The 57,671-nt window shown below is 55.6% G+C and carries 52 protein-coding genes (2 of these 52 only partly in view); 22 read left to right on the top strand and 30 right to left on the bottom strand.

Features of this window, described 5'->3' with window-relative positions:
• The 3 genes in view from DDZ13_RS05225 to DDZ13_RS05215 are tightly spaced (at most 6 nt apart) and all read right to left on the bottom strand, a layout consistent with a single transcriptional unit that may run on beyond the window.
• Nucleotides 1–84, bottom strand: the start of a protein-coding gene (locus DDZ13_RS05225) for an efflux RND transporter periplasmic adaptor subunit (protein WP_110130385.1). It extends 1,032 nt beyond the left edge of the window; 84 of the gene's 1,116 nt are visible here — the first part of the coding sequence; it begins with the start codon at nt 82–84; the stop codon falls past the left edge of the window.
• Nucleotides 81–1,460, bottom strand: coding sequence for an efflux transporter outer membrane subunit (locus tag DDZ13_RS05220; protein WP_110130384.1), 1,380 nt, complete (start codon nt 1,458–1,460; stop codon nt 81–83). The genes DDZ13_RS05225 and DDZ13_RS05220 overlap by 4 nt, the downstream gene beginning before the upstream one ends.
• A gap of 6 nt (nt 1,461–1,466) precedes the next feature.
• Complete coding sequence (locus DDZ13_RS05215; RefSeq protein ID WP_110130383.1) at nt 1,467–2,117, bottom strand: TetR/AcrR family transcriptional regulator; 651 nt, start codon at nt 2,115–2,117, stop codon at nt 1,467–1,469.
• A 350-nt stretch (nt 2,118–2,467) separates the two neighbouring features.
• Between DDZ13_RS05215 and DDZ13_RS05210 the strand changes: the two genes are divergently transcribed.
• Together DDZ13_RS05210 and lpxB are read left to right on the top strand one after the other, a co-directional pair.
• Nucleotides 2,468–3,400, top strand: a complete 933-nt coding sequence (locus tag DDZ13_RS05210; RefSeq protein WP_110130382.1) for a Gfo/Idh/MocA family protein — start codon at nt 2,468–2,470, stop codon at nt 3,398–3,400.
• 33 nt (nt 3,401–3,433) lie between these two features.
• The gene (gene lpxB / locus DDZ13_RS05205) at nt 3,434–4,663 is read left to right on the top strand and encodes a lipid-A-disaccharide synthase (RefSeq protein ID WP_233246085.1); all 1,230 of its coding nucleotides are present in this window, start codon (nt 3,434–3,436) and stop codon (nt 4,661–4,663) included.
• Between the two features lie 285 nt (nt 4,664–4,948).
• Here the strand turns inward: lpxB and hemG are convergent, their stop codons facing one another.
• From hemG to DDZ13_RS05165, 8 genes are all read right to left on the bottom strand, one after another.
• Entirely contained in the window at nt 4,949–6,289 is a 1,341-nt protein-coding gene (gene hemG, locus DDZ13_RS05200; protein ID WP_110130380.1) for a protoporphyrinogen oxidase, read from the bottom strand.
• A 3-nt stretch (nt 6,290–6,292) separates the two neighbouring features.
• A complete protein-coding gene (locus DDZ13_RS05195) occupies nt 6,293–6,703 on the bottom strand; it encodes a hypothetical protein (protein ID WP_233246084.1) in 411 nt (136 codons plus the stop codon).
• A gap of 146 nt (nt 6,704–6,849) precedes the next feature.
• Nucleotides 6,850–7,578 carry an SDR family oxidoreductase gene (locus tag DDZ13_RS05190; protein WP_110130378.1) on the bottom strand — a complete coding sequence of 243 codons (729 nt, stop codon included), beginning with the start codon at nt 7,576–7,578 and terminating at the stop codon, nt 6,850–6,852.
• Nucleotides 7,575–8,651 (bottom strand): type III polyketide synthase, encoded by a 1,077-nt coding sequence (locus DDZ13_RS05185; protein WP_110130377.1) that lies wholly within the window; start codon nt 8,649–8,651, stop codon nt 7,575–7,577. The genes DDZ13_RS05190 and DDZ13_RS05185 overlap by 4 nt, the downstream gene beginning before the upstream one ends.
• The gene (locus tag DDZ13_RS05180; protein ID WP_110130376.1) at nt 8,642–9,322 is read right to left on the bottom strand and encodes a class I SAM-dependent methyltransferase; all 681 of its coding nucleotides are present in this window, start codon (nt 9,320–9,322) and stop codon (nt 8,642–8,644) included. Before DDZ13_RS05180 ends, DDZ13_RS05185 begins: the two co-directional genes overlap by 10 nt.
• 3 nt (nt 9,323–9,325) lie before the next feature.
• The gene (locus DDZ13_RS05175; RefSeq protein WP_110130375.1) at nt 9,326–10,348 is read right to left on the bottom strand and encodes an NAD(P)/FAD-dependent oxidoreductase; all 1,023 of its coding nucleotides are present in this window, start codon (nt 10,346–10,348) and stop codon (nt 9,326–9,328) included.
• 57 nt (nt 10,349–10,405) lie between these two features.
• Nucleotides 10,406–11,764 (bottom strand): hypothetical protein, encoded by a 1,359-nt coding sequence (locus DDZ13_RS05170; RefSeq protein WP_110130374.1) that lies wholly within the window; start codon nt 11,762–11,764, stop codon nt 10,406–10,408.
• 205 nt (nt 11,765–11,969) lie between these two features.
• On the bottom strand, nt 11,970–14,552 hold the full coding sequence (locus tag DDZ13_RS05165; RefSeq protein WP_110130373.1) for a fused MFS/spermidine synthase: 2,583 nt from the start codon (nt 14,550–14,552) through the stop codon (nt 11,970–11,972).
• Nucleotides 14,553–14,704: 152 nt separating this feature from the next.
• Between DDZ13_RS05165 and DDZ13_RS05160 the strand changes: the two genes are divergently transcribed.
• A complete protein-coding gene (locus DDZ13_RS05160; RefSeq protein WP_110130372.1) occupies nt 14,705–15,634 on the top strand; it encodes an ArsR/SmtB family transcription factor in 930 nt (309 codons plus the stop codon).
• A gap of 116 nt (nt 15,635–15,750) precedes the next feature.
• Here the strand turns inward: DDZ13_RS05160 and DDZ13_RS05155 are convergent, their stop codons facing one another.
• The 3 genes from DDZ13_RS05155 to coaD are packed head-to-tail and all read right to left on the bottom strand — an operon-like array spanning nt 15,751 to nt 18,935.
• Entirely contained in the window at nt 15,751–17,067 is a 1,317-nt protein-coding gene (locus DDZ13_RS05155) for a sulfatase family protein (RefSeq protein ID WP_110130371.1), read from the bottom strand.
• 26 nt (nt 17,068–17,093) lie between these two features.
• The gene (locus tag DDZ13_RS05150) at nt 17,094–18,449 is read right to left on the bottom strand and encodes an MFS transporter (RefSeq protein WP_110130370.1); all 1,356 of its coding nucleotides are present in this window, start codon (nt 18,447–18,449) and stop codon (nt 17,094–17,096) included.
• On the bottom strand, nt 18,450–18,935 hold the full coding sequence (gene coaD, locus DDZ13_RS05145; RefSeq protein WP_110130645.1) for a pantetheine-phosphate adenylyltransferase: 486 nt from the start codon (nt 18,933–18,935) through the stop codon (nt 18,450–18,452).
• Between the two features lie 111 nt (nt 18,936–19,046).
• On the opposite strand from coaD, the gene pgsA reads away from it, so the two are divergent.
• From pgsA to ispF, 4 genes are all read left to right on the top strand, one after another.
• Complete coding sequence (gene pgsA, locus DDZ13_RS05140; protein WP_110130369.1) at nt 19,047–19,637, top strand: CDP-diacylglycerol--glycerol-3-phosphate 3-phosphatidyltransferase; 591 nt, start codon at nt 19,047–19,049, stop codon at nt 19,635–19,637.
• Nucleotides 19,634–20,155 (top strand): phosphatidylglycerophosphatase A family protein, encoded by a 522-nt coding sequence (locus tag DDZ13_RS05135; protein WP_233246083.1) that lies wholly within the window; start codon nt 19,634–19,636, stop codon nt 20,153–20,155. Before pgsA ends, DDZ13_RS05135 begins: the two co-directional genes overlap by 4 nt.
• Nucleotides 20,156–20,321: 166 nt before the next feature.
• Nucleotides 20,322–20,726, top strand: a complete 405-nt coding sequence (gene ndk, locus DDZ13_RS05130) for a nucleoside-diphosphate kinase (RefSeq protein WP_110130367.1) — start codon at nt 20,322–20,324, stop codon at nt 20,724–20,726.
• Nucleotides 20,727–20,805: 79 nt separating this feature from the next.
• On the top strand, nt 20,806–21,285 hold the full coding sequence (gene ispF / locus DDZ13_RS05125) for a 2-C-methyl-D-erythritol 2,4-cyclodiphosphate synthase (protein ID WP_110130366.1): 480 nt from the start codon (nt 20,806–20,808) through the stop codon (nt 21,283–21,285).
• Nucleotides 21,286–21,297: 12 nt separating this feature from the next.
• On the opposite strand, the gene DDZ13_RS05120 is transcribed toward ispF, so the two are convergent.
• Nucleotides 21,298–24,099 (bottom strand): family 78 glycoside hydrolase catalytic domain, encoded by a 2,802-nt coding sequence (locus tag DDZ13_RS05120; protein ID WP_110130365.1) that lies wholly within the window; start codon nt 24,097–24,099, stop codon nt 21,298–21,300.
• Nucleotides 24,100–24,329: 230 nt separating this feature from the next.
• Here DDZ13_RS05120 and DDZ13_RS05115 point away from each other — a divergent pair, with 230 nt between their 5' ends.
• The 4 genes from DDZ13_RS05115 (at nt 24,330) to DDZ13_RS05100 (ending at nt 30,727) form a co-directional block, all read left to right on the top strand.
• Nucleotides 24,330–26,687 (top strand): glycoside hydrolase family 95 protein, encoded by a 2,358-nt coding sequence (locus DDZ13_RS05115; protein ID WP_158279798.1) that lies wholly within the window; start codon nt 24,330–24,332, stop codon nt 26,685–26,687.
• A 2-nt stretch (nt 26,688–26,689) separates the two neighbouring features.
• Nucleotides 26,690–28,285: an L-serine ammonia-lyase, iron-sulfur-dependent, subunit alpha gene (locus tag DDZ13_RS05110; protein WP_110130363.1), complete on the top strand. Its 1,596-nt coding sequence runs from the start codon at nt 26,690–26,692 to the stop codon at nt 28,283–28,285.
• Nucleotides 28,286–28,762, top strand: coding sequence for a hypothetical protein (locus DDZ13_RS05105; protein ID WP_110130362.1), 477 nt, complete (start codon nt 28,286–28,288; stop codon nt 28,760–28,762).
• Nucleotides 28,763–29,359: 597 nt separating this feature from the next.
• Nucleotides 29,360–30,727: a Gfo/Idh/MocA family protein gene (locus DDZ13_RS05100; RefSeq protein WP_199221052.1), complete on the top strand. Its 1,368-nt coding sequence runs from the start codon at nt 29,360–29,362 to the stop codon at nt 30,725–30,727.
• Nucleotides 30,728–31,094: 367 nt separating this feature from the next.
• On the opposite strand, the gene DDZ13_RS05095 is transcribed toward DDZ13_RS05100, so the two are convergent.
• The 9 genes from DDZ13_RS05095 to DDZ13_RS05055 all read right to left on the bottom strand — a co-directional run bounded on the left by DDZ13_RS05095 (nt 31,095) and on the right by DDZ13_RS05055 (nt 40,312).
• On the bottom strand, nt 31,095–32,204 hold the full coding sequence (locus DDZ13_RS05095; protein WP_110130361.1) for a Gfo/Idh/MocA family protein: 1,110 nt from the start codon (nt 32,202–32,204) through the stop codon (nt 31,095–31,097).
• Nucleotides 32,205–32,209: 5 nt separating this feature from the next.
• Nucleotides 32,210–33,289 (bottom strand): Gfo/Idh/MocA family protein, encoded by a 1,080-nt coding sequence (locus DDZ13_RS05090; protein ID WP_199221051.1) that lies wholly within the window; start codon nt 33,287–33,289, stop codon nt 32,210–32,212.
• Between the two features lie 69 nt (nt 33,290–33,358).
• Nucleotides 33,359–34,141 carry a sugar isomerase domain-containing protein gene (locus DDZ13_RS05085; RefSeq protein ID WP_110130360.1) on the bottom strand — a complete coding sequence of 261 codons (783 nt, stop codon included), beginning with the start codon at nt 34,139–34,141 and terminating at the stop codon, nt 33,359–33,361.
• A gap of 27 nt (nt 34,142–34,168) precedes the next feature.
• Entirely contained in the window at nt 34,169–35,299 is a 1,131-nt protein-coding gene (locus tag DDZ13_RS05080) for a carbohydrate kinase family protein (protein ID WP_146209243.1), read from the bottom strand.
• A gap of 10 nt (nt 35,300–35,309) precedes the next feature.
• Nucleotides 35,310–36,113 carry an SDR family NAD(P)-dependent oxidoreductase gene (locus DDZ13_RS05075; RefSeq protein ID WP_110130358.1) on the bottom strand — a complete coding sequence of 268 codons (804 nt, stop codon included), beginning with the start codon at nt 36,111–36,113 and terminating at the stop codon, nt 35,310–35,312.
• A gap of 1 nt (nt 36,114) precedes the next feature.
• A complete protein-coding gene (locus DDZ13_RS05070) occupies nt 36,115–37,506 on the bottom strand; it encodes a dihydrolipoyl dehydrogenase family protein (protein WP_110130357.1) in 1,392 nt (463 codons plus the stop codon).
• A 2-nt stretch (nt 37,507–37,508) separates the two neighbouring features.
• Nucleotides 37,509–38,969, bottom strand: a complete 1,461-nt coding sequence (locus tag DDZ13_RS05065) for an O-antigen ligase family protein (protein ID WP_110130356.1) — start codon at nt 38,967–38,969, stop codon at nt 37,509–37,511.
• Between the two features lie 6 nt (nt 38,970–38,975).
• On the bottom strand, nt 38,976–39,524 hold the full coding sequence (locus DDZ13_RS05060) for a DJ-1 family glyoxalase III (RefSeq protein WP_110130355.1): 549 nt from the start codon (nt 39,522–39,524) through the stop codon (nt 38,976–38,978).
• Nucleotides 39,525–39,532: 8 nt separating this feature from the next.
• Nucleotides 39,533–40,312 (bottom strand): alpha/beta hydrolase, encoded by a 780-nt coding sequence (locus tag DDZ13_RS05055; RefSeq protein ID WP_233246082.1) that lies wholly within the window; start codon nt 40,310–40,312, stop codon nt 39,533–39,535.
• Between the two features lie 142 nt (nt 40,313–40,454).
• Between DDZ13_RS05055 and mgtE the strand changes: the two genes are divergently transcribed.
• From mgtE to DDZ13_RS05030, 5 genes are all read left to right on the top strand, one after another.
• Nucleotides 40,455–41,813 carry a magnesium transporter gene (gene mgtE / locus DDZ13_RS05050; RefSeq protein WP_110130353.1) on the top strand — a complete coding sequence of 453 codons (1,359 nt, stop codon included), beginning with the start codon at nt 40,455–40,457 and terminating at the stop codon, nt 41,811–41,813.
• A 7-nt stretch (nt 41,814–41,820) separates the two neighbouring features.
• Nucleotides 41,821–43,473 (top strand): beta-N-acetylhexosaminidase, encoded by a 1,653-nt coding sequence (locus DDZ13_RS05045; RefSeq protein WP_110130352.1) that lies wholly within the window; start codon nt 41,821–41,823, stop codon nt 43,471–43,473.
• 115 nt (nt 43,474–43,588) lie between these two features.
• The gene (locus DDZ13_RS05040) at nt 43,589–43,888 is read left to right on the top strand and encodes a hypothetical protein (protein WP_110130351.1); all 300 of its coding nucleotides are present in this window, start codon (nt 43,589–43,591) and stop codon (nt 43,886–43,888) included.
• A 384-nt stretch (nt 43,889–44,272) separates the two neighbouring features.
• Nucleotides 44,273–45,328, top strand: coding sequence for a substrate-binding domain-containing protein (locus tag DDZ13_RS05035; protein WP_110130350.1), 1,056 nt, complete (start codon nt 44,273–44,275; stop codon nt 45,326–45,328).
• 112 nt (nt 45,329–45,440) lie between these two features.
• Nucleotides 45,441–45,806, top strand: a complete 366-nt coding sequence (locus DDZ13_RS05030) for a nucleotide pyrophosphohydrolase (RefSeq protein ID WP_110130349.1) — start codon at nt 45,441–45,443, stop codon at nt 45,804–45,806.
• Between the two features lie 428 nt (nt 45,807–46,234).
• Here the strand turns inward: DDZ13_RS05030 and DDZ13_RS05025 are convergent, their stop codons facing one another.
• Together DDZ13_RS05025 and DDZ13_RS05020 are read right to left on the bottom strand one after the other, a co-directional pair.
• Nucleotides 46,235–46,540, bottom strand: a complete 306-nt coding sequence (locus DDZ13_RS05025) for an HPr family phosphocarrier protein (RefSeq protein WP_110130348.1) — start codon at nt 46,538–46,540, stop codon at nt 46,235–46,237.
• A gap of 145 nt (nt 46,541–46,685) precedes the next feature.
• Nucleotides 46,686–48,452 (bottom strand): ABC transporter ATP-binding protein, encoded by a 1,767-nt coding sequence (locus DDZ13_RS05020; protein WP_233246081.1) that lies wholly within the window; start codon nt 48,450–48,452, stop codon nt 46,686–46,688.
• Nucleotides 48,453–48,602: 150 nt separating this feature from the next.
• Between DDZ13_RS05020 and DDZ13_RS05015 the strand changes: the two genes are divergently transcribed.
• The 4 genes from DDZ13_RS05015 (at nt 48,603) to DDZ13_RS05000 (ending at nt 51,910) form a co-directional block, all read left to right on the top strand.
• Nucleotides 48,603–48,872, top strand: a complete 270-nt coding sequence (locus DDZ13_RS05015) for an RNA recognition motif domain-containing protein (RefSeq protein WP_110130347.1) — start codon at nt 48,603–48,605, stop codon at nt 48,870–48,872.
• 21 nt (nt 48,873–48,893) lie between these two features.
• Entirely contained in the window at nt 48,894–50,144 is a 1,251-nt protein-coding gene (locus DDZ13_RS05010) for a M48 family metallopeptidase (RefSeq protein WP_110130346.1), read from the top strand.
• Between the two features lie 16 nt (nt 50,145–50,160).
• Nucleotides 50,161–51,060 (top strand): endonuclease/exonuclease/phosphatase family protein, encoded by a 900-nt coding sequence (locus DDZ13_RS05005; RefSeq protein WP_146209242.1) that lies wholly within the window; start codon nt 50,161–50,163, stop codon nt 51,058–51,060.
• Nucleotides 51,061–51,130: 70 nt separating this feature from the next.
• A complete protein-coding gene (locus DDZ13_RS05000; RefSeq protein ID WP_110130344.1) occupies nt 51,131–51,910 on the top strand; it encodes an MBL fold metallo-hydrolase in 780 nt (259 codons plus the stop codon).
• Nucleotides 51,911–52,063: 153 nt separating this feature from the next.
• Here the strand turns inward: DDZ13_RS05000 and proB are convergent, their stop codons facing one another.
• The 3 genes from proB to pyrH form a co-directional block, all read right to left on the bottom strand.
• A complete protein-coding gene (gene proB, locus DDZ13_RS04995; protein ID WP_110130343.1) occupies nt 52,064–53,125 on the bottom strand; it encodes a glutamate 5-kinase in 1,062 nt (353 codons plus the stop codon).
• An 83-nt stretch (nt 53,126–53,208) separates the two neighbouring features.
• Nucleotides 53,209–53,766, bottom strand: a complete 558-nt coding sequence (gene frr, locus DDZ13_RS04990) for a ribosome recycling factor (protein WP_110130342.1) — start codon at nt 53,764–53,766, stop codon at nt 53,209–53,211.
• Between the two features lie 54 nt (nt 53,767–53,820).
• Entirely contained in the window at nt 53,821–54,561 is a 741-nt protein-coding gene (gene pyrH / locus DDZ13_RS04985) for a UMP kinase (protein ID WP_110130341.1), read from the bottom strand.
• A 141-nt stretch (nt 54,562–54,702) separates the two neighbouring features.
• Here pyrH and DDZ13_RS04980 point away from each other — a divergent pair, with 141 nt between their 5' ends.
• Both DDZ13_RS04980 and thrC read left to right on the top strand, forming a co-directional pair.
• Nucleotides 54,703–55,920 carry an aspartate kinase gene (locus tag DDZ13_RS04980; RefSeq protein WP_110130340.1) on the top strand — a complete coding sequence of 406 codons (1,218 nt, stop codon included), beginning with the start codon at nt 54,703–54,705 and terminating at the stop codon, nt 55,918–55,920.
• A 3-nt stretch (nt 55,921–55,923) separates the two neighbouring features.
• The gene (gene thrC, locus DDZ13_RS04975; protein WP_110130339.1) at nt 55,924–57,282 is read left to right on the top strand and encodes a threonine synthase; all 1,359 of its coding nucleotides are present in this window, start codon (nt 55,924–55,926) and stop codon (nt 57,280–57,282) included.
• Between the two features lie 60 nt (nt 57,283–57,342).
• Here thrC and DDZ13_RS04970 read toward each other — a convergent pair whose 3' ends face one another.
• Nucleotides 57,343–57,671, bottom strand: the 3' portion of a protein-coding gene (locus DDZ13_RS04970; RefSeq protein ID WP_110130338.1) for a class I SAM-dependent methyltransferase. It continues 307 nt past the right edge of the window; 329 of the gene's 636 nt are visible here — the last part of the coding sequence; its start codon lies off the right edge, out of view; it ends in the stop codon at nt 57,343–57,345.

Here is a 57,671-nt window from a genome sequence, read left to right as displayed (position 1 = left end):
GCTCGGTTCGGGGCGAAGGGTGTAAAGGCCCACGGTAACTCCGATGGCCAGAAGCAGGATAAGAATGGGGGCTAGACGTTTCATGATTCAGTGGTAAAAGGCCCGCCGAGTGCGAGGTAAAGATCGATACGGTTCTGCAGCAGCAGATTCTCCACGCGAATGAGGCGGGCACGCGCCGTTGCCGCGGTTCGCTGGCTGTCGAGAACGTTGAGGAAGTCCGAGGTGCCCTTGCGGTAGCGGTCCCATGCCAGCTCCTCGGCGGCATTGGCCTCGTCGGCCGCCGTCTTCAGATGTGCGTATTCGTTTCTCAGATACGCCTCGGCGGCGAGGGTGGTTTCCACCTCAAGGAATGCCTGCAGAGCGGTGTTGAGGTAGGCGGCTCTGGCCTGCTCTTTGATCGAGGCACTGCGGTCAACGTTGGCCAGAATACGGCCCCCCTGAAAAATAGGCTGGCTCAGGTTTCCGGCCAGCGACCAGACGGAAAAATCGCTGTCGAGCAGGTTGTTAAAGGCCTGTGACGATCTGCCGGTAGAGGCCGTCAGGCTGATTTTCGGAAGCAAGTCCTTCTTGCGGGCCCGCAGTTCCTGGTCCACGGCGGCGAGTTGTCGTTCCGCGGCGACCAGGTCCGGGCGCCGTTGGATGAGATCGGCGGGAATGCCTGCAGGGATGGTCTCCGGCAGCGTAGGTAAGGCGCGCTTGGGATCGATATCGCCTTCCGGATAGCGGCCGAGTAGTACCTCAAGGTTTCTTCTGGCGGCATCCAAGGCCCGCCGCCGGGTGGCCAGATCGGCTTTTGCTGACGCGGCAAGGGTGCGGGTTCGGCGGAGGTCGAGACCTTCCGCCAGGCCCCGCTTAAAGCGGGACTCCAATGTCTTGAGGTTTTCCTGATAGGCTTCTGCGGTGCGTCCCGCTTCGGCAACTTGCTGTTCCGCTTCGACCAGGTTGAACCAGGATTTGGCTACCTGGGCCGCCAGGGAGAGACGTGCGGCATAAAGTTCGGCCTGGCTTACTTCCACGCGGGCCAGAGCCGCCGAGGTCAGATTGCGGAGGCGCCCCCAGAGGTCGATTTCCCAGCTAAGATTCGGGCCGAGATTGTAGTTTTCAAAAATGACCCCGCCGGTCGAACTCGGCCCGAAGGTACTGATCTTTTGACGTGCCGCATCCAGACCCAGGTTGGCCGAGGGCATCAGGTCGGCACCGGCGATGCGCGCCTCGGCAATGCTCTGGCCGAGCACAGCTGTCACCCGCTGCAGGTCGGCGTTGTGTTGCATGGCCTCTTCTACCAAAGCTTCCAGCTTGGGAGCGTTCAGATCCTTCAGCCAATTTTGCGGGATGTCCTGGTTGCTGGCCGCAGCGGTCCATGCGGTGGGTAAATTGATGTCCGGAGCCTCGCTCGGCGTCGGAGCACTGGCACAACCTGCCAGGAGAAGAATCAATAGACTGTGGGCAAAATATTTCACGTAGGATCAGGCTTGTTTGAAGCCGGCGACAACAAAAGCGGTGAGCTCGTCGCAGATTTTATCGAGATCCTTGCCGCTCAACTTACCGCCTGAAATACTTTCCAGGCGAACCTGCTCGATGATCGTGCCCAGCATGGTGCTGACGGACAAGTAGAAGCGCAGCTGCAGTGCCTGCTCGGAAAGTTCCGGGCAGCTGCGTTTCAATTCCGTAAGGAAACGCCTGGAGAGTTCGGCAAAGAATTCCCTGTGCATGTTGCGCATGAAGTCGGCCGGCTCCGTTAAAGCCCGTCCCACCATCTGCATGAAGGTGTGGTCATTCCCTTTCTCCGTAGTCGCGTGTTCGAAAAGAGGCCGGAAAAGGGCCTCGAAAATCGCTTCGAGTGGAAGAGGTTCGGGTGAGTGCTCTGCCACTAGTGAATTCAGGCGCTCAATACGCTCGGCGTTGATGGGTTCCATCCTTCGTTGGATGACCGCACGCATCAAATTGGTCTTCGATCCGAAGTGATAATTGACTGCCGCCAGGTTGACGTGTGCCGCCTTGGTTACGGCCCGCAGGGTCATGGCCCGGAACCCTTTCTCGGCAAAGAGTTTCTCAGCCGCCTCGACGATCTGCCCTCGTGTCTTGTCGGCTATTTTCTGTGGTGCGGATGTGCTCATCTTAACTTTCTGTAATGATAGGCTAGACCTATACGCCCGGTTTTTCAAACAGATGTTTTAAACTTATTTGGGGCGGCCAAATGCGAAGGCATTCGGCTACACGGTGAATGCCAATATGGAAATACGAATCGTGTAATAGGGTAGTCTAGGTAGCTGAAGCCTTTCGGCTTTGGACGGTAGGCCTTGGGGATAAAGCGTGGCCGGGTCCAAACGCTAAGGCGTTCGGCTACGAGGAGAGACTATTCAGAACGTAGCCGAAGCCCTTCGGCTTTGGCCTTTCCCGATTACAATCAATGACCCGATGGATTTCCCGCCTTGTCAGGCTAGCCGATCCAGCGCTTATTGTTTGTATGGACGACAATAAAATTCGCTGTGGTGTGATCGGCACCGGTTATCTGGGCCAGCATCATGCCCGCATTTATGCGGCGCTTAAGGAGACGGAACTGGTCGGTATCGTGGAAGCTGATGACGCGCGTGCCGGGGAGATTTGTAAGCTCTACAACTGCGAACGCTTTTCGACCGCGGAGGAACTCGCGAAGCAATGTGATGCGGTGAGCGTGGTCGTGCCCACCGATAAGCACTGCGACGTGGCGGTACCCTTGCTTCAGGGAGGTTGCCATCTGTTGATCGAAAAGCCGCTCTGCACCAGTCTCGCGGAAGCGGAGGAGATCCTGGCCGCGGCCAAGGCCAACGGCTGCATTGTGCAGGTCGGTCATATCGAGCATTACAATCCGGTCATGGGCTATCTGGAAAACGCCGTGACCCAGCCGCAGTTTCTGACGGCTGACCGGCTGGCCCCCTTCAATCCGAGAGGGACTGAGGTTGGCGTGGTTCTCGACCTGATGATTCACGACATCGGGGTGATTCTAGCTCTGGTCCGTTCGCCGATTAAGCATATTGATGCGGTGGGGGTGAACGTGCTCTCGCAAAGTGAGGACATTGCCAATGCACGCATCTCTTTTGAGAACGGTTGTGTCGCTAATATCAACACCAGTCGGGTGAGCCAAAAGAAGGTGCGGGAGATCCGCGTTTTCCAGCCGGCCAATTACCTGTCGCTGGATTTTATGAACCAGAGCGGACACTTCCTGCGCAAAGAAGGCTCGGAATTGGTGCGTGAGGAAATTCCCATCGAAAAAGACGAGCCGCTGAAACTGGAACTGGCGTCCTTTGCACAGGTCGTGCGCGATACCGGCCAGCCTAAGGTCGGTGCCGAATTGGGCAAAACAGCCCTCGAAGTGGCGATCCAAATCACGGAGATGATCCGTGCCGGGCAGGGTGGTTGAACATCGAACATCAAACGTTGAACGGGAAGAGCATTGAATAGCGAAGATCGAAGGCCGAAGAAGGATTCCGCGTCGGACGTTGTAGGGTTGACGTCGGGCGTTCCCGCGCTGCCCGAGCCGGTCGACCGACCGCCGGATCTCTTGATCGTTGCGGGCGAGCACTCCGGCGACGAGCACGCCGCGCACCTGGTGGCTGAGCTGAAAGCGAAGGATCCGGAGCTCAAGATAGCGTGCTTGGGTGGCGAAAAACTACAGGCTGCAGGAGCGCAACTTCTCTACGACCTGACGGCGGTCTCCATTGTCGGCTTTGTTGAAGTGCTCAAACACTACAACTTCTTTAAGGCACTCTTCCATCGTACCCTCGACTGGATTGAGCAGCATCCGCCCAAGCAGATCTGTTTCGTGGATTATCCGGGATTCAATCTGCGTCTGGCCGACCAGTTATTTCAACGCGGTCTCAGCCGCAAGGCCGGCGGGAAGATCGAACTCAGTTATTACATCGGCCCCCAGATTTGGGCCTGGAAAGCCAAGCGCCGCTTTAAGATGGCTAAGTTACTCGACCGCGTCGGTGTGATTTTTCCATTCGAGGTGGATTGTTACAAGGATACGGATTTACCGGTTGAATTTGTCGGCCACCCCTTTGTACAGCCCGGTTACGAGATGCCATTTGTTTACGATGCTGAGGCCCCAATCCTGCTGCTGCCCGGTAGTCGAAGCACTCCGGTCAGCCGTATTTTCCCCGTGCTACTCGATGGTTTTGCCAAAGCGCTCGATGCGAAGCCCGACCTGCTCGCCCGTGTGATCTATCCGAGCCGGCAGATTCTGGATCAGTTGAAAGAGATTCTCACGGCGTATCCAAAACTGCAGGACAAAGTCAGTTTTCATTCCAACGAGAAAAAGCAAATGCCCGCCAGCGCGGTGCTGATGAGCTCCGGTACCATGTCCCTTTCGGTGGCGCTTTCCGGCATTCCCGGTGCGATTGCTTATCGCCTGCACCCGATTAGTTACTGGATGGGGCGTTATCTGGTCAAAGTGCCTTACATCGGCATCGCGAACCTGCTGCTCGACCGTCCCCTGCATAAAGAATACATTCAGGGAGTGGCCACACCATCCAGGCTTGCCGACGAAATTTTGGAAGCGAGCTCAGCCGAAGCTGCGGAGGAAGCGAGTCGCGGTGCTGCGGAACTTATGCAATTGTTAAGTCCGGATGACAGTTCAAGTGCGGTGGATTGGCTTTGGCCAAGGTCTGATACCAAACTGTAACTTTTTCTGGCAAAATGGTAGGGCGGTTTTTGCCCTCTGGGGGGGGCGACAAGAGCGGCTCTCATTGAGGGAGACCGGCCGAACCAGCCTTTCGTCTTACGGTGGCGATTGCCCATGACCTTTGATGCGGGCAAGTGTTTCCACCTGCAAAACGGCCCTTAGAAGGGTTCGCAAGATGCGATATTAACACCGAAACGAAATAATATTGGTATATTAGCAAGAGTTCTTTTGTAGCTATGGTAGTCTTCTGCCATCTCCATGCCCATGGCATGTGTGATTTAACACTCAACGATCTGCCTGCACCGAACTTTCGATACAATAGGACAAAGAAATTCCGGTGCGGTAGTTGCCGGCGAGCTTGAGGCCGGGGTAATCTTTTTCGACTTTCTCGATATGGTCGAGGGTGCTGCCGTAGCCAATCTTATACTGGGGGATGGCTTTGGGCCAGTGGCGGTGGTGGACGAAGGTCGGCTCGCTCCGCACACCGAGTAGTTCACGCAGCTCGTCGAGAACGATACCTTTTACCTGTTCCGTGTCGTTTGTCGCGAGTTCCGGCTGACGCTCCCCTCCCACGAATGCGGTTAGGAGGACTTCATCCTCCGGCGCCCGTCCGTCAAAGAGAGTGGAGGGGAAGAGCACTCCGAGGATATTACGATTTTCGCACTCGGGCACGAGCGCGCCGAAGCCGTCGAGTGGATGGCTCACATCGCTGCGTTTGAAGGCCAGGCTGAGCACGGAGACGGGCGGATAGTCGATGGTTGCAAGCGGTTCGAATGCCTCGCGCACATTTTTGGGGAAGGGGAGTTTGTGCAGGGCATGTGCAGGCAGGGTGACGATGAGTTCGTCGAAGCTTTGACTCTCCCCATTCCATTCAACAGACCACTTTTGGTCGCCGCGTTGTATGGACTCAATGGATACGTTAATATGACAAGCATCTTTCAAGGCACTGGCCAACAGCTGGGGCAATTCTCCCAGGCCGTCTTTGAATGAAATGATGCGTTTATTTACTTTTGGGGCGGTGCTTCGTTTCGCCTCGCGCATTTTAGCGATCGAACCACGGATCAGTCCTCCGTGGTTTTGTTCCAATGCATGCAGCTTGGGAAAGGCGTAACGCAGGGAGAGTTGTTCCGGGTCACCCGCGTAGATGCCACCGATCAAGGGGTTGATCGCGTATTGATAGAGTTCTTCACCGAGACGTCGTCGGACGAAGTCCGCAGCGCTTTGCTCACTGTCCGGGTCAGCTGAGCGGATGAAGGGTTCTTTTAACACGCGCATTCGCCCTCCGAGCGACCAGAGCCGGGTCGTGATCGCTTGCCAGGGATTCATTGGCACCGCATGCAGTTTGCCCCTGCGCACGATATAGCGTTTTTGAGCAGCCGGATTCGCCTCCGTGATGCGTTCCTCCAAGCCGGGGATACTGGCCAGGAAATCATCCACTTCACGGCTGTTGATCTGAATCGAGTTCGGTCCTTCCTCGGCGAGATAGTCGCCTTGCCGATGACTTTGGATCGCGCCGCCGATCTGCGGCGAGCTCTCCAGTACGGTGCAGGCATCCCCATCACGGGTGCGTTGCCATGCCGTGGCCAAGGCAGTGATACCAGATCCAATGATGCAGATACGTTTCATGGTTTATCGTGCTGCCGAGCCGGAGCTCGGCGTTCCTGGTGACGTGGGTTGGCGCTGGAGTAGGGCCATTGCTCCGGTTTGGCGCATAGCTTTGCTTTCACGGGATTCAGGTGGATGTTTTAGGGCGCAAGATCCCATGCCGGCGTCAAGCCAGGCTTCTACTTGTTCCCGCTTGCTTTTGTCCGGGTCGGCTTGTTTCGGAAGGGCTTTGATGATCGCTTCCAACTGACTGAGCTTCGATTGAGGGAGCCTATCTGCCATGCGGAACGTGATCGACTGGAGGTTTCCGATCCGGTCGAAATGGGGGAGGTAGCCGCGTGAGTACCAGGTGCCGTGGTTGGGGCCGAGCTGGAGCTCAGCGTTCTTGGCGTTCCTACTATTTTCCTGGCTCGTCCGCTGGTTGGCATCTTCCATGTCGAGCATTCAGCGAATGATGTTTGTCTCGTGCCTGCAAATTCAAAAGCAGAAGTGATATAAGCCCGCAAAGTGATTCCCGCGGGACTGGTGGGGGAATAAAGTGTATGCGTGGGTTGGCCTTGCCGGCAAAAGGTAGAGCCTGCCTAGGCCCCCTCGATCATGCTCTCGGCGAAAGCGCGATAGGTCTTCTCAAAGTCTTTCGCCATGCTGTCGGGAAACAGATGGAAATGCCCGGCTTTCAAGGCTTCGACAATGCCCTCGCTCACGACTGCGGGAGGGTCGGTCTCCTCGATCCCGGCTGATTTTGCCATATCGGTGCCGATGGGGCCGGGATGGACACTGAGAATGGCGGTGCCCTGTTCCTCGAAGACCCCCTTCAATGCCTGGGTAAAGGAGTACGAGGCGGCCTTGCTGGCCGGATAGGTGGCAAAGTCGGGAAAGCTGCGCAGGGAAGCGACCGAGTTGAGTTGTACGAAGGCCCCGCCACCATTGGCTTTCAGGACAGGCGCAAAGGCATGCGCCATGCGCAGCAAGCCGTAAACATTCACATCCAGTTCCTTTTGGAAGGTTTCGATGACATCGTCGGCCATCACCTGGGCGCCCAGGAGAATGCCGGCATTGGACACGACGACCTCGACATCGCCCGCTGTTTTAGCCGCTGCTTTGATCGTCTCGGGCTTCTCGTAGTCAATTTCAATGGGAATGATTTTATCTCCGTGTTCTGCCACGAGCGATTCGGCTTTGTCGGCAGCGCGAACACCTGCGTAGATTTTAGCGACCCCGTGCTTCAGGAAGCTTTCGACAATAGCTTTGCCAATACCGCGGTTGGCCCCGGTGACGAGAGCGATTTTATCCTTAATATCGTAACTCATACTTCTACTGTTGCCGATTCTTCCGCAGCATCAAACGAACGGGTGGGTTTTTCTTGGGCGCGGCAACTGTGGCAACTGAAGCCGGCACCAAAGGATGTCAGCCAGAGCTCGTCCGGGAGTTCCTCACGCTTGAGAATTTCCTTAAGAACAAAGAGCACACTGGGGCTGCTCATATTGCCGTATTGTTGCAGTACGTTCGCTGCCTCCGGTGGACAGGAAGCGGGTAGTGCCTGGTCGATCGCCCGCAGCACCTCACGTCCTCCGGGATGGGGCACGGGCAGGGCCCCCGGAGAAAGGGTGGCCCGCTGGTGGAGTTGCCGTACCGCCTCGCCGGCCCGCTCTGGCACCAGAGGAGAGAGGATATTGCGTAGCTTGCCCTGCCGCGAAGTGAATCGTAAAAGCCCCCGATCTTCGGGAATGTGCACGGTATCGAATTGGTCGAGCCGGAGACCTCCGGCCGCCTCATCCCCGTGCCAGATGGTCGCGGCCGCACCATCACCAAAGAGACAAGCGCTGATAATCACGCCCGGATCGTCGTCGATGTAAAAGGCGGCACTGCAAACTTCGATCGCGAGCACTGCGACACGGGCATCGGGGTGCGCCGCAAGAAAATGACTGGCCGAGCGCAGAGTGGGGATGGCCGCTCCGCAGCCCTGACCCACGATATCCTGAAGATAAGCGGCCGGAGAAAGTCCGATTGATTCTGCCAGATAGCTGCTCAGGCCCGGGCATAAATAGCCGGTGCAGGTGCAGACGAAAAGCGCATCCAGCTCAGAGGCGTTCATTTCCGCCTGTTCAAGTGCCGATCGCAAAGCTCTGCGTCCCAGTGCCGGGCCTTCGCGTTCGAAAGCTTCGTTGAGCTGCGACGCACTCGATTCAAAGAGGCCGTTGCCCGGTTGAATGGCGAAGTGCCGTTTGTCGATGCCACTGTCGCCCAGCATGATGCGTTCAGCCAAGCGTAGCGAACCGGCGCGAAGTCGCTGTCCGGTTGCGGAGTCACGCAAACTTTCCCAGCACTCGCGCTGCGAATAGCTCTTCGGTGGTACGGCGGAGGCAATTGATTTTAAATACATGTCTCTTCTTTTCTGGATTTCCGTTCCGCAAACAGTCCATAGCGGCCCAGCAGTGTTTCATTCGTTTCGAGCTGCCAATGCTCCTTCTGCAGGCCGAGTAATTGCGGGAGTTCTTGTTTTCGGAATCCCGCACGAATGCTGGTTAAACCGTCCCCGATTCCATCACGGCTCATTCCGATGAGTGCACTGGCCCGGCAGAGTGATGTGGCGAGTAAATGTCGGCGTGGCTCGGCCGCGATCCATACATCGACGTGACTGCAAATGTGGCCGAGCGAGTGTAGGGCCGAGTCTTCCAACTGATGTAGGAAATGGCAGCTGATAATCACATTGAAATCGGCGTAATCGGTGAATTCTTCAGCCCGGCAAACCGACCACTCAACGTCGGACGGGCAATCCGGCGGGCGGGGGCAGGCGGCATCAAATGCCGCGACACGGCCAGCTTTAATCAACTCGCCTTCTTTATGCAGCCGTTGAATGAGTTGGCCTCGTCCCGCGGCGATTTCCAAAACGCGATCGCCCGGGCGTAGCGAATTTTTCAATACGTTGCTGGTCCAGCGGAAGTTGCCCATCAGTTGATTGAAGCGATAAATGTCACGGTGAATGCGGCGGGCCACCTCGTCATCGTATGGCACGCTGTCCAGCTGTTCCGGTTGTACGTTACGGATTTGCATCAGTCAGCGCGTGAGCCGAAACAGGCTTTGAAAGGGGAATAGCGGTGTTCGGGCCGCAGCGGAAGTCAGTGGAAAAAGAGCAGGTGATACCAGCCAACGGTGCAAGCCGCGGGCTAGGGTAAGGCGCCGGCCGAAGTGTGCCCGGGTCGACTTGGTGTAGCTATCGGCGCAACTCTCCCAGTTTATCTCTTGTCTGGAAAAGGCACGAAGCGGGTCGAGCGCGAGCGCGGCGCTTTCGAAGGCGAGAGTCATTCCATTGCCGGTAAAAGGCGGAATGAGTCCCCGGGCGTCTCCCAACTGAAGACCTCCTCCTATGGGGGCTTCCGCAGCATAACTGAGCGCGGCGACGGAGCATTCGCTGCCTGCGATCGGGGTGGCCCATTCGATACGAGACAACAATCTACGGAAGCCGCAGTGCCGTAAATATTCAAAGATGAAAGGGGCACCATTTCCCGGAGGTTTGATGCCGCAGTTGCGAAAGAGGCCGCAGAGATTGGTCCGGCCATTTTCGATGCGACTCAGCCCCAGGTAACCTTGGGCGCTCATATGCATTTCCAGATCGGCGGATAGTTGAAAATCCTGCAAGTGGCATTTCAGGCCGATCCACTTGCTTTCCTTTCGGGGGCGCCTTCCGGCACAATCGACCGTGCCGGGGTTGAAGGCGTCCCGCGGGCTGCGGGAGTCGGTTTGCAAGGTGCCGCCCAGTTCGGTAAATTCATCCGCGAGGCTTTCATCCAGTTTCCACCGGGAAAGGCCTTTTGCCGGCGCGGGCAGAGTGTCGTCCCGAAGTAAGCTCTCTGCATCGTACCATTGTAACCGATGAAGAGTTACGCTTTCGGACAATGCCCGGGCCAGTCCCAGACGCTGGATTGTTTGGTCCGACAAACCGGAAATAAACTCCCCGCAAACCCGATGGCGGGGATATTGCCCGGCCTCCGTGAGCGTTACCGGCACGCCGGTTCGTCGCAGGCCGATCCCGAGAGAGAGCCCCGCGAGACCTCCGCCTATAATGGAAATGGGTCGCATTGCGGCCAACCATGCCTAAATTTTTGAAAAAGGCCAAGGCATTCAGGCCTTTGGTTCTTATTCTTCGCGGGGAATGAGCTCCATCTCGTGCAGGCTGAGCCCGTAGCGCCCGCCGGGCGGATGGATTTTCATCGGCTCGACCAGAAGCCCGTTTTTTTCGTTGGCGAAGTTTGCCGAATAACAAAGCCACATCCTGCGCCCATTCTCGCTGATAAACTTACTGGGTAGATTAAGAAAGTAGGCTTGTTCTCCGAAATCCTTCATGTAGGCCACCATCCTCCAAGGGCCTGTTAATTGATCCGCCTCAAGGATATACGAGGTCATCTTGGTCACCGTGGGCCAACCGTCGGTCACGCACATCAGATATTTTTGTAAGCCGGGCACCCAGGTAGCGGTGACGCAACCCATGTGGTTGTTCCATTCGATAAGAGGTTGAATCTCGGAAAAGTCGGAGCTCCAGACGGGGCGTGCATCCTCGTCATGCCCGGCAAAAAACTCGTAGGCGTTCAGGTCGTTGATCGTTTCCGGCGAGGGCGTGACGCGTGCCAGATAGATCTGATCCGCGCTGATCCAGCTCAGGTTACCGTGTTTGAAAGTCATCCCTTCAGCTTCGGCATGCGCTTCTTTGCAGAGGGCATTCAGTACAGGGTCTGCGGCTTCACCCTGACGGAGGTGCAGACGGATCGTCTCTTTGCAGGCTTTGTCGACTTCCAGACCGCTGCCGTTCTCCGTTGGCCGGATACAGGGTCGGGGCATCGGATCATTCTCTTCCGCCCCCATGGCAATCAGGTAGGCTTTGCCGTCCGGTGAGTGCTCCATGTTGCGGCCGTAGTCGACAAAGTGGGGCGCGCCCATCTTGACCGGACCTAGAAATTGATCCGGTTCCGGAAACAGCGGTTGGGAGGGAGAAAGCGGCGAAGCTTCCCAGGTTTTGCCCAGATCGTAGGAAATTTGAAAGCCCGGCATCGGCCCCAGCACCGGCCAATTCCAGCGCAGGCCCGCATGCCAGTAGGCGGCACTGGGCCCCAAGCAATAGGTGCCGTAGTACCAGATTTCCTCGTGAACCAGCGAACCTGCCGGGTAGCGGCCGCGGTACGGAGTGGCCAAGGCCTGTTTGGGCGGCGAAGTGTTTTTGATCGTGAGGGTGGTGGGATCGTCGCCGATCATGACCGCATGACCCGTCTTGTGCCCGGTCCTGATCCCGCCTCCCGAGGTGCACTTGACTCCATCAGTCACCCCGTCCGTCCAGGGAGAGTAGAGGTTTCCATCGCCGGCCCACGATGGATAAAAGGTATCCCCCACGTGGTAGTCACTGTGCTTTCCGGTAAACCGGACTCCGGCAAAATCCTTCGACATTTCAAAGGGACAGTCCTCCGGAACGTCCTGCCGCCACTCGATTACGACCTGTGACGCCATTAGGGATGGCGAGCAGAGAAAAAATGAGAATAGGCTTATCCGAAGCACAGCGATATCGCTAAACATTCCCTCTTTCCGGTTCAAGGCTTATCAAAGGGAGCGCTTGTCGGTCGAACGGACGGTGTGGCAAACCGGGCCTACCATGCGATGCCTTACGATGGGCCTCCCGAGGGTAGGGCGCGACTCGCCGAGCGCGCCGTCCTGCCTAGTTTTGAGTCGTCGCGAGCCAGTGTTCGATGAAGTCCTTCCAATGATGCTCCAGGGCTTCGATATCCTGATCGGCAAAAGCGATCCAGGCGCGATGGAAGGCGGCACCGGCCAGCGGGAGTTCCCGTATCGAGGCTTTCCGGTCGGATAAGAGCGGATCAGATGCGGGTGGGGTGTCGGCCAGAATATGATCAATGAACGCGGCGAACTTTTTACCGACGAAGTGAGGTCGTCCCGCCTCTTGCGGTTGGCGTAGGGAACGAGGTGCGTTGAACTCGATGATCGGCCGGTCGTCGGTATTGAGGGGATACATTTCAAAGCGATCGCGGGAGTTGGAAAGGTTGCCCGCATAAAAGAGCGGAATGGTTTGTTCGTTGACCGGTAGAACGACCCGGGGGAGGTCGATCGCCCGTGCACCCTGTACAGCCCTTAGTTGCTCCTGGCTGGTGTCAATATTGCTGGAAGGAATTGGTTTCTCGTCGATATGGCCGATTAAGGCGACGACCTCGTTGCCGGGCTGGAAGTGGTTGCGCCAGATGCTGACATACTCAAAAGCTTCCAGCATGGTTCGGGCAATGACGCCAAACTCCTGCTGGCTGAGTTGATACAGCGGCAACCACTGGACGTAGACGCCGCCCGGGTTGAGTCGTTCGCGGGCCGTGCGGTAATGCTCCAGACTGTAGAGGTTACCGGTGCCACTGCGATAGGGTAGGAAGAGATCGGCATTGATCATGTCGTAGCGTTCCTTGGAGGCCATCAGGTAGTTGCGCCCGTCTTCAGCGAGAACTGTTGCCCGCGGGTCTTTAAAGAGTCCGTTGACCAAGTCAGGGCGTCCGGGACTGCCGCCGAAGTATTTCCGTGCAGCGGTGATCACCTCGGGGGATAATTCACAAACAGTGATTCTTTCGACTTGGGGAAAGTCTCTACGATCCAGGGCTTCACCTGCGGTGATGCCGGTGCCCATGCCCAGATAAAAAATACTTTTTGTATTTGGGAAGGCGAGCAGGGGCACGCGGGTCTGGAAGATTTGTGTCATGTAAGCCTCACTGGAGCCGAGGCTGTAATTCGAGTTGATTCGGATCGCGTGTTCGCCGTTTGCTTTGCGCACGACGGTGACCGTGCTGTCGCTGGCCTCCCAACGTTCTACCACCTCCTGTGGTCCGTCGGCGGGGTCGAAGGCCGAGACCGGAAGTTCGGCCGGCTTCCATGCGTTGAAGAGTAGCAGCAGTAAGATGGCTGAGGCGACCTTGACGCTTTGGGCGAGAAGATTTCCTGCTGCCGGCAGAAGCAGCGTAAGTAACAGGTAAACAGCAGCCAGCACCTGCATGGACCGCCACATGCCCAGTGTTTCCAACATAAAAAATCCGCAGATCAGAGAGCCAAGGATCGCGCCGGTCGTGTTGATGCCAGCGAGCAGGCCGATGCTCTTTCCCGGTGACTGGGCGAAGCGCTCTTCGGCTTTCATCAGGAAGGGGAACAAGACCCCGAGCAGCAAACAGGGCAGGCCAATCGCCCCGAATGCGGTGGCGAAGAGTTGAAGGACATAGCTGACAAAAGAGCCTTTCTCCGGCAGCATTTGCAGATCGTCGGTGAGTTTCAGGAACAGGGTCGGGACGATCCAGACGGAGAGGCCGCTCAGCGCGCAGAGCAAATGCAGAATCGGCACCGGTCCGCGGGATTTGCGGGCCAAGAGCGAGGCCAGCCAGGCGCCAGCCGCCAGAGCCAGAAGCACCACCACAAGGATAGCGGCAAAACTGTAGACCGAATTCTCGTGCACCAGGGCAAACATCCGCGTCCAGAGCACTTCCAGTGCGAGCACGTTGAAGCCGGAGAAAAAGGCGAGCAGGCAGATGAAGGGGCGCGAAAGGATCGCCTTGGAGGCTTCAGCTTGCGGGGACACCGGCGGTAATTGGTCCGGCGCGGCGATCCTTTCCCTGCGGGCCAGCCTCAGGGCCAGCAGGGCCACGAGAACGGAAATGGAGACGGCAGTGAGGCAACTCAGGCGAAAGCCCAAATTAGGAAGTATGATGAACGCGGCGGCAAAAGCCCCGGTGGCCGCGCCCAAAGTATTGATCCCATAGATCGAAGCGGTGATGCGCCCGAAAGCCAGTCGCTCACGAACGAGAAATTTTCCCATCAAAGGAATCGTGCCGCCCATCAGGAACGAACCGGGGAACACCATGACCAGGGCCAGAAGGGCTTTGATCAGCCAAAGCCAGCTGTCGGCGAACTGCCCGTAGAGGGCGGGGTAGATCTCGCGGTAAAGATGAAGGAGAGGCAGGCAGAGGACCCCGCTCAGTCCGATGCCCAGTTCAAGCCAGGCATAGGTCCGCAGTGGACGTTTGATTCGCGGCGAGAGCCAGCCCCAGAAGCTGCTGCCACAGGCCAAGCCGAGAAAAAAGAGACCCAGGGTCATGGCGGCGGCCTGTGCGGTATTCCCGAATACCAGGCCAAGCTGGCGCATCCAGAGAATTTGGTAAATCAGCGCGGCGCCGCCGGAGAGCAGGATCAGCACGAGGAAGCCCAAAGGCGTGGTCGTCTTCTCCGGGAGCTTGTCGCTGGTTTCGGGCTTGAGCTTCATGACCTTCCCGTATCCACACCAAGCCTATAAGGCGCGAGCTTTTTCTTGGCTTACTCGGACGGTCTTCGGGTCTTCGTGCTTTCTCCCGTATATTGAACAAGCAAAAAATGACTTTGCCCTTCCGCTCAGGATGGTAATCGTTAGCAGACCATATGGCTGACTCCTGGGAAACCCTGAAACTTTTGTCGGATTCGACACGCGTGCGAATTCTAGCGCTTTTGATGGACGAAGAGCTATCCGTCGCGGAACTCCAGGAAGTCCTGGATATGGGCCAATCCAGAATCTCCTCGCATCTCGGACTCCTGCGCCAGGGGGAACTGGTGAAGGATCGGCGTGAGGGGAAGAAAACCTTTTATGCTCTGAATGCCGGGAATAACTCCGTCGCCAGTGCACTGCTCAAGGCAGCCTACGCCTCGGTAGAAAAAACCGAGGAGGTGGCCAATGACCGGGCCAACCTTAAGCGCATTCTGGAAAAGCGTAAGCAGAAGTCGGAACAGTATTTTAATTCGGTCGCCGGACGACTCGGTAAGAACTATTGCCCGGGTCGCAGCTGGGAGGCGATCGGACATTTTCTTCTGCACCTCACCCCCAAGATCAAGATCGCCGATCTCGGCGCGGGCGAAGGGCTCATTTCGCAACTGCTGGCCAATCGCGCCGAGTCGGTGGTCTGCGTGGATAACTCGCCCAGAATGGTGGAGTTCGGCAGTGAACTGGCGGAGAAGAACGGATTTACCAACCTCAGTTATAAGCTCGGTGATATCGAGAAGGTCCCGCTCAAGGAAAAGAGCGTCGATCTGGCGCTGCTCAGCCAGGCCCTGCATCACGCGCAACATCCCCAGACTGCCGTCGAGGAAGCCTATCGTATCCTCAAGCCCGGGGGGCAACTGATCATTCTCGATCTGCTCGAGCACCAGTTTGAAAAAGCCCGCGAACTCTATGCCGATGTCTGGCTGGGCTTTTCCGAAAACACCCTGTATCAATACCTCAAGTCAGCCGGCTTCCGTCAGGCCAAGGTCGATGTGGTGGCCAAGGAAGAACAGGAGCCGAATTTTGAAACGGTTCTGGCCAGTGGGGTGAAGTAGGTTTTTTTCAGAGGACAGAGGACAGAGGACAGAGGACAGGGTTTGTCGAGGCTCATGCCGCTTTTGCAAAACGCTATAAGGAACAGACGGGAGGGCTGTTCCACGAAAGAAGTGCATTATTCGGGTCTCAATTTGCTGTTTTCCTCGATCACGGTCTGAAATTGGGAACGGATCTCTTTTTGCTCTGGAGTCAGCTGGCTTGCGAGCAGCGGTTGTTCTTCCAGTACATCCTGCGAGAGGTCGAAGAAGTCTCCGCTTTGATAGAGCTTGTAGCGATGGGTGCGGGCGAAGATTTTTGCTTTCTCGGGTTTTCCGCTTGAGCTGTACCAGCAGTAGAGGTGCTCACGGGGCTGGCCTTCCTGTCCGTTCAGTTGAGGGAGGAAACTGCGGCCGTCCAAGGGTAAGCTTTCGGGTGTTGAAATGCCGGCAAGATCGCAGAGCGTGGGAAAGAAGTCGGAAAAATCGACCAGATTGCGGATTACCTGGCTTTTCACCGTGCCGGGTCCGTAAACCACCAGCGGCACCCGCGTGCCAGCGTCCGTGGTCTTACCCTTGCCCCAGGCGACCTTACGTCCATTGAGCATGGAGACGACGGGCCGGTCCGTGCCATTATCGCCAGTAAAAAAGATGATGGTGTTTTCGCTCAAGCCCTGCCGCTCGACTTCATCCACGATCCGGCCGACGATTTTATCCATGTAACGAACCATGTCGCCGAAGTATTTGGCGTCCCCTTTATAAGTGGGAGACCCCATGCTCTTCGGATCCCATTCTTCTGAATCCGGTGTCGGTATAAAAGGGCAGTGGGTCAACAGCATAGGATAATAGACCAGAAAGGGGCGGTCCCTGTTATTGGCGATAAAGTCACAAACAAAATCGGTGAGCAATTCGGGCCCGTATTCACCGTTCCGGTAGTCCAGAATGTTACCGTTCCGCTCCAGCAGCGGATTCTCGAAGCGCGAATCCCGGCCATTTTCCCGGGTGCGTCCCATGGTGTGCTGCCAGAGTAGCGCCTCGTCGAAGCCGAAGTGCCGGGGGGCGTCGGGTTCCTTGCCCAACTGCCACTTGCCAGCGATGGCAGTGGTGTAGCCCGCTTCCCGGAAGAGTTGCGCAAAGGTGGTTTCGTTTCGGGGCAGAATGCCGAATTTACGATAATTGCGGACGTTGTATCGGCCCGTCATCAATTTTACCCGACTCGGGGTGCAGAGCGGTTGGGCGTAGCAGTGTTCGAAGCGTGCGCCCATTTCGGCGAGCCGGTCGATGTGCGGCGTTTGATAGGACGTCCCTCCGTAGGCACCGATGGTTTCGTAGCCGAGGTCGTCGGCCATGATGAAGATGATATTGGGCCGTCCCGCGGAAGCCCGTTCTGATTCGGCATGCAGGGCAGTGGTGGTCAGGAGGAAGAGTGCCAAGCAGGTGTGGAAGGTCGATTTCATAACACTGGCCTGAGGGCAGGCTGGTTTCAGTGCTTTTCGACCGACTTTCGCGGCTGTGGCAGTTTCAAGGCCATGATAATGGGAATCAGTACAACCACGGCGCCGAGGAGGTAGGCCGATTTTGAACCGTAGGCGAAATAGATGAAAGCGGCCACCAGAGGGCCGATCGCCCGGGCCAGTGAGCCGGCTGAACGAAAGACACCCAGCGCGGCGCCTTGTTCGGCCTCGCTGGTGTAGAGTGAAACCAAGGCACTTAGGGTCGGTGACACCAGTCCAATGGCAAACGCCAGCGCGGCCAGTGCGAGGAAGAAAAGCCCCAGTTTGGCGGCGAAGGCCAGGGCGACAAATGCGGCGACGCCAAAACAGAGCCCGGCCAGCGCCAGTCGTTTTTCGCCCACCGGACTGGCCAGTCGCCGGACGATCCCACCCTGCACCAGAATAAGAATGAAGCCGATGAAAACGAACATGCCACCGTTCTGGGCTGGAGAAAAGGCAAAGCGTTCCACCGCGAGGAAGGTGAGGGTGAATTCCATCCCGCTGAAAGCCAGCATGAAGATGAGGTAGAGCAGGTTGGTGCGCCGCGTTTCCGGTCCGCCGGTGGTAAAAATATGAAATGCGGCGAGACCGCGGGCTTCGGGGGGAGGCGCGTCTTCGGATCGCTCCGGAAGCGTTTCCTCGAAACGAGACCAGACCCAGCCGAGGTTGATTAAAGCCAGCAGCAGGCTGACCAGCGCCGGCACGGAAAAAGGATTGATACCATAGGCTTCCAGGGCTGGCTGAAGCGCCGTCAGGTCGATCTTGGCTGCGAGCCCCCCGATGCCCGGCCCGGTGATGAAGCCGAGGCCGAAAGCGATACCGATAATCGCGAGACCGCTTGAGCGTTTCTCGCGGGTCGTGCTGTCAGCTACGGCCGCCGTGGCCACCGAAAGGTTGCCGCCCATCGCGCCCCCGATGACTCGTGCAAGAATCAGCACCCAGAAGGAAGCGGCAAAGCACCAGAGCAGGTAGCTGAAGGCGAGCCCGCTAATCGTGATCAGAAGGACCTTGCGGCGGCCGACCCGGTCGGACCAGGCGCCCCATAGCGGGGCGCAAAGAAACTGGAGTATGGAGTAGAGCGAGCCCAGCACGCCGCCGAAGAGCACGGCCGTCATGAGTCGCGGATCTTCAGCTCCGCTGCGTTCGGCCCAGTTGGCCAGTGGCGCCACCATTTGCCCGAGCAGACTGCTGTCGCCCGCTCCGTTCGGCAGATAGTAGTCCAGCATCGCCGGAAAGAGGGGGAAAATAATGGAAAAGCCGACGAGATCGAGAAAGAGTGTCAGGAAGACAATTCCGAGCGTGCGCCGGCCTTGTTTCGGCGTCGATGGGTTGTTCTCGGACATCATCTAATCGCGGTGCCCGAGTTTTTCCGAGAGGGCAGCGTGGACGTTTTCCGGAATCAAATGCTTCTCGCGGTCCGTGAATTTGAAGACCTGTTTGACCAGATTGGAACTGGTGAAGAAGTAGCGCTCGTTCGGCACCAGGAAGATGGTTTCAATCTTTTCGTCGAGGTGACGGTTCATTTGCGCCATCTGAAATTCGTGCTCGAAGTCCGAGACCGCACGCAGTCCGCGGATGAGAGCGACAGCATTGAGTTCGCGGGCCAGGTCCACGATCAATCCGTCGAAGGCGATCACGGAAATATTCGGCCGGTTGACCAAATTCTCCTCAATCAAGCGGACACGCTCTTCCGATGAAAACATGGGTTCCTTGGCGGCGTTGCGGGCCACCGCCACCACGACCTTGTCGAAAATGCTGCGCGCACGGTTGATCACATCGAGGTGACCGTTGGTTACGGGATCAAAGGAACCCGGATAAATTCCGATTTTCATAGTGTTGGGGATTGAGATCATCAACGGCTGGATGTCCAACTTTAATCCAAATACGATTTACGTGCTATTTTTGGCTAGCAGCATACAATATGCTTCAACAAGCTACTTAACGTGAATTTACCAAACCTGCTCACACTATCGCGCATCCCGATCCTTTTCGGTATCGTCGGTTTGCTCTACCTGCCGTTTACCGGTGCGTGTAGTCTGGCTTTCGTCCTCTTCATTCTCGGAGCATTGACGGACTGGGCCGACGGGTACGTCGCGCGCAAGCAGGGGATCGTTTCGAATTTCGGCAAGCTGATGGATGCGCTTACGGATAAAGTTTTCATGGTGGGGCTCTTCATTTCCCTCTTGGCTGCCGGGGTTCTGCCCGACTGGACGCTGCCCTTGCTCTTACTTATCCTAACACGCGAATTTTTGATCACGGGCCTTCGTCTGGTCGCCGCCAGTTCTGGGGTGGTCCTGGCCGCGGAGAAATCGGGCAAGCACAAGACGGTCTCGCAGATTGTGGCGGCCATCTTGCTTCTCCTTGCTGAGGCGATCCATGTCGATTTTGAGGGGCTGATTGTTGCCTGGGTGGGCGATGCGCTGCACTGGGGCGGATTGGTCTTCTTTATCATCGCGACGCTGTTAACGGTTTCTTCCGGCACGCAATACATGGTAAAATACTGGTCCATCTTTACCGGAGAGAATGAGAAGTGAGGCACCTTGACCGCTACTTGATCTGGACGCGAATGTTGTCCACGCCACTGGTGGTGAACCTAGCCACTCTGGGCCCGATCGGTCGCGTGAAAAAAGCCCCCGGAACCTGGGGCAGTGTGGCTGGCATGGGACTTTACGCGGTGCTCTTTCACCACAGTTCCTTTCTTGGTTTTATACTCCTCGCCCTGATGTTGGCATACCTGGCCGTGGCGTTTTGCGATGCTGCGGAGAAGCGCTTGCAGATGCGCGACCCGGGCATGATCGTGCTCGATGAATTTGTCGCCGTGCCGCTGGTCTTTTTCGGGATGGGGGGCTATGACGGGCTGGTGGCCCAACACGGTGGCTGGCCAGTCCTCCTGGCAGGCTTTGCTCTCTTCCGCTTTTTTGACGTACTCAAACCTTTCGGAATCAGCCGGCTGCAGAATCTGCCCGGCGGGCTCGGTTGTGTGGCCGACGATCTGGCTGCAGGTATTGCCTCCTGTGTGGTGTTGCACCTGTTGCTGCACTTCGCGCTGTAGGCCCTCGCCTGCCCACTTGGCTCCTCATGCGGAGCCTCTACGGTTAAGGAAAAAGACTAGCACGGATTCCTTTGATCATCGTATGAGTTGCGGGCCAAATCCCCATGAAAAGGGCTTGTCATCCCGAAACGACTCCGCCATTCAAGTCCCCCTTTATTAGACTCTTATGGAAGAAACACTTATCATTCTAAAACCGGACTGCATGGAAAAACGTGTCGCCGGTGAAGTTATTTCACGTTTTGAAAAGGCAGGCTTTGAAATCGTCGCCTCTAAAATCATGCAGTTGGATGGGCCCATTCTGCGCGAGCACTACGCGCACGTGGCGGACAAGCCTTTCTTCCCGGAAATCGAGGAGTTTATGAGCAGCCGTCCGGTTATGCCTATGATCCTGCGGGGCGAGAACGTCATCGCCAAGGTGCGTGATTTGCTTGGGCCGACGAACTCCAAAGAAGCGGCTCCCGGCACAATCCGCGGCGACCTCGGCACGGATATGATGAAGAACGTGGTTCACGCTTCGGATGGCCCCGAGACCGCGGCCGCCGAAAAGAAGCGCTTTTTCCCGGAGCTGTAAAATTGTGGAAGCGACACTCATGTCGCTTTCAAGGCTGCGGTAAAAGCGACATGAGTGTCGCTTCCACTAAAGAGGTATTATGAAATTCAAAACAGGACTGGGACTGGACAGCCACCGCTTTGTTGAGGGCGAGTCGGATAAGCCCCTGGTTCTGGGCGGTCTGGTTTTTGATGACGCGCCGGCACTCGATGGCAATAGCGATGCCGACGTGATCCTTCATGCCCTGACCGATGCCATTAGCGGGGTAACTGGAAAGACCGTTATCGGCAAAGTAGCGGACGGGATGTGCCGAGAGGGCATAACCGACAGCAAGGCGTATCTCAAAGTGGCACTGGCCGATCTCGGAGACTGGCAAATCAGCCATGTCTCTATCGTGCTGGAATGCCTCCGTCCCAAAATCGACCCCAAGGTGCCCGCTCTGCGGGAATCCATTGCCGGATTACTGGCCGTGGCGACAGACGATGTCTGTATCACCGCCACGACCGGAGAAGGTTTGACTGATTGCGGCCGCGGTTTGGGTATCCACGCCAGCGTTGTTCTTACGGCGGGGCAGGAATAAGGCGTCCAGCTTTTATTCAGTTACCTTGAATTGATAATGTCCGCTCAAAGCTTTGATGCGGAGGGTGTTCAACGATTCTCTGGGTAAGACTTTAAGCCCTTCGGCTTGATGGATCGGCAGGCCGCTTTCAGTGACCTGAGCATCCGGAGCTGCTGGAAGCTCAATGATGGCAATTGTATTCTGCGGAATGACGATCTCGTGTTCGGAACCTTTCGAATTGGCTGTCCAGTTGGATACGATGAGTCCCCGGATCGACTCGTGGGAGCTGTTAACCCATTCCAGTTCCGGCACGACCTGCGGACGAATGTAAATGCGATCAAAGCCCACGGCATCTTCTGCGGCCTGAATGCCGCCCAGCCAACGGAAGAACCAGGCCGAAACGGAGCCGAACATCGGGTGGTTGTTGGAGAAATTACCCTCACTGCCTTCCCAGTTTTCCCATAGTGTGGTGGCTCCGTTGTTCAGCATATGTCCCCAGGAAGGGTAGGACTCTCTGGCGGCCAGATCATAGGCCAGATCGCTGCGGCCGCGCTTCGAGAGTTGCTCCAGGAGAATACGTGTGCCGTAGATGCCGGTAGTGAGGCGGGGGGCGTCTTCCGGTGCCGTCAGATCACGGAGCAAATATTCGAAAATCTGCTCCTGGGTGCGTTCGGTGGTATCCGCAAATCCAAGGGCAAAGGTCTGGGCGGATTGGGTGCCTGTGCCGACTCGACCGGTATTGCGGTCAAGATAGCTTGCTTCCCATGCGGTTGAAGACTCCTCCGCATAGCGGGTCGCCCGTTTGGCCGCTTCACTCCAGCCGACGACTTCGGCCAAACGCGCGATGCGGCGTGCGGAATGTACAAACTTAGGAGTGGTCAGTTCGGGGCCAGCCGCGCGCGGGCCGATGGCTTCGTGGTCGCCCAGTCCGGTCACGACCAGGTCGTTCTTCCGACGGTCGGCTTCGGCATCGAGCCAGCGGATGGCGGCGGGAAGGTTTTCCTCAATCAACAGCCGGGCTCCGTAGTGCTGGTGGAGTTGTTCGAGTAATAGCGGGTGCACCATGGCCCAACCCACACCGCAGTAATCCACGCCAACGAAAGGTGCTGTATCGGTCAGTCGACCATCGGGGAGTGCGGCATCCGTCCAGTCGCGCACAGTCTTGGCATAGAAGCCTGCCATGTCGTAATTCATGAGGAATGCTTCGCTGGTGGCGACGATGTCGCCACCGTAGGCGAAGCGCTCGCGGTGCGGGCAGTCCGACTGTACCGTGACCACATTGGTGATAAAGCTGTTCAGCGTGACTTTCTGAATTTCGTTCAGCAATTCGTTTGAGGATGCGAATTGGCCTTTGGTCTCTAGGTCGCTGCGCATGTACAAGCCCATAAAATCTTCCGGCTTCGGCTCGTAGGGTAGGCCGGTGATTTCCATGTAGCGGAACCCGTGAAAGGTGAAGTCGGGGCGGTAGCGCTCGCCACCGCCTTTGGCGATATAGATGTCCTGCTGCCAGGCAATCTCGGGTGCGCCGGGCCCGCCGATCGACTGCACGGTGCCGTCTTCCAGTTCCACGTTGCGCTTGATTTGGCCGCAGACACTGCTCATGGGATTGAGTGTGCCGTCCTTATGGAGCAATTCGCCGAAGCGGAGGGTGATCTCCGTGCCTGCGGGCACATCAAAATGCATATCCGGCAGGCCGGTGAAATTACGCCCAAAATCGACGATGTAAACGCCTTCGCTTGGAGAACTGACCCGTTCAGAGGTAAACGGTTCGCTCAGGCGAACCGGGGGAGCGATCAAAGGTTGCAGTGGCTCAAGCGGGTAATCATCGCGGACCCGGACGGGTTTCCAGGCGGACGCATCGTAGTCCGGGGTATCCCAGTCGGCTATGGCCATGCGGGCATCGTGGACTTCTCCGAGATAAATGCTGTTTTTGAGGGTAGGGCCTTCCTTGGTGGTCCAGTCGGGACCTGTGGTGATGGTGGTCTTACTGCCGTCGCTGTGTTCGACAATCAGGCAGGCGATTGCGCGCGGCCGACCGACCGGTAGTGCTTCCCGTAGGTTGCGGCGACCCCACATACGCATGGGCAGGGGATTGTACCAACCATTGCCCAGAGCCAGTCCGAGGGAGTTGGCGCCTTCTTGAAGCAGCGCGGTGACGTCGTGGGTACGGTAAAGGATGCGCTCGTCAAAATTGGTCCATTGAGGGTCGAAAACCTGGTCGACCAGGCGCTCGCCGTTCAGGCTGGGGTAGCAAAGGCCCAGTCCGGCAACGTGGAGGCGGGCACGGACAATTGGTTTGGCGAGCTCAAAGGTCTCGCGCATCAGGGGGGCCGGATCCGTTTTATAGAAATCTTCATCCTTGGTGGGATTGTCTTTGCCGTCATCAATCCACACCGCGCCTTGCCAGTCTGAGGGATTGACCAGCGCGACTTCCCACCGCGCGGTTTCGCTCCAATTCGAGACTTGCCCGTTGGCATTCCAGGTGCGGACTTTCCAGTAGCATCGCTGGCCTGCCTCCAGAGGCTTCCCGGCATAGTTTACCTGGGGGGAACGGTCCGTCTTTGTTTTTCCGGAATCCCACAGGTCCGCTTTCTCGACCTCGAGCAGTTCGGGCCGACTCGCTACCAGAATTTGCCACGCGGTCTGAATTTGTCCGCGTTCACCCTCTGTCGCGCTCAAGCGCCAACTCAAGCGAGGTTCGGATGGCGCGGCCAGCGGATCGCTGTGTCCCTCGCATTGTAGGTCAACCGGCAGAAGCGCGGCAGACAGGTTGAGAGAAAAGACAAGAAGAGCACAGATCGCTGTGCGCTGGTTGGATCTTAGGATCGACGGCATCGTGATTTCTAATTTGTAGATTCAGTTGGTTTCTGTGCGCATAATTCATGCGGCAAAACGTTGACTATCCAGCATTGCTCCGAGCCGCTCAAATACATTTTCGGAGAAATAGTGGCCTTCTTCGCTTGCGCATGTTAAGCGAGGACATTTACTGCGCGCCTATGCGTAAATTAATAGTCCCGTCGGTAGTGCTAAGCGCACTGATATCATCCATTTCCTGCACTTCAAACATGACCTCGGTTGGTACAAACGGGAAGTTGCCCGTTCCGGAACGTGGGTTCATCAGCTCACAACCCGCAGAGAACTGGGAGGAAGGTCTTATTACCGGTAATGGTACGCTCGGCCTGAACGCCTACAGCCGCCCGAACATGGAGCGCATTATTTTCACCCACGAGGAACTGTTCATGCCGATGGGGGAGCCGACTGTCCCCGTCGATCAGTCCGCTGACCTGCCCAAAATTCGCGAACTCATCGCGCAAGGGAAATACAAGGAGGCCGAAAGGCTTCAGTTTGAGAATACCGGTCAGGAAGGCTTCATGTATCCCGACTTTTATGTGCCCGCTTTTGACCTGACGATTAAGCGCGAAGCGCAGGGTGAGGTGCGTGATTATTCCCGCACCGTCGATTTTACCACCGCCGAGGCAACGGTGCAGTGGACTGATGACGCCGGCACCTTCCGCCGCCAGGTTTTTGCCTCGCGCGAGGATGGTGTCGCGGTGATCCGCATTACCGGCGACAAACCCGGTGCGCTCAGTCTTGACCTCAAGCTGGAACCTCGTGAGCGCACGGACGAGTTTAACAAGGACACTGACATCGCAAAGCGTTCGGACGAGTCTTTCAAAGAACATTTCGGCGATCTCAAAAGTGCGGCCACGAAGGATTCACTTTCTTTCAGCGCTCGTTTCCTCAAAGCCTACGAAGGCAGTATCCAGTCGCTGAATGGTCATGCCCGTGTGGTTGCCAAGGGTGGGGAAACCAGCCCCAACGCCGACGGCTCGCTCACGGTTGAAGGTGCGGACGAGATCCTGATTCTCGCCGACATCCGCCTGCCCCGCGAAAAGGGCGTCTCTGAGTTTGATCAGCTGGCAGAGAAACTTACCAGCGTTCCGACCGACTACGACAAACTCCTCAAGCGCCACGCAAAAATCCACGGTGAGATTTTTAATCGGGTGAAGCTCGATATCGGCGGCAGCGCAGAGGATCACCTCAAAACGACCGAGGAACTCCTCGAAATTTCCACCTGGGAAGACATCAATAAAGCTTTGATTGAAAAACAATTTGATGCCGGTCGTTACAACATTCTCTGCTCCACTGGCAAACTACCCCCCAACCTGCAAGGCATTTGGGGCGGCACCTACGTGCCGAACTGGGCCAGCGACTACACCCATAACGGGAACGTACCTTCGGCGATCGCAGCCAATCTTCCGGGGAACATGCCGGAGCTGACGCCGGCCTATACCAGCTACATCGAGTCGTTGATCCCCGATATGGAGCTGAATGCCAAGCACTTCTTCGGAGCGCGTGGTATCGTCCTCCCGTCCCGTACCAGTACGCATGGCTACAATAACGCCATGAATCCGAACTTTGCCGGTGGTATGTGGGTCGCGGGTGCCGGTAAGGCCGCGCACTTTTTCTACGACTACTACCTATACACCGGTGACGAGGCATTTCTCGCCGAGCACGCTATCCCGTACATGGAAAAGGTGGCACTCTTCTTCCAGGACTACCTCTACGAAGGTCCTGACGGTAAGTGGATCTTCTCGCCCACGCAGTCGCCGGAAAACTGGCCGGAAGGCAGCAAATCCCAGGCGACATTTAACGCCACCATGGATGTGGCCGTCGCTAAAGAGGTGCTGAACAACCTAATTGAGGGCTCCCGTGTCCTCGGTGTGAACGAGGACAAAATTCCGGTTTGGGAGGACATGCTCGCCAAGATGCCCCCCTACATGTTGAACGAGGACGGCATTATCAAAGAGTGGCTCACACCCAAGTTGGGCAACAACGACAAGCACCGCCACTCCTCGCAGCTCTATCCGCTTTACTATATGATGCCTGAGGAGATCGAGGCGGATCCTGAACTCAAGGAGGGTTTCCGCAAGAGCGTCGAGTTCAAGCTCGCCGAACACTGGAAAGATCCCACGGACCGTGGCTTCATGTCCTTCGGGCTCGTCCAACTCGGCCAGGTCGTTTCCACTCTGGGAGACGGTGAGTTGTCCTACCTTTGCCTGCGCCACCTGGTCAACCGCTTCTGGCTGAACAATCTGGCTTCGATGCACAACCATCGCCACCTTTTTAATATGGACATCAGCGGCGGTCAGCCCGCACTGATCATCCAGATGCTTGTGGGCTCAGAGCCGGGCAAGATCCGGCTCCTGCCGGCGTTGCCGGAACAGTGGCCCGAGGGGGCCATCGAAGGTGTACTCGCCCGCGGTGCGATCGAAATCGAGCGCCTGGAGTGGGACTCTGAATCAGCAGAAGTCGCATTGCGCTCCGACGAAACTCAAACCATTACCCTTGAACTGGATGGAACATTGCATACTGTTACTTTACCGGCCGGTAAGACAGAGCGTATCCGGCTGGAGCGCTAATTATGCAGTCTTCTCCTCCCAGTATTTTCAATGATGTGCTGGGCCCCGTCATGCGGGGGCCCAGTAGTTCACACTCTGCCGCCGCCAACCGTATCGGTCGCCTGGCACGGGATTTGGTGGCCGGTCCGATCAAGAAAGTCGTGGTGCGCTACGACCCGAATGGTTCGCTGGTAACAACGCACAAAGACCAAGGGACGGATCTTGGCCTTTACAGCGGATTGCTTGGATGGACCCCTGAGGACTCCCGAATTCCGGGCTATGAGTCTGCGCTGGAAAAATCCGGTATTGAGATCGATCTGCGCTACGAATCCTACGACGCACCGCATCCGAATTTTTATCGTCTCGAGCTCTTCGATGGGAGCGGGCAGGAGTTTCGCCTCGATGCCGTTTCGACTGGCGGAGGGATGATCGAGCTCCGTGCGATCGACGGGATTGAGCTTCTTTCGGGCGGTGATTTTTATCACACTTTGGCTTGGTTGGAGAAGGAGCCCGAGGCTGTATTGGTCGAGGAGTTCGACACCGTTGCTGAAGGCACGAGTTGGCACCCGGCCGCGAATGGCGGTGGTATTTTCAATGTTTTCAGCCGCGATCCCTTAGACGATTCTTTCGTCGAAAAATTGCAGGCCCAGACCGGTTGTCGCCAAGTGCGTCAACTCCAGGCGGTGCTTCCTGTCTTATCCCGTCGTGGTTTGAAGGTCAGTTTTCAGCGCGCGGGCGAAATGTTGGAGCAATCCGCGTTGCTCGATCAATCACTCGGTATTTGCGGACTTCGCTATGAAGCGGAGCGATCCGGATTGGATGAGGAGCAGCTGAGAGCGATGATGGATGATCTCGTTTCAGTCTTTGAGGCCGCCGTAAAGACAGGCCTTGCCGGGACGGACTATGCGGACCGGGTCCTGCCTTCCCAGTCACCCGGTTTTCAACGTGCCGAAGAAGCGGGCACTCTTGTTCCCGCAAATATCAACAACCAGATTATCCGCTATGTCAGTGCGATCATGGAGGTGAAGTCTTCCCTCGGTGTCATTGTGGCGGCACCAACTGCCGGTTCCTGTGGAGCCATGCCCGGTGCTGTACTTGCTGTGGGACACGCCATGGGGAAAAACCGCCGCGAAATCGGTGAAGCTTTGTTTGCCGCCGGATTGATCGGTGTGTTTATCGCTCGCGATGCCACCTTTGCGGCAGAAGAGGGTGGTTGTATGGCCGAAACCGGCTCGGGCGCTTCCATGGCGGCAGCTGCCATCACGCAAATGGCAGGGGGAAATCAGGCCCAGCAGCTGGCCGCTGCATCGATGGCCCTGCAAAACGCTTTCGGTCTGGTCTGTGATCCGGTCGCCAATCGTGTCGAGGCACCCTGCCTGGGTAAGAACATCATGGCCGCCACCAATGCACTGTCCTGCGCCAACATGGCATTGGCCGGATACGATCCTTTGATCCCGATGGATGAAGTGGTCGCTTCGATGAATGAGGTGGCCCATCAGATGCCACGCGAACTTCGCTGCACCAATCTCGGTGGTCTGGCCATTACACCGACCTCGAAAAAGATTGCGGAGCAACTCAAATCCGGTGCCGGTTGCGGCAGTCGGAAGTGCGCCTGTTAGGTGAAAAAGAAAAGAATAGACCTAACCATCATTAGTGATTCAGGAAAATGGCTGATTGAGTCTAATGCGCTTTCCTACAAATCTGAAGAGCGAGCATCACTCGTCTTAAACCGAGAGAACGAGAAAGCAAGCTGGCTTATCCTTTCGGTTGGCGATAGCGACCCTGAGCAAGAGTTCCCGAAAGACGGCACGCAATATAAAGACATAAACCCTTTTACAGCTGAAGAATTCGATGTGCCAGGTATCGAAGGGGTAATCAGATACTACACATTTAAGGCAACAAAAGAGAATGAGGGCAGAGAAGAGAAAAGCATCTGTGCCAGGCTGCTATCCATCCTGAATCCTCCCGTTTTTGTAGGAATGATAGCAATTGAAGGCCTGAGAAAAGTTCCTGAAGAATTACAGTCTGAATTACGAAAGCGATTGAAGGACCTCAACTTTTTCGAGAAAGTGGATCTTGTTGAAACACCCACCTGATCAGGCGTAGGTGGCAACAGCTAGGCCGGTTAGTGCTTAACACTAGTTCCGTCTTCACGTGGGGGCGTTGCCGTCGACACCCGAGTTTGTTGCGTTGGCAGATATACCGATTCGAGAAAATTTGGTACATTATCGTGAAGCATGATCACGCAGTGAGCGGGAGCGGACGAAGTTGATCACTGCGACTAGATATGCCTAACATGGCGATACGGTGACGACTGTCCCAAGGGTGCTCAGGCTGCATTCTTTCTTTCCCTTGCTCTCATAACGCTAGACCATACTTCGGCTGAGGGTAACCGCTGAGTGCGCTGAGTTCTCGCCGAGTCGGGTCCTTTTCTCTCCTTCAGTTCTCCGCGACCTCTGCGGTTTTAAAAATTGCTTCGCCATCTACGGCAGACCTCCGTCCATTCTTTTTTTCCGCATATCAGAGTTGTTTTTTAGCTATAGCAGCACGCCGTGGCATACAGGCTTTACTACATCAATCTGAATAAGCCGTAATTCAATCGGATTCATAGCACTCCCGCCCGTGATTTAATTGATGAAGTTGCGGAACAAAGCAGTGACAAGTTGAACTTATCTCAGTAGAGTTGAACTATCATGAATCATTATAAGATTACGGATCCGTCCCGCCGAAGCTTTATGACAAAAGCCGCAGCCGGAGCACTGGCCTCTCAGTTTGTCACGCATCCGCTTTTCGGGCAAAATGCTTCTAGCAATCAACTGAAAATTGCCGGTATCGGGGTTGGTGGAATGGGGCGCCCGAATGTTAGAAATTGCAGTCGTACAGAGAATATCGCCGCGCTCTGTGATGTGGATACACAGTACTCACAAAAGACCCTGGATGAGCATCCGAATGCGAAGTTCTACACGGACTACCGCGAAATGTTTGAGGCGGAAGAAGACCTTGACGGGGTGGTCATTGCGACACCCGACCACACGCATGCTATTATTGCTATGGAGGCCATGCGTCGTGGCTTGCATATTTATTGTCAAAAACCACTCACGCACACCGTGAAAGAGGCACGCCTCGTTACCGAGTTTGCCCGTAAATCCGGCGTCATGACGCAAATGGGGAATCAGGGACGCTCCAGCGAATCCATGCGCCTGTTGAAAGAATGGCTCGACGCCGGCGTCATTGGCAACGTCACGGAGATCCGGGCCTGGACTGACCGACCCGTCGGCGGGCAAAGCTACTCGACTTTTACCGTCGGACCACGCCCGGAAGGGACACCCCCTGTCCCGGATTATTTGGACTGGGATCTATGGCTCGGACCTGCTGAAGAAAGGCCCTACCACCCGGCCTACCATCCGATGCAATGGCGCTCGTACTACGATTTCGGTACAGGAGCGCTTGGCGATATGGGCTGCCATATACTCGATCCTTCCTTTTATGCTCTGGAATTGGGTTCGCCGACCGTGCTGGAAGGTAGCACGACGCATTGGAAGGATAAGGTCAAAAATGAGACTTTCCCCCGGGCCTCAATTTTACGGATGGAATTTCCTTCCCGTGGGAGCAGGCCCCCCGTCACACTAAACTGGACCGATGGTCGTCTTCTCCCCGGACGCCCGAAGGAGATTCCCAACGATGTCGAGCTGCCGGCCAGCGGTGCAATGTTGATCGGCGATGAAGGGGTAATCCTGCACGGCTCACATGGTGCTCATAATATTCGTATTTTTCCCGAAGCCAGACGTCAGGCTTTCTTGAAAAATCGCCCGCCCAAAACGATCCCGAGAGTCAAAGGGACCCACGAAAGCGATTGGATACGAGCGATTAAAACCGGCCAGCCCGCTTGTTCCGACTTCAACTATGGCGGTGCTTTGACCGAGATGGTTCTGCTTGGGGTGCTGGCACTGCGCGTGCCGAATCAGCGATTGGAGTGGGACTCGAAAGCGTTGCAGTTTAAGGACCATGAAGTCGCCAACTCGCTGGTGCACAAGAAATACCGATCCGGGTGGGAGTTGTAATACCGTTTCAAAAAAATTTGCATCTTATAGAAATGATCATTGTGGCCTCGGTTCTGGGAACCGGGGCGATCTGCATCGACCCCGAAACAGAGTTTGCTGCGCCATCTCCGTAATAACTTCGTCGAGGCTACGGAGTTGCTTATCTAAAAGATCAAAACTTTTGCAAAGTGGTATAAGCACCTGCGAAAGGCCTCGCGTGGCATCGCGAATCCCTCGCAAGGCCACCCGGTATTCTCATGCCGTTTCGGCAAAATTTTGATCCGACCAACGGGGCCGGGTCCTCCCGCGTTTTCCCTTTTAAAAGGACCCAATAATCTTCGAAATCCTATCAGTCTTCTCTAGAAAAGCCTGGGCGTGAGGCAAACCGCTAGTAACGGATCGATTGAACCTCACCCGGCTTGACCGGTTCGCCTTTATCTGCGCTCGCCACGGCGGCAAAGCAAAGTTCAAGACTCTTCAGGTTATGAGCCGCCGAATTTAAGGGTTCGCGGTCTTCTTCGATCGCACAGAGCAGTTCGCCCATAGCGCCGGCAAATCCGTCGTTGAACCACTGGCCTTGTAGGTCGACACGCGCTTCGCCTTCCTCGGTTGTGAGAGTAATATTGTCGTTACCGCAGACGGGCCCGGAACTACGGAAGGTGCCTTTTGTGCCGGTCACTACAGTACTCTCGGCCGGACTGAACTTCGTGTGGGCATGAAAGACGAGTGAGGCCAGACCACCGTCAAACTGGATCATACTTTGAGCACTGAGTGGTGGTGCCAACTCCTGACCACGGGATCGCTCGATTTGGGAAAAGATCTGTTTTGCCTCCCGATCACCGAAGACGCAACGGACGATGTCGAACCAATGAATGGCAAAGTCGTAGAGCACGATATGGTGAATCTGTTCAAAGCGCGTGCCTTGGATCCAACTGTGATCCCAGGCAATGTGGATATCGCAGCTTACAATTTCTCCAAGTAAGCCGGCTTTAACGACTTCACGCAAATAACTGAAGTAGGGTGCCCAGCGGCCGTTTTGGTTCACGGCCAGCTTGAGATTTTCTTGCTTGGCGAGCTCGACGAGTTCACGACCGACATCGATATTCGTGACGAAGGGCTTTTGACTGAGCACGTGTTTGCCGTTCTGCAGTGCCTTTCGGATATGTTCGAGCCGGTGATCCGGGTGTGTGGCCAGGTCGACAATTTTGATATCGTCGCGTGTCAGTACGGCATCCGCGTTGTCAGTGACTTCGGCTTCGGGAAAGAACTCGTCGCGAAATTTATTGGCCGCTTCGATCTTGATATCGCAGAGCACTGCGATCGGGAATCCATTCTCGCGATACGCTTCAAGGTGGTTGCGGGCGATACCGCCACAGCCGATGAGGGCCATCGGAGGAGTGGCTTGCTTGGGTTTCGGGGGTTGGTAGGAGAATGCGGGGGCTTCCATCCGATCGGCCTTAGCCGCTTTCAACTCCCGGGCGTCTTCTTTTTCGCTCATGGTTCTTAGTCCTTCAGTTTTACGGTTCGCCCCTCTTCGCAACTGCGAATTGCGCTGTCGACAATCTCCTGCCCGATTCGAGCCAGTTCAGGATGGAGCGGTCCTTCGACGGACAAACCCGCTTCGATGCGCTTAAGGCTGTACTCGATACCGTTGCTTTCACCTTCGGGGAAGCCGTCGACCGAGTGCTTATAGCCGCCGGGATTGGCTCGGGTTTGAATGAAGATGGTTTTCTCGTAATCGTAGCTGCTGATGGTGCCTTCCGTACCACGAATAACGAAACCGCACTTAGGTTGTGGTTGGTGCGTCCAGGGGTCGGTGAAGGTGCCCCAGCGTGTTTCGAATTTGGACAGGTGCTCGCCGTAGCGTGCCACCGTCACGCTGTGCTCATCCACTTCCAGTCCGGCGGCTCCGGTCGTGATGGCGGTGACCTCATCGGGCTTTTTGCCCCCGTTGAACCAGGTGCCGAGTGTCACACCGTAACCGAGGTAATCGCGCAGCGATCCGCCGTCGGCCTCCTTCTTGTACCACCAACTGTCTTTTTTTGCTTCGGCCGAAGGTTCCTTCTCAATCTTATCCGCGCCGTGGTAGAGCGGGCCACGGTTGCCATCGTAGTAGTGAACCTCCGTGACTTCACCGATCAGCCCTTCCCGAATCAGGCGATGCGCAGTCAAGTGACTTTCCACCCAGCGCAGGGGCCAATTAATGATGAGTTCTTTACCGGAGCTTTTTTGTGCTTCAATCATGCGATCGGCGTCCCTCAGCGAGCCGGCAAAAGGTTTTTCCACAAAAATATGGATATCGTAGGGGGCAATGCGCTCGACCCAGTCGGCGTGCTCCGCCGTGGGTGGGCAGAGGATTACCATGTCCGGTTTCGTCGCCTCCATGCATTGCTTGTAGTCGGTAAAGACCTGCGCGTCGGAGAGCTGGAAATTCTCCGTTGCTTCCTGCATGCGTTCCGCTTGCGGATCACAGATACCGACGATCTCGGCGTTCGGATGCTGGTCCACATATCGAAGCAGATCCCCCATGTGCATGTGGGAGAACTCGATGCCGACGATTTTCCATGTCTTCTTTTCGCTCACGCTTATCCTTTCATAATGTGTTCAATGACTCTGGAGTTTTTTTGGGTTATTTAGATCAGGCCGGGAAGACTAGGCCTTACCCACTTGTTCGTAATATTTGGCGATTCGATGGGCATGCTCGTCGTAGGCACTTTCGAACAATTCGACGGCACGCTCGGAGCCGACGATGGCCGCGGAGCTAAGGACTTTTGGGGGGTGTCCGGCATCGGTCAGTCGTTGTGCAACTTCCGCTTTAATTGAGTTGATGATCAGGCAGCCGCCTACGGTCGAACCGGGGGCTACGGGAGTATCGAGTCCTTCGATATTTACCATGGCGTCGCCCAGAGGTGCTCCTGTATCCAGAACGATATCCGAAAAGTCCTGCAGCTTCTTCCCGTCCTCTCGCTTGCTGCTGCTGGGTTCCGAGTGGTCCCTGCTGATGAGACCGACAACTTTGACCCCGCGCTTCTGAAAGACTTCCGCCATCTCGATCGGGACGACATTGCAGCCGCTCGATGAAATCACGAGCGCGGAGTCTTCTTCGGTCAGGTCGTAATTCCGCAGGATGCGGTCGGCGAGACCGGACACGTTTTCCAGAAACATGGCCTGTCGCTGGCCATTCGCACCGATGACCAGATTGTGAAAGGAAAGTGAGAGTTCGACGATCGGATTGAATCCGGGAAAGGAGCCGTAACGAGGCCACATCTCTTCAGTCATCATACGGCTGTGTCCGGAGCCAAATACATGCACCATCTTTCCGGCCAGAATCGTTTTGGCGAATTGATCGGCAACCTGTTCGATCCTCGATTGTTGAGCAGCGACCTTGTCGAGAATCTCCCGGGATTTTGTTAAGTATTGTTCGGCTGGTTTCATTTGTTGTTCCTGGCGATGAATTGACGTTTACTTTGTAGAAGAGGACTCAAGATCCGGAATGAATTCTAGAATGTCTTCCAGATTCGGGGATAGTGCGGTTCTGACATAATAACCGGAAAAGAGCACGCTGAGTTTGAGAGAATCTTCAGGACTGAACTTGAGTAACTGTGCCAAGCAAAAGCCGGCATTCAAGTGATCGCCTGCGCCGGTAGTGATGACGGGGAACTCGGTGTGTGGTCCATCGACAGCCCAACTGCCTTCCGGAGTGCTGCATGCGGCAAAGTCCGTGTGGTGAGCCATCGCAGTATGAATACCGAGCTTTTCGCGGATCGCGACCTGTGCTTGTTGCAGTGATTTCTTTTCAGGCCCCGATTCGGGTAGGCCGAGTGCGCGGGAGACGAGCTGCGCCTCGTTTAAATTCATACCGAGGGTGACCCGGCCGAAGGTCTCGAATTGACCGATGAGATCGAGCACTTCGAGAAGGTCCTCGCCGGAGCGCATTGAGGGGTCTGTCAGGTCGAAGAAGAAAGTTCGTTCATTGCTTTTCCCGAGCGTCGGCAAAAGTGTTTCCAGATGCCAGCGGAGGATGGAATTCATACCCGGGAGGCAGGTCCAGTTGAGCAGGCAACAAAGTTGAGACTTTTCAATCAGCGCCGCCATCGTCTCCTTGCCGATCTGTGCGTCCAGCCTGTCCGCAGTCACGTCTTCATAGCTGGATATTGAAGCGAGCATGAGCTTCCCGTTGGGAAATTCCAGCGCATGAGTGACCGCGGGTTGCGCGATGCTGTGGACCTTGATTCGACGGGCAAATTCCTCGTAAACCGGATGGAGGGTTGGCTGACCGAGCGGCCCAATATAATCGACAGCGACGTTGGACTGGGCGAGTGCGCGGGCCATGATAGGCCCGTTTCCACCGATCTTTTCCCGCTGTTTGACTATCTCGATCATGGCGCTTTTACCGTCGGCTTCGACCACGCGATTTCCGAAATCACGCATCTTGCCAAAAGCGGTAAACTCTTCGCCGCTGTGCTCGCGGGATTCAACGGGTTTGCAGATGACATCGACTGTCCCATCGAAGCCGAGCATGACATTGAATGCCCCGAGTTTAGGGATCGCCTCTTGGATTGGTTTTATAAGACTGCTGTAACTCGTCGCCATGAGGGAATGATTAGTATTGCCCTTCGGAAACAGTCCATCCCCCGTCAACCGCGATCACTTGTCCCGTGACGAAGCGGCTTTCTTCTGAGAGCAGATAGGTCGCCAAGCCGTCAAGGTCTTCGGGAGAACCGATACGGCCTCCGTCCAAGGGTTGCTTCGACTTGACAAAAGCCTGAATCGTTTCGTCCTGAGCGGCCCGTTGAGCCATGGGTGTTTCAACCAAAGCCGGAGCAATCACATTCAGGCGGATGTTTTTGTCCGCATAATAAGCGGCAGTGGATTTGGTGAAGCCGATGATGGCAGCCTTCGCTGCCGCGTAAACATGAGTGGAAAAGTAACGTGGCGACGGGGAGTAGCCGAGGACGGAACCCATATTGAGAACTGTCCCGGCGGTGTCTCGCTTCAGGAAAGCCTGCACGGCCGCCCTGTTGCTGAGAATGAGTGACTTCAGATTCAGGTTCAGCGTTTTATCGATCCCTTCTTCGGTGATCTCGTGCAGGGGGCCGTCGCCGAAACGTCGACCGCTGCCACCGGCGACATGATAGAGCCCGTGAAAACTGTCGAAATTGTCCAGGCAGGTCTGAATGGCGGCTTTTGCCGTTTGAGGGTGAATGGCATCCCCGGCTAGCGCCTTGCCCTGATCGGGGGAGATGGCTTCGAATGCTTCGTTGGCATGGGCCACGCTTTCCGGGTTGCGGCCGACGGCGATAACGCTCGCCCCTTCGCGGAGAAAGGCCTTGGCCGCGGAAAGGCCCAGCCCGGTAGTACCCCCGATAATGACAATGGATCGGTTATTTAAGGACGAAGACGTCATTTTACGTTTGGTTCATTTCGTCGACAATATCTTCCAGTGGATAGGTCCAAATTTCGGAAAGAGTGGGGTGGTACCAATGCACTTTGAGCAGGTCGGCGGCAGTGGCTTTTAAAGTGATGGCAACCGCCATGGCGTGAACCAGTTCGCCGCCATCCTTGCCGACACACTCCGCGCCGAGGATTTGTCCGCTGGATCGCTCGGCCATCACTTTGACGTAGCCGGTCTTGGCTTCCATCAGGATGGATTTGCCGTGGTCGTCAAAGGGGAAGTCGGCGCTGATGTAGTCGATGCCCCGCTCTTTAAGCTGAGCTTCGCTGAGTCCGACCTGACCGATCTGAGGGTCGGTAAAGGTAACACCAAGCAAGGTATCATAGTTGACGGGTTCGGCCGCCCGGCCGGTGGCATGACGTGCGGCAAGCTCACCCTGCAGGATCGCGACATGAACAATCTCGTGGGGGCCGGCGACATCGCCGCAGGCATAGATTCTCTCGTTGGTGGTCTGTTGGTTCGGGTTGCAACTGATGTGACCGCTTTTCATCACCTCGACATTGGCAGCTTCCAGATTCAGCCCTTCGATTGCCGGCTTTCGGCCGAGCGCATTGAGCAAGTAAGGGGCTTCAGCCGAGGTGGGAGAGCCCTTGTTCTTGAACTTTACCCAGAAGACGCCCTCCTCGTAGGCAACGTTATCGATCTGTGTGTCGGTATAGAGCTCGATGCCTTCTTTACGGAACTGCTCTTCGATGACGGATGCTGCGTCCGGGGAAGATTCCTTCAGAATATGTGGGCTGCGCTGGATCTGGATGACCTCGGAACCGGCGCGGCGTAGAAACTGGGCCAATTCGCACGCGACGACACCGCCCCCGAGTACGATTACTTTCTCGGGAAGAAAGTTAAGATCGAGGACGTCATCACTCGTCCAGTAAGGGACCTCGCTGAGGCCCTGCACCGGTGGGCAGGATACGACTGAACCGGTAGCTATCATGAAATAGTCGGCGGTCAGCTCGGTTCCGTCCGCAAGCGAGATGGTTCTGGGGTCGACGAACTTCGCCTGACTCTTGTAGAGGCTGAAGCGGTCACTCTCGAGCTGTTCCTGCCGGTATTCGGCGAACTCGTCGATCGTGGCGATCTTTCGTTCATGCAGAACCGGCATGTCAGCCTTTGCCTCCGGGATGTTCAGGCCGAATTTCCTGCCTTGTTGGGCAAGATGAAGCACTTCGGTCGAGTAAATTAAGGTTTTCGAAGGCATGCAGCCTTTCAGGATGCAGAGTCCGCCAAGCTCCTGAGCTCCGTCAACGATGGCGACACGGTCAAAGACCTCTCTGGCGGTGCGGGCAGCGGCATATCCGCCGCTGCCGCCGCCGATTACGATGTAGTCAAAATGTTCCTTCTTCATGATTATCTGAGTTTGTCGTTCTCCTGAACAGGGTGAAACGGCACCCTTCGTAAACTGTGCGGGGTAACCAGTTGCGGTCGGGACGCATCGACTTCGTCCGCCCGGTTCCGACTGATGTCAGCCCATCTTAGTGCAATGAAAAGTAAGGTGACAAAGCTGTAGAAGACCGCGGGCGACATGAACGGACTGTCGAAAAAGGCCAATACGATGACCGCGGCAAGTCCGGTCAGAAAGTGGTTCGTAAGTTGTATATTGTGGCGACCTTTCAGGTAACGTCCGATCAGGCATACCACCAGTATGATGGGAAAAACGAATCCGATGATTCCGATTTCAGCCAGAAGCTGAAGCACATCATTTCCCGCTCGTTCGTAATTTTCATTCACCAGCAGATCGCTTCCGTAATAGGGGAGTAAGTGCGCATAGCTATCCATGCCCCAACCGAATATCGGACGGTCACGAAACATTTCCCATGCCCCTTGCTTCAAGCTTTCACTGACCAGGGATTCGCCATTGCCCTGGAACATCCTGGTGAAAGCGGCGGCAAATATGCCGAACGAAACAAGGCTGCTGAAGAGTGAAATTACTTTTCGATGCGGATCCCTGCGTATCGAGAAAAAATTGATCCCAAAAAACATCATCATGACCGCATAGGTGAGAAGCAGGATGACTGCAGGCCACTTGGACTCTATGAGAAAAGCGCTCACGCCGAGCAAAGTGCCTCCGGTCAAATACCAGGGTCCGGACGATTCAATGAAAGGCGGGCTGTCGTCGTAACGTGTGGTCAGAAGAGCCATGCTGATACAGGCGCAGGTCCATATTGCAGCAAAGGCGGCCCAGTGTCCGTCATAGGGGAAATAACCGAAAAAGTCTTCCATGCCGGTTCCTTTGGTCAGGAAGGGCTTAGACGCATTCATGGCCTCCTGGATGTAGCCAACCAAGCCTGCCAGCACGGCACTGAGGCATAGGTAGGGCATTAGCCTTTCAAAGAACGCCCGTGACTTTGGCACCAGGAAAAGTCCGATTGCGACGATGTAGATCGCGGAAAAACCGAAGACGGTAGGCCAGGCTGTTTCTGCCGTGGTGCTTATCGGGAGCCAAACATGGCCAGGCATTTCAAATTGAATGAACTCGGCGTCACCAACGGTGATTGTTTTCAAAGGATCCTGTAGCAAGCCCAGTGAAAACTGAAGGAGTAACAGCCAGACCGGAGCGGTGCAGAGCCAGAATTTCGGCCAGAGCAAAGTAACGAAAAAGGGATGCGTATGCTCGTGTGTTTTCAAGATTACCGGAGTCAATGCAGCTGCAATCAGAAAGAAACCGAGAAGCCAGTATGAGCGCGGCTCTGCCAACCAGAAAGCGACGTTTGCCGTGACGAGCACCAGACCGAACAGCGACGTCTCCGCCGGAGTAAAGGTATCCCGCAGTAGTTTGTCGCGCGGTAGTAATTGAGTGTCTTGCTCCATGGGTGCCTATTCCGGCCAGCAGATTGATTTTGCCACCTCCGTTCGAGTCGCTTTGTCGCGCAGTTTCTCAATCAGAGCGAGCCCGAACTGTGTTGCGGTGCCCGCGCCACGTGAAGTTAGAATGTTGCCGTCCCATACGCAGTCATTGCTTTCGGGGGACGGAAGTTCGGAAAGCGTGGTGTGATGGGCTGTGTAGCGTCGGGGCAGTAATCCGGCATCGAGCAGCAAGAGGGGGGCGGCGCAAATGCAGGCGACAATCTTTTCATTTTCAAAGTGCTTCTTGAGGAACTCGCAAATTTCGGGCTGATTGCGAAGTGCTTTGATTCCGGGGCCGCCGGGAACAACAACAGCATCATAAACTTCGTTCTCCTCCACCTCCGCAAACGGCTGCGTCGTTTGGATCGTGATGCCGCCCCGGCCGGAAACAAGTGCCTCTTCCGACGTGCCGGCCAGACAGACCTCAATATCGGCCCGTTTTAATAGATCAATCGGTGCAATGGCTTCCATCTCTTCGAAGCCCGGGTGAATAATGATGAGTGTTCTGATAGCTTTCATAATGGATTTTACTTCCGAATGAAGTTTTGGACGACATTCCAGTAATGATCTCCAGCCAGTTCAATGTGGTTGTTGTGGTCCGCTCCTTCCACCCACAGGGTTTCGGGGGGCTTATTCAGAGCATTTTCATTTCTGAGGGCATGAGCAAATGGAACCACGTTGTCGTCGGTTCCGTGAATCAGCAGTACCGGACAGTCCAGTTCGGGCAGAATGGCCAGATTGTCGAATTTATCAAAGGGGAGGAGTTTGATGTTCGTGATGACTCGAAAGGTGGAACTGAATGCGCCGTCGAGAATAAGGCCGGCAACTCGGTAACGCTCCGCCAGCCAACAGGAAGGGCCGCTGCCAAGCGAGCGGCCGTAAAGTGTGATTGATTCGGGTGAATAGCCTCGCTTGTCGGTGAGGTAGCGAAAGGCAGCCTCGGCTGCGGCATAGACGCCTTGTTCGCTTGGCTCCCCGCTGCTGGTGCCATAGCCGGGATAATCATAAGCCAGTGCGGAGATGCCTTTCTTTTTGAACTCCTGGAGTAACGTGCGGATATCCCCGATGTCCTCGCCATTGCCATGACTGTAGAAGAGGACGTCTTTTGATCCGGGGGCTTCCAGGAAATAAGCTGATATGCTCTCTCCGTCGGCGGTCTTCAGTTTCAAAATGTCGCTTTCGTCGGTGTAGGATGACGCGGGGATGGGGAAGATCATCGAGTCCGATGCGTAAATTGCATAAATAAATAGTCCTGTGTAGATCACAGAAAAAGCGGCCACCAAAAGGATGAATATATTAACAACCATTTGTTTTATAGTATGCATGAAAGCAGACACGTTTTGATATCAAATATCATCGCCGACGAGCGCAACGAAATCCCGAAAAATTAGGGCATCCGGTTGTGCTTACCGCTTTACTCCATGCGGCGACTCTTATAACTGCTACATCATGGCCGAACAAACCACAGAGGATAATGCCAGAATCCGTCAGCTGATTGAGTCGGGACAGCTGAAGGCGCTGGCCTCTGAGCTGGATAACCTGATCAACCCGGAGGTGGCGGAGCTAATACTGCAAATGGATAAGCCGCACCAGATTCTGGTCTATCGGGCACTGCCACGCTCCCGGGCGGCCGATGTCTTCGCCTATCTGGAACAGGAGCAACAGGATGAGATCCTTGAGGCTTTGACGGACGCGGATACCCGGCACCTTTTGGCCAATCTCAGCCCGGACGACCGGACCGCGATGCTGGAAGAACTGCCGGCGACCGTGCAGCGCCGGCTCATGCAACTGCTCACGCCTGAAGATTTGGCGGAAGCGCGTCAATTGCTGGGCTATCCTGAAGAAAGTGTCGGTCGGTTGATGACCCCGGACTATATCCGTATCCGAGCCGAGTGGACCTGTGATCAGGCAATCTCTCACATTCGAAAATACGGTCGTGACAGTGAGATTTTCAACATCCTCTACGTGACGGACCAGAATGGACTGCTCATCGATATATTGCGAGTGAGGCGTCTCATCATGGCAGATCCCTCGACCGTGATTAAGGATATGCTGAATTATAACTTCATCAGCATATCCGCCTATGAAGACCGCGAGGTGGCGGTCGAGATGATCAAGCGTTATGATATCAACGCGTTACCCGTGGTGGATTCCGACGGAGTGATTATCGGCATTGTCACCGTCGACGACATTATGGACGTGGCTGAAGAAGAGGCGACCGAGGATATCCAACTCGGTGCCGCCGTGGCGCCCCTTGAATCCCGTTACAGCTCGACCGGTTCGTTTGAGCTTTTCCGAAAACGTATCGTCTGGTTGCTGGTTTTGATTTTCGTCAACCTCATCTCGGCGGCCGTGATTTCGAGCTACGAGGACTATCTGCTCGAGTTCATTACACTGGCGCTCTTCATGCCTCTGGTCATTGCCAGTGGGGGGAACAGCGGCGCGCAGTCGGCCACACTGATGGTACGTGCCATGGCCACGGGCGATTTGAATTCCAACGACTGGCTCAAGGCATTGATCAAAGAGATCTCGGTTGGTGTTTTGTTGGGACTGGCGATGGGGGTCATCGCTTATTTTGTCGGGGCGCTCTACGGACGTGACGGAAGTATCGCGCTCATTATCGGGTTGAGCATGGTTTCCATTGTACTGGTGGCGAATTCCTTCGGTGCACTGCTGCCTTTTCTCCTCCAGCGGGTCAAGATCGACCCGGCGGTCGCCAGTAGTCCTCTAATCACCTCAGTCATGGACGTGCTCGGACTCCTGATTTATTTTTCCATCGCGGTGCTGATACTGGCGCCGGCTGTTTGATAGTGTAATGGACTTTCTCTTCCCCCCGCGAACATTTGAGCGATTAGAAGGGAATTGTGTGTGGGGCGCTCATGAGCGTGAACTCGTTGGCAATTCGGATATACCGGCGCAAGGCTATCGCCTGAGAGTCCAAACGGATGTGATCCATTTGGAAGCATCCGACAAAATGGGATTATTCTACGGGCGCCAGCTTCTCGGCGAATTAAAGGAACAACATCCCGACGGGGAGCTGCCCTGCTGCCGCATCGAGGACTGGCCGGATTTCAAGAACCGCGGCTACATGCTCGATATCTCCCGCGACCGGGTGCCGACAATGGAGCACCTTTTTCATCTGGTCGATCAACTGGTCAGGCTGCGCTACAATCAGCTACAGCTCTACACCGAGCACACCTTTGCCTATAAGGAGCATAAGACGGTGTGGGCCCATGCCTCGCCCATGACCGCTTCGGAAATCCGTGAACTGGATCAGTACTGTCGGGATCGTCACATCGAGCTGGTTCCGAACCAGAATTCATTTGGACACATGGAGCGTTGGCTGGCGCATGATGCTTACAGGCATTTGGCGGAGTGCCCCGAAGGTTTCCGGCACCCCATCTCCGGGGCGTGGCGGCCGCAGGGGAGTGTGATTAAGCCGGATGCGCAAAGTCTCGAATTTTTGGACGGGCTCTATCGCGAGCTACTGCCAAACTTCAGCAGTCGCAAATTCAATATTGGCGGCGACGAACCCTGGGAATTGGGGTGGGGGGCAAGTGCCGATGCCGTAAAAGCCCAAGGGAAGCATAAGGTCTACGCGGACTTTCTCGGCCGGGTTTGTGAACTTGCGACTGAGCATGGCAGCGAGCCCATGTGCTGGTCGGACGTTTTGCTGGAGGAACCTTCATTCATCGAGCGACTGCCCGAATCGGTTTGCCCGGTTATCTGGGGTTATGAAGTGGGCCATCCCTTTGAGCAACAATGTACCGTCCTCGCGGAACTCGGGCATAACTTCTATGTCGCCCCCGGTGACTCCACGTGGACCAGTTATACCGGGCGGTTACCCACGATGCTGACCAATGTTCAATCAGCGGCCCGGATAGGTAAAAAGTACGGCGCGGCCGGACTCTTGATGACCCACTGGGGCGATAACGGCCACCCGCAAACTTGGCCGGTCAGCTTGCCGGGCCTGGTTTGGGCCGGCCTGCAGAGCTGGAATGGTCAGATCGGAGAAGAAAGCCTGGAGAAGAACCTGAGACATATCTTAGGCGATCAGGACGGGGCCTTTGTTGAAACACTCCTCGAATCGGGAAAAGTGGATGAGCGGCTCGGCGTTCACTTGGTCAACAAGAGCTTTCTCGCCGATGCAAATTTAATGACAAGCGCGGAGCGTGATCGGTTGAAGTTGCAGCCGGAGGCGTCCGCTCTTCGCCGTTTCAAGCGCGACTGCGAGACTTGGCTTGAAAGCTTAACCAGCACGGAGCTTGACGCTCGTGATGCGGCTCAGCTCGTCGAGGAACTCGAGCTCGTCCTCCGCTTGAACCTTTTCGCGGTGTCTCGCTGCCTCAAGGAATCGGAGGTCGCGCCAGAGGCGCTACGTGAGTCATATGCCCGCTGCTGGCATTCCCGAAGCCGGCCCGGCGGGCTGGGGGACAGTCTCGAGAAAATCTTTGGTTTCACCCACTAATTGATTCGGAAACGATCCAGTATCCGTCCCTGAGAAAGTGCGCTCACATTGCTGTCCTGGTTTTTTTGGGGAGTGAGTCTACACACTTTCTCGCTACAAAGTTCGTTATTTAATTTTGTTTTCCAGGACAAACAAGGTTCTGCCTTTGGCATCCATTTCGGAAATCAATTTCGTCCTCGGACGAATCAGTGATTTCGACATGGACAATGCCAGGTACCCACACCGGACAAAAATCCGTGAGATTCAGGTCGAAATCGCCGAGTCCGATCCCAGAGGCGCCTGGGTTGATACCGATGAATTCAACGGCGGCAAACCCGGAGTGGGGGGTGGCGGACTCCATTATCGTGGCTCCGGTTATAAGGCGCTCGGCAAGCGGTTTGCCGAGGAAGCGATTGCCTTGATCAAGCAAAATTAGACCGCGTTGAAGAGTATGATCTTTGTCGTTTCTGCTCCGTGCTGAGCAGCAAATCATGCATGTGCAGTGCTTCTGCGACACATGCGACCGCATGTCTATGAGGATGGACCATACCGCTTATAACTTACCTTTTCTGGTGGTATTGGGTCCGAGTGCAGTCACACTACGTGCAAGTTGGATACCTGAACTCAAAGTGGGTCTCGCAAGGTCGATACGAGGACAAACCTTTTTGAAACTGGTATTATGGGCCGTTACGGCGTAAATGTTTACAATACTTCCGACCCAGGGCATGGGAAATTACTGCCAGAGCCCGTTGACGACAAAAGTTTAAGTCATTTTCTGATCGTAGCTTAATTACCTACTTGAAATAGTACTCCAGTCGAGATGTCCCGTAAGCCCTTCAAACTTTTATCCGCCCCCGAGCAGGTGGCTTTGTACTTGCGTGACGAAATTACCAGTGGCCGCTGGCAGAGTACGATGCCGGGCATCATAGCAATCGCCTCCGAGTTCGGGGTGCATCGCACGACGGCGGAGGAAGCTCTCAAATTGCTCGAGCATGAGGGGCTCGTCATGTCCCAGGGCGCGGGTAAACCAAGAAAAATCACTTTAGCGAAAACGCCTGAAGGGCGTGCTGCTCGTGTGTCTGTCATCCTTTACGAACGTGAGGATGCGCTCAACCGATCCATTACCGAGTTGCGGCACCAACTTCTCGCATCCGGGCACTCGCTCAGTTTCGCGCCAAAGAGCCTGGTTGAGTTGAACCACGATCCCAGACGTGTCGCCCGGATGGTGGAGTCCCATCCAGCGGAATTATGGATCATTCAGGCGGGGTCGAAGCCGGTGCTTGAATGGTTTGCTCAGTCACCGTATCCGGCTCTAGCGCTTTTTGGCCGGATGAAGAACGTGCCGATTGCCGGAACCGGGCCGGACAAGATACAGGCCATCAGGGATGCGGTCCAACATTTGGTCGCCCAGGGCCATCGCCGCATCGTTTTTCTTGTACGTGCAGAGCGGCGCAAGCCGAAAATCGGTACGGTCGAGCAAATCTATCTTGAACAGCTCGAAGCCAGTGGAATTAAAACCGGAGCCTATAATCTGCCGGATTGGGAGGAAAGTCCCGAGGGGTTTCACGACTGCCTGGACCAACTCTTCCGGGCCACGCCGCCGACCGCCTTCCTCGTGGGCGACTGGATGCTTTTTCTCACCCTGCAAAACTACCTCGGCTGGGTGAAAAAAGAGGAATCGGGCGAGATCGCCCTCATTTGCACCGATTACAATCCAGCCTTTAAGTGGTGCCATCCGCCCATCGCCCACGTTTATTGGGATCATCGGGCAACCGCCCGGCAGGTCGCCAGATGGGTAAACAAAGCGGCTCAGGGCAAGAATGACCACCGCCAGAGGATGACCAAGGCCAGCTTTGTTCGCGGCGCAACGGCTTAGCGTTTGGCTCTTGAGCCAGAGAGTCGTTTGAACGCGCCGGTGTCGCTTGGGTCGACTTGCCCCCCAGCTTTGACCTTGTTCTAATCAAGCTTACCAAATATAGCAGTTTTCTATGAATGATCAGGCTGCCAACCTGCAAGACTTTAAAGATAAAGTGCTGTCCTTTGCTAAGGAGCGGGATTGGGAGCAGTTCCACTCGCCCAAGAACCTCTCCATGGCGATCGCTGCCGAGGCGGCTGAGCTCATGGAGCACTTTCTCTGGCAGACACCAGAACAGTCTCGCGCCGATTTGCTGGACGATACACTGCGGGCAAAGGTCGAGGAGGAGATTGCCGATGTCCTGATTTTTGCCATTCAGTTTGCCAATATGACGGGAATTGACCTCTCGGCTGCGATTTCAGCAAAAATGGAGCGAAATGCGGAAAAATATCCGGTCGAGAAGGCGCGGGGGCGTAGTGATAAATACACTGAACTTTAAGGACTTATGTAACTGGATCTGATTTCGGGCAAAAAAACTTAAAAAAACTTCTGATTTTTTGAACGCAGACGTCCCTGATGCGTCTATCTATACAAATCTCATTTATTCAGTAGTTTCAGAGTTTGTTGTTTGTTGAGCGTCGTTCCCGAGAGGGAGCGGCGCTTTTTTTTGCTTTTAGAACAAAAAGCGTTGTTTTCCAGTTTCCGGTGATCCTGTTTTCAGTGTTAAGCTTCTGAAGCTTTTTTAATATTTCGCAGTGTACTGCGTCAGAACCATTAGCGACGGAACCAGAGGACTGGCTCGGCTACATTGGGCAGAGGCCAGAGGGCCCCATTTTACAACACTTGAAGCAATAATTGAGCACCGGTGCTCAGAAATCAGAAAACTGGCTAGTGGTTAATTGGTACGAACTACGCCTTCAGCGCAATTCAAGCTTCCTCAAAGCGCCGCTCGAATAGGGCGGCCATTTCCTCCAGCATTTTCATGCCTTCATCGGCGGGGCCTTCTGCTTTGACCCTGAGTTTCGAGCCTTTTCCGGCAGCCAGCATCATGAGGCCCATAATGCTCTTGCCGTTGACTTGCTCGTCATCCTTTTCGACCCAGACTTCTCCGGAATAGGTGTTGGCCACGCGCACAATCATAGCGGCAGGGCGCGCATGGATGCCCATTTTATTTTGTACAACAAGTTCCTTGTGCAGGGTGTTGCTGGAGTCACTGGTCTCTGATGCTGTCATGTATCTTTGGCTGCTAGAAACGGATTATCGGCCATTGTGCAAGCAGTATTCTAAATACTGGCTAAGCCCGCACCCGCTGGAAAGAAAAATAAAGCCTCCGCGAAAAATACCGTCAAGGTGTAAAGCGTTGGCTTAGAGGCTTCTTTTAGGCATATTCTGGGATGAGATCACTTTGATGGCGCCATAAATCGGCGTAATGCCCTTTTTGTTCAAGAAGTTTATTATGGTCCCCGGATTCGATGATCTGACCACCTTCCATCACCACAATTTTATCGGCACGGTGCACCGTGGAGAGGCGGTGGGCAATAATGAGCACCGTTCTTTCTTCCATCAGGTGTTCCAGGGCCTCCTGAATCTTGCGCTCGGTAATCGTGTCCACGCTGGCGGTGGCTTCGTCCAGAATGACAAGCGGCGGATTCTTGAGGAGAACACGGGCGATGGTCAGTCGTTGCTTCTCCCCCTGGCTGAGCCGGATGCCTTTTTCGCCGATATTGGTGTCGAGTCCATCGGGGAGCGCTTCGACAAAGTCGAGGGCACAGGCCTTCTCCAGTGCATGGAGCACTTCCGCTTCACTGGCATCGGCCTTGGCAAGAGTCATGTTGTCGCGCACGGTGCCTTCGAAGAGGAAGGGATCCTGTGCCACATGGCCGACTTTGTCGTGGAGCTCGCCCAGGCTGAGTTTACGGATATCCACGCCGGAGAGTTTGACCGTGCCTTCACTGACATCGTGTGTGCGCATGGCCAAATTCGCCACGGTTGATTTGCCCGCACCGGTGTGACCGACGAGAGCCGTGACTTTGTTGGCCTCCAAAGTGAGCTCGAAATTGTCCAGAACCGCCGGGCGGCCGGGATATTCGAAGCGAACCTTCTCAAATGCGACTTCGATGGGGCCGGAAGGGAGCGGTTCCGGCTGGGCGGGTTCGTCGACCGCGATTTCCGCATCCAATATCTCGAAGACGCGCTCACCGGAGGCGCGACCGGCGGCGATCAGGTGGTTCAGCCCGTGTAGTTGGGAAATGGGCTGGTAGAGCATGTTGGCCAGAATAAAAAAGGCGATCAGCTTACCCATGGTAAAATCTGCCGTATTTTGTAGCACGAGGTAACCGCCCACGCCGACTATGCTGAGGAATCCCAGTTTGGTTACCAGAGAGGTGGCGGGGCTGTAGATCGACCACCGGTACATCGCGTGCAGGGTTTTCGAACGTAGATCCTCCGCCCGTTCTTCAAACCGGGCGGATTCCCGGTCTTGCAGGCCGAAGGTCTGGATAAGGCGGTTCCCCTGAATATCTTCCACCAGTAGGCTATTGAGATCGCCTGCACTTTCTCGCACTCCCTTCCAGATTTTACGCGAGCGCTTCGAATAAAAGATGCCCACAATCAGAAGGATGGGCACGGGCAAAAAGACAAACCAAGCGAGGAAGGGCTGCATATAGAACAGAACGGTGGTAATACCGACAATACGAAGGATAGCTCCGGTACCCTGTTCCGTCCCGTCCAGAAGCGCGCGCTCGACAGCGGCGACGTCTTCGATCACTCGCGAGGAGATTTCGCCGCTCTTGCGTTGATCATAAAAGGAAACCGGCAGACGCAACAGTTTGCTGTGCAAGTCGCGGCGCATTTCCAAAAGGACACGCTGTTCGAGGGTATTGTTAACTCGTATACGCAGGCTGTTGAAGATTTCACTGCCCAGATAAAGTAGTGTGATAAGCCCAACGCCATAAAGTAGACCTTCAAGGGCATTGGTTTCCTTCAGCCCGTCAAAAATGCGCTGGATGGCGATAGGCACCGCGATTTCCATTGCTGCCATGCTCGCGGCTAAACCGATGGTCAGCCAGAAGAGCCCCTTGTAGCGGAACAGATAGGCGGAAACGCGACGGATCGTGCTATTTTTAACTTTTTTCTTCTTACTCACTGGAATTTGGTTCGAATGGGAGGACCAAAGTGTTGGTCCGGACAATTAGCAAATCGTAAAAGAAAATTAAGGTTGTCAGCGGGAGAGGTCAGCCACTTCCTTGATTTTCCTTCATTCGCCATTATTTATCAGCCATTATCCATTCAACTTATGTCAGTACGACTTTATGTAGGTAACTTATCTTTCGATGCCACAGGTGACGATCTCCGCGAAATTTTCTCCGAGACCGGCACAGTGGAAGACGCGATTATCGTGACACGCCCCGGTGGAGGACGCCCGCGTGGCTTTGGTTTCGTCACCATGTCCAGCGAAGCCGAAGGCGAAGAGGCGATTCGCCAATTGAATGGTCAGGAAGTCGGCGGCCGCGCCTTGAAGGTCAATGTGGCCAAGGAGCGCGACAGCGACTCGAAAGACGGATAATTGTCTGAACTGAGTTTTTTGATGAACACAGTTCTGATCGCATTCGTCCTGCTGCTGATCCTGAAACTGGTTGCGGGGATCGTGCTTGATTGCCTGAACCTCCGGCATGTGAAAGCACATGCCGACGAGGTGCCCGAGCCCTTTAAGGACTTTATCGATCTCCCCGAATATCAAAAGTCGGTCGATTACACGGAGGCCAAGACCCGTTTTGGCATCATTAATGACATCTACGATGCCATTATTCTGGCGGTCGTTCTCCTGAGCGGCCTGCTGGCCGGCATCTACAGCTTATTCAGTGAATGGTTCGGCTACGGTCTCTGGGGGCAAGCACTGGTGCTTTTTTTGACGGGTATCGTGCTGAGTCTGCCGGGATTACCTTTCGACTGGTGGCACACGTTCAAATTGGAAGAGCGCTTCGGCTTTAACAAGAGCACCAAGCAGCTTTGGTTCGTCGATAAGATCAAGGGGCTGCTCGTCGGGTTCGTGATCGGCTACCCGCTTCTGGCGCTCCTGATTTTTCTTGTGGGTGCGGCCGGTCCGCTGTGGTGGCTCTGGGGCTTTCTGGTCTTCTTTGCCTTCCAACTCGTTATGGTTGTGGCTTACCCCATGTTCATTATGCCCCTGTTCAACAAAATGGAGCCGATGGAGGAGGGTGATTTGAAGACACGACTTTTTGCCCTGGCCGACCGCACCGGGTTTAAGGCTCAAACCATCCTGGTCATGGATGGCAGTAAACGTTCCGGACATTCGAACGCTTTTTTTGCCGGCTTCGGTCGTTTCCGCCGGATTGTTCTCTTTGATACATTGATCGAGCAAATGAACCCCGAGCAACTGGAGGCGGTGCTGGCCCATGAGATCGGTCATTACAAGCTCGGGCACATCCCCAAAATGATCGTGCTTTCGGCGCTCAGCTCTCTGGCCATGTTCGCGGTGCTCGGCTGGTTGGAAGGGGCCGCCTGGTTTACCGACGCGTTTTATTTCGACCCGTCGACCCACGATCAGCTCGTCCCGGTCCTGTTACTCTTCATGATGCTGAGTGGCCTGGTGACCTTCTGGCTCTCGCCGCTGAGCAGTCGATGGTCCCGCAAGCATGAGTACGAGGCGGATGCGTTTGCCCGCGAGGCGATGGGGAGCTGTGAGCCTCTCTCTCAGGCGTTGCGGAAACTGCACAAGGAAAACCTCAGCAACTTAACCCCGCATCCGCTTTACAGTAACTTTCACTATTCGCACCCGACGCTGGTGGAGCGGGAAGAGGCGCTCCGGGAGTCGTAGCTAGCAGCTCCAGTCCGTGCGCACCGTCGTCCGATACCTTGTTGTTGCAGGATTCGCGGCTTGCCTGTGGGCCGCGGATCTCTCGGCCGGGTTCAGGGTAGCGACTTACAATCTGGATAATTATCTGGTGATGGATCGACGGGTGGCCGACCGCTGGCGCCCCGACTATCCCAAGCCGGAAAGTGAAAAAACGGCGGTCCGAGAGGTGATTCTCCGAAGCGCCCCGGATGTTCTGGCGCTTCAGGAAGTGGGGGCGCCCGGTTTTCTTGAAGAGTTGAGGACAGACCTCGCCAGCGAGGGCTTAAACTACCGGTACAGCATGCACTTGGACGGTCCGGACCCCGTCCGCCATCTCGCTGTCCTTTCAAAGCACCCACCCGTCGAGGTCGTGAAGCATACGGACCTTGATTTCAAATACTTCGAAGGGCGCGAACGGGTGAAACGCGGTATGCTGGAAGTGAGTTTTGAACTGGGGGACGGTGGGGTCTTCAAGCTGTTTGTGGTTCACTTGAAGAGCAAGTACACCAACAACAAGAAGGACCCCGAATCGCAGATGCGCCGGACCCGCGAAGCCGGGGCCTGCCGGAACCGGATCATTGAGCGGACCTTCGATCTCGGGGTGGACCGCTTCCTGGTGGCTGGCGACTTCAACGATCACCCCGCCAGTTCCACGCTGCGGCGTTTTTACCACCGGGGCGATCTCGAGATCGGTCGTCTGGTTCCGGCGGCGGACAGTCGCGGTGAAGTCTGGACCTACTACTTCGAAAGACGGGGGCAGTATTCGCTCGTGGATGGATTCGTGGCATCGCCGAAAATGTTCCCGCTCATCCGGAACGGGAAGGGGACGATTGTCGATTTGCCCGGTTCGTTGAATGGCAGCGACCATCGAATGGTGTGGGGGGATTTGATGGAGTAGGGCTGTTGGTGAACGGTATCTCTTGGATACGGTATTGCCAGTCATGTGAGTGCCCGCAATCTGAGCGGCAATGGAAGTCATATTTCTAGGTACAGGCACATCTCAGGGCGTTCCCATGATCGCGCAGCCCGATTCCGGTTGTGATATGGAAAACCCGAAGAACTGGCGGACCCGAACATCCATTCATGTCGAGATGGGCGGGCACCACATACAGGTCGACGCTGCCCCGGAATTTCGAATGCAATGTATTCGAAACGGAATCGAGCAGATCGATACCTTCATTCTGACTCACGGGCACGCCGATCATGTTCTGGGGATGGATGACCTGCGCCGGTTTTGCGATTTGAAGGGCGGGGTGGCGCTTCCCGTCTACAGCAGTGAGGAGGGGATCGAGCGGATCAAGGCGATCTACCCCTACGCCATGATGGAGAAGCCGGTGGCCAAAGGATATCCTGCATTCAAAACCGAGTTGATGCCGGAATGTCTCGAACTTCCCGGGGGTACTGTCGAATCGGTCTATCTACCGCACGGCTCGGTTCAGGTGCTCGGGTTGGTGTTTACCGAGGTGGAAACGGGCAAGAAATTGACCTATTACACGGACTGCAAGGAAGTCGGGGAGGAGGCCCGGTTGATCGCCGAAGGTTCGGATGTTGTGGTACTCGACGGTCTCCGGCCCAAGGTGCATCCATCGCATATGACGATTGATGAGGCCAAGGATACTGCACTCGAGATGGGAGCTCCGTTATCTTTCCTCACGCACATGACCTATATGGTCGACCACGAAGCCACGGATAATGACCTACCGGAGAACATTCACCTCGCTTATGATGGCCTGCGGGTGAGTTGGTGAGCGGCTCTTGCCTGAATTCTCGCAGATCAGGAGATGGTCCGGTTCGCTTCGCGACCGGTCTTGTCGCTTCGCTCGGAAGGCGTTCCCGGGTGCGCAAAACTCCTGATTTACGAGTGCGACTTTCTGTTCGATGAACTGCAGGAAGTGGTCGTTTCAGAGTAGCACCAGATGGTCCCGGTGAATGACCGGTGCTGGGTCGGAGTATTCACTGACTTCAGCCGCATCCGTATGGATGATGCCTTGGGCAATGGGCAATCCGTCGGGCGCGCATATCCGCACGACATCGCCGGCGTGAAAGTCGCCCTCAACTTTGACGATTCCGGCAGCCAGCAGGCTTTTGCCCCGTTTGACGATTGCTTCCGTCGCACCCGCGTCGATGTGGACGTTACCGAAAGTATGGTCCTGGATGGCGATCCAGCGTTTGTGTGACTTTACCGGTTGAGTGCTGGGCACGAAGTAGGTGCCAGCGGATTTCCCCTCCAGTAGTTGCTCGAAAAGTTTATTTTCCTTGCCACTGCCGATGATCACTCCGCAGCCGGCACGATGAGCAATCTTGGCAGCCGAAAGCTTACTGATCATCCCCCCGACAGACGTTTCGGTGTTCGTGCCCTGCGCCATGGCTTCAATCTCGGGCGTAATCTTCTCGATACGCTCCACGACTTCGCCACTTCCCTGCATATCAATCAGGCCGGGGATGTTGGAAAGGATGAAGAGTAAGTCCGCATTCACCACGCTTGCCACCAAAGCGGAGAGGGTATCGTTATCGCCGAACTTTATCTCAACAGCACTTACCGTGTCGTTTTCATTGACGATCGGCACCGTGCCGTGGGCCAGCAGTCGTTCCACTGTGTTGAAGACGGCGTTGTGCCGATGCTTCGCACGCAGGTCCTCACGGGTGAGCAATATCTGGGCGACAGTTATCCCGTGAGGATCAAAACCTTTTTGCCAGGTATTGATCAGAATACTCTGTCCCACCGAAGCACAGGCTTGAAGATTGGCCATGTCCCTGGGCCTTTTATTCAGACCGAGCTTGCCCATGCCAAGGCCGACGGCGCCGGAGCTGACCAGAATGACTTCGATACCCTGCTCACGTAGCATGTTGACCTGTTGGCACAGGGTCTCGATCCGCGCGGTATCCAGCTCTCCAATACCGGAGGTCAATACCCCGGTCCCGAGCTTGATAACGATGCGCTTCGCCTGTGAAAGAGCAGACACTTAGTGTATTTCTCCAGTTTTAGTTTTCAGATTTCAGTTAAACGGGGAAACCGGTTAACTGGAAACTGTAAAACTGCCGCAGATTATACTTTCTTTAGTTCCTCTTCCTTACTGGAGAGGTGCTCATTGATCTCTGCAATGGCATCGTCGTGTGCTTTTTGCACGTCCTTCTCGGCGCGCTTGAAGTCATCCTCGGGCAGGCCGTCGTTTTTGGCGGACTTCAGTAGATCGAGCGCATCGCGACGCCCCTGGCGCACACGTACGCGGCCTTCTTCGGCCATGGAGCCGGCGGTCTTCGCCAGCTCCTGGCGTCGTTCGCCGGTCAGTTCGGGGACGGGAACCCGTAAAATAGCACCATCCACCACCGGGTTGAGGCCGAGGTTGGCTTCCTGAATAGCTTTTTCGATGTCCTGGATGACGCTTTTGTCCCAGGGTTGGACCATAATGGTGCGTGCGTCCGGTGTCGTGACGGCGGCCACTTCTTTCATCGAAACCGTGCTGCCATAGGCATGCACTTTCACGCCATCAAGCATGGCGGGGGTCGCTTTTCCGGTATGAAGGCTGCTGAATTCACGCAGGGTGTGTTCGACAGCCTTTTTCAGGTCTTCGTTAAGGGATTTTAAGATTTCTTTAGGTTCCATAATAAGGTGGGAAGGTAAAAGGTGAGAAGGTGGGAAGGAAAGGGCGAAGGGGGATTAATCGACCAGTGTGCCGATGGGGGCGCCCATGACCGCGCGGTAGATTGCGCCGGGTTCTTTCATACTGAAAACCAGTATGGGCAGGTTGTTTTCCATGCAAAGCGAGAATGCAGTCGAGTCCATGACCTGCAGGCGTTCACGGAGAGCGTCGATGTAGGGCACATGGTCGTATCTGACGGCATCGTCGTATTTGGCGGGATCTTTATTGTAAATGCCGTCGACCTTGGTGGCTTTCATCAACATGTCGGCACCGATCTCGCTGGCACGAAGTGCCGCCGTGGTATCCGTCGAGAAGTAGGGGTTGCCGGTACCGCCGGCAAAGATCACCACCCGGCCCCGTTCGAGGTGGCGAGTGGCGCGGCGCACGATGAAGGGCTCAGCCAGCTTATCCATGGGGATGGCACTTTGCAGGCGTACGGTGACGCCCAGTTTCTCCAGGCAGTCCATCAGAGCCAGGCCGTTGATCACCGTGGCAAGCATGCCCATATAGTCGCCGGTTGTGCGGTCCACGCCTTTCATCTCCGAACCGCTCAGGCCGCGGAAAATGTTACCGCCCCCGATAACCAGACCAACCTGCACACCAATATCGTAAACTTTTTTAACTTCCTCGCAGATTGCTTTCAAAGTGCGAGCGTCGATGGGCTCCCCATCTTCGGTATTGCGAAGCACCTCTCCGCTTAGCTTTAAAACAATACGTTTGTATTTCGGTTTATTTTGCGAGCCCGTCGAATCGTCCATGATGCTTGGTTAAACCGCTCTAATACGCTCACGTCAACACCATGTATCAGTTTGCTTCAGGTTCTCATCGTTGGAGCTTTCGCAACTCTTTCCTTGAAACTTTGATATTCTGGTGTTCGCTAGCGCGATTCCATTTTTCCTATGTCCCTAATAGTTCAAAAATATGGCGGCACTTCCGTCGCAGATGTTGACCGCATCAAAAGCGTGGCCTTACGAGTTAAGGAAGCGCATGATGCGGGTGACCAGGTGGTCGTGGTCGTCTCTGCCCGTTCCGGAGTGACCAACGACTTGATTTCACGTGCCAAGGCACTCAATCCGCAGCCGGACGACCGCGAGATGGATATGCTGGTGTCGGTTGGGGAGCAGGAGACGATTGCCCTGACGGCAATGGCCTTACACGCGCTCGGCGTTCCGGCCGTTTCCCGCACCGGGCCGCAGGCGGGAATCTTAACCGACAACGTCCATACCCGGGCGCGTATTACCAGTATTTCGGGTGGCGATATCAGGGATCAGCTCGATGCCGGCAAGGTAGTGATCCTCGCTGGTTTCCAGGGACACTCCGAGGACGGTCAGATTACAACTTTTGGACGTGGTGGTTCTGATTTGAGCGCCATTGCGATTGCCGCCGCGCTCAACGCCGATCTCTGCCAGATTTGCACGGACGTAGACGGGGTCTACACCGCTGACCCGCGTGTCGTCTCCAATGCCAAGAAACTCGATGAGATTTCCTATGAAGAAATGCTCGAGCTCGCGAGCTCCGGGACAAAGGTCATGCAAAACCGTGCGGTGGAATTCGCCCAAAAATTTAACGTCGTTTTTGAAGTTCGTTCTAGTTTTAATAATAACCCGGGAACAATAGTGAAAGAAGAAGCTGCCTCCATGGAAGATGTCGTTGTTAGCGGCGTCGCACTCGACAAGAATCAGGCACGTATTGTGGTCAGCGATTTGCCCGACCGCCCCGGCACTGCCGCCATGCTCTTCAATGCGTTGGCCGATGCCGGAATCAGCGTCGACACCATCGTGCAGGGGCCCGGCGTCGACGGTAAGGCGCGTATGACCTTTACCGTCCCACGCGAAGATATCTACCGCGCGGAAAAAGCGCTTAAGGAATCCTTCCCGGATGACGAATTCAGTGGACGTGTCTTTGAAGCCTACGAGATCGCCAAGGTATCGGTGGTCGGTGTGGGGATGCGCTCTCACTCCGGTGTGGCGGCGACGCTCTTCGATGCACTCGCCGACGCCAAGATTAACATCCAGCTTGTGAGCACATCGGAGATTAAGATTTCCGTGGGTGTTGAGCCTAAGGATGCGGAAGAAGCAACCCGCGTGGTCCACAAGGCCTTCGGCCTGGGGGGCTAGCCCATGCAATACATCAGCACGCGGGGGCAGGTTCCGCCGGTCGATTTTTCCACGGCGGTTGCCCATGGCCTGGCTCCGGACGGGGGGTTGTATCTGCCGGAGACACTGCCCGACTTAAAGCCGAAGCTGGCGGACTGGGCAGACCTGAGCTATCCTCAGCTCTGTGACGCCTTCTTTTCTCTTTTTGCCACGGATCTGGATCGCGCCGAGCTTAGTGCGATGATTGAACGTTCTTACCAGAATTTCGATCATGCCGAGATCGCTCCGGTAAGGAAGCTCTCCGATTCTTTATACGTGCTGGAGTTGTTTCACGGTCCGACCTTGGCCTTTAAGGACTTTGCGCTCCAACTACTGGGGAACTTTTACGAGGCGCAGATCGCCCGGACCGGGAAGCCGATTTCCGTTTTGGGCGCCACATCCGGCGATACTGGAGCGGCGGCGATCCATGGATTGCTGGGGAAGAAAGGCGTCAGGACTTTTATTCTTTATCCGGATGGCCGCATCTCTCCACTGCAGGAGCGTCAGATGACCTGCACTGGGGCGGATAATGTCTTCCCGCTCGCAATCAAGGGTAGCTTCGACGATGCCCAGGCGGCCATGAAGACCGTCTTCGAAGACCGCGAATTTGCCGATGAAATCGGTTTGTCCGCGGTGAACTCAATTAATCTGGCCCGTATTTTAGCACAGTGCGTCTACTACCTGTATTCATTTTACAGATTGCCCGCTGCACTTCGTGAGCAGACGACCTTCGTCGTGCCCACGGGTAATTTTGGTAATGTTCTGGCCGGTTGGCTTCTCCAACGTATGGGCGTCCCGATTAAAGGCTTCCGTGTCGCAACGAATCAGAATGATATCCTGCATCGTCTCTTCCAAACCGGAACGTATGCTTTGGGCGATGTCGCCCCCAGCGTGGCGCCATCCATGGATATACAGGTCGCTTCAAATTTTGAGCGCTTCATTTATTATGCCGAAGGCTGCGATCCGGATAAAGTGCGTGCAATCATGCAGACGTTCAAGTCGTCCGGGCAGTATACCTTTGAAAACTTTGATCCGGGAACTTTCAGCAGCTCCCGCACCGATGATGCGGGGATCGCTTCTATCATCAGCGAAGTTTACCGGAAATACAGCTACGTCGTGGATCCGCACACTGCCTGTGGGTTTACCGATCTTCCGGAGGGGCCGAATTTGATTCTGGCCACCGCGCATCCGGCAAAATTTCCCGATACGATCGCCGAGGCGCTCTCCGTGGATTCCACGCACCCCTCATTGGAAGCACTCAAGGCGAAAGAAGTGGTGAAACATTTTGTTGAGCCCACACCGGAGGCAATCAAGGCATTCATGCGGGAGCATAAGCAAGCGTAGGCTGTAAGTGGACCACTGGAATTCGTCGGGTGTCGTCATTCCAAGCGGTCCGTCCGGCAATTATAGCTTACGGTAGATGCAGATCTCTCGGTCCCCGAAGTAAGCGATGAGAATGGCGTCCACTCCGGCAACGGCATCAAAGAGTTTGAGCATCATTTCCTGCTCACCCGGCCAGGGGTAAACGTAGAAGAGATCAACTTCCGCGATGTCGATTTCATGGTACACGTCCTGATAGACCGGTCCGGCTTCGAGTTGGTGGCCGAAACTGTCGTCGGGGACGATGTCGCTGCCCCCGGCGATGTCATACTCGAGATAACCTTCGGGTATATAGCTCGTGCAGATGAATTCAGCGTCAATGGATTGGCCGGCCATAAGCTCCCGCGCGATGT

The sequence above is a fragment of the Coraliomargarita sinensis genome (assembly GCF_003185655.1).
GTDB lineage: Bacteria > Verrucomicrobiota > Verrucomicrobiia > Opitutales > Coraliomargaritaceae > Coraliomargarita_B > Coraliomargarita_B sinensis.
The sequence above is the reverse complement of the archived record's forward strand: the minus strand, read 5'-3'. Positions and strand labels throughout refer to the sequence as shown.

Bases quoted from the DNA above. Each gene is read 5' to 3' on its own strand.
- DDZ13_RS05160 (WP_110130372.1), top strand. From the start codon at position 14,705: ATGGCTGACTCCTGGGAAACCCTGAAACTTTTGTCGGATTCGACACGC.
- DDZ13_RS05150 (WP_110130370.1), bottom strand. From the start codon at position 18,449: ATGATGTCCGAGAACAACCCATCGACGCCGAAACAAGGCCGGCGCACG.
- DDZ13_RS05155 (WP_110130371.1), bottom strand. From the start codon at position 17,067: ATGAAATCGACCTTCCACACCTGCTTGGCACTCTTCCTCCTGACCACC.
- DDZ13_RS05035 (WP_110130350.1), top strand. From the start codon at position 44,273: ATGTCCCGTAAGCCCTTCAAACTTTTATCCGCCCCCGAGCAGGTGGCT.
- DDZ13_RS05190 (WP_110130378.1), bottom strand. From the start codon at position 7,578: ATGAGTTACGATATTAAGGATAAAATCGCTCTCGTCACCGGGGCCAAC.
- DDZ13_RS05170 (WP_110130374.1), bottom strand. From the start codon at position 11,764: ATGGCGTCACAGGTCGTAATCGAGTGGCGGCAGGACGTTCCGGAGGAC.
- frr (WP_110130342.1), bottom strand. From the start codon at position 53,766: ATGGAACCTAAAGAAATCTTAAAATCCCTTAACGAAGACCTGAAAAAG.
- DDZ13_RS05185 (WP_110130377.1), bottom strand. From the start codon at position 8,651: ATGTATTTAAAATCAATTGCCTCCGCCGTACCACCGAAGAGCTATTCG.
- DDZ13_RS05210 (WP_110130382.1), top strand. From the start codon at position 2,468: ATGGACGACAATAAAATTCGCTGTGGTGTGATCGGCACCGGTTATCTG.
- DDZ13_RS05010 (WP_110130346.1), top strand. From the start codon at position 48,894: ATGAACACAGTTCTGATCGCATTCGTCCTGCTGCTGATCCTGAAACTG.
- DDZ13_RS05165 (WP_110130373.1), bottom strand. From the start codon at position 14,552: ATGAAGCTCAAGCCCGAAACCAGCGACAAGCTCCCGGAGAAGACGACC.
- DDZ13_RS05060 (WP_110130355.1), bottom strand. From the start codon at position 39,524: ATGAAAGCTATCAGAACACTCATCATTATTCACCCGGGCTTCGAAGAG.
- DDZ13_RS05120 (WP_110130365.1), bottom strand. From the start codon at position 24,099: ATGCCGTCGATCCTAAGATCCAACCAGCGCACAGCGATCTGTGCTCTT.
- DDZ13_RS05180 (WP_110130376.1), bottom strand. From the start codon at position 9,322: ATGCAAATCCGTAACGTACAACCGGAACAGCTGGACAGCGTGCCATAC.
- DDZ13_RS05070 (WP_110130357.1), bottom strand. From the start codon at position 37,506: ATGAAGAAGGAACATTTTGACTACATCGTAATCGGCGGCGGCAGCGGC.
- DDZ13_RS05080 (WP_146209243.1), bottom strand. From the start codon at position 35,299: ATGGCGACGAGTTACAGCAGTCTTATAAAACCAATCCAAGAGGCGATC.
- DDZ13_RS05045 (WP_110130352.1), top strand. From the start codon at position 41,821: ATGGACTTTCTCTTCCCCCCGCGAACATTTGAGCGATTAGAAGGGAAT.
- DDZ13_RS05015 (WP_110130347.1), top strand. From the start codon at position 48,603: ATGTCAGTACGACTTTATGTAGGTAACTTATCTTTCGATGCCACAGGT.
- DDZ13_RS05175 (WP_110130375.1), bottom strand. From the start codon at position 10,348: ATGCGACCCATTTCCATTATAGGCGGAGGTCTCGCGGGGCTCTCTCTC.
- mgtE (WP_110130353.1), top strand. From the start codon at position 40,455: ATGGCCGAACAAACCACAGAGGATAATGCCAGAATCCGTCAGCTGATT.
- DDZ13_RS04980 (WP_110130340.1), top strand. From the start codon at position 54,703: ATGTCCCTAATAGTTCAAAAATATGGCGGCACTTCCGTCGCAGATGTT.
- coaD (WP_110130645.1), bottom strand. From the start codon at position 18,935: ATGAAAATCGGAATTTATCCGGGTTCCTTTGATCCCGTAACCAACGGT.
- pyrH (WP_110130341.1), bottom strand. From the start codon at position 54,561: ATGGACGATTCGACGGGCTCGCAAAATAAACCGAAATACAAACGTATT.
- DDZ13_RS05055 (WP_233246082.1), bottom strand. From the start codon at position 40,312: ATGGTTGTTAATATATTCATCCTTTTGGTGGCCGCTTTTTCTGTGATC.
- DDZ13_RS05000 (WP_110130344.1), top strand. From the start codon at position 51,131: ATGGAAGTCATATTTCTAGGTACAGGCACATCTCAGGGCGTTCCCATG.
- DDZ13_RS05100 (WP_199221052.1), top strand. From the start codon at position 29,360: ATGAATCATTATAAGATTACGGATCCGTCCCGCCGAAGCTTTATGACA.
- DDZ13_RS05085 (WP_110130360.1), bottom strand. From the start codon at position 34,141: ATGAAACCAGCCGAACAATACTTAACAAAATCCCGGGAGATTCTCGAC.
- DDZ13_RS05110 (WP_110130363.1), top strand. From the start codon at position 26,690: ATGCAGTCTTCTCCTCCCAGTATTTTCAATGATGTGCTGGGCCCCGTC.
- ndk (WP_110130367.1), top strand. From the start codon at position 20,322: ATGGAAGAAACACTTATCATTCTAAAACCGGACTGCATGGAAAAACGT.
- thrC (WP_110130339.1), top strand. From the start codon at position 55,924: ATGCAATACATCAGCACGCGGGGGCAGGTTCCGCCGGTCGATTTTTCC.
- DDZ13_RS05075 (WP_110130358.1), bottom strand. From the start codon at position 36,113: ATGACGTCTTCGTCCTTAAATAACCGATCCATTGTCATTATCGGGGGT.
- DDZ13_RS05195 (WP_233246084.1), bottom strand. From the start codon at position 6,703: ATGGAAGATGCCAACCAGCGGACGAGCCAGGAAAATAGTAGGAACGCC.
- DDZ13_RS05115 (WP_158279798.1), top strand. From the start codon at position 24,330: ATGACCTCGGTTGGTACAAACGGGAAGTTGCCCGTTCCGGAACGTGGG.
- DDZ13_RS05025 (WP_110130348.1), bottom strand. From the start codon at position 46,540: ATGACAGCATCAGAGACCAGTGACTCCAGCAACACCCTGCACAAGGAA.
- hemG (WP_110130380.1), bottom strand. From the start codon at position 6,289: ATGAAACGTATCTGCATCATTGGATCTGGTATCACTGCCTTGGCCACG.
- DDZ13_RS05215 (WP_110130383.1), bottom strand. From the start codon at position 2,117: ATGAGCACATCCGCACCACAGAAAATAGCCGACAAGACACGAGGGCAG.
- DDZ13_RS05030 (WP_110130349.1), top strand. From the start codon at position 45,441: ATGAATGATCAGGCTGCCAACCTGCAAGACTTTAAAGATAAAGTGCTG.
- DDZ13_RS05095 (WP_110130361.1), bottom strand. From the start codon at position 32,204: ATGAGCGAAAAAGAAGACGCCCGGGAGTTGAAAGCGGCTAAGGCCGAT.
- DDZ13_RS05065 (WP_110130356.1), bottom strand. From the start codon at position 38,969: ATGGAGCAAGACACTCAATTACTACCGCGCGACAAACTACTGCGGGAT.
- ispF (WP_110130366.1), top strand. From the start codon at position 20,806: ATGAAATTCAAAACAGGACTGGGACTGGACAGCCACCGCTTTGTTGAG.